This window comes from Mesorhizobium sp. M7D.F.Ca.US.005.01.1.1, assembly GCF_003952545.1.
Classification (GTDB): Bacteria; Pseudomonadota; Alphaproteobacteria; order Rhizobiales; family Rhizobiaceae; genus Mesorhizobium; species Mesorhizobium loti.
Window position 1 is genome coordinate 2535385 of sequence record NZ_CP034453.1, and the last position, 56285, is coordinate 2591669.

Below are 56285 nucleotides of genomic sequence, written 5' to 3' on the forward strand. Positions count from 1 at the left end.
AGCGACCTACTCGGACGCTTCTCGTCCGGACACCTGCTCGATGAGGATCCGGAAGAAAACATGCGGTGCACTGTCGGCCGTAGGAGGAACGACCGGCTTGAGTGCACCCGGCTCCCACCAGTCCGCGTGTTTGCTCAACACCGACCAAGCATGATCCCGCTCAAGCTTGTGACCGATACGATCAGGTAGCTCTTCGTATCGGCCATCGACGACGACGCTTCTCCATCCTCGCCCTTGGCTATGTTCATCGACTTGGACGGACACCAGCGGATTGGCTCGCATCCATTCGATCTTCTTGCCCGGCATGGAAAACGCGTAAAGATGAGCATCCGCATGGGCGTAGTGGAAGGGCACGACGTAGGGCTGCCCGTCCTTCGCGCATGCCAGGCGGCCAACACGATTGGCTGTCAGCATTTTGGTGCACTCCAAGGCAGAAAGCGTGCGGATCAGCATGATGTGACCTCCTATTTCTCGCGGTTGTCCCGTGTCTTTGATTTTGTGGTGGCTTTTGAGCCATGGCCAGCGGCGTGTTGCACACTTCGATGCTGTCCGGCTCTTTGCGACCGAATAGCCTCGTCCATCGCAGCGGCGACATCGCTGTCGGAGAGCTGAGGAAACCGAAGGTAATGGTAACTCAGGGTATGGAACTGTCCTGGCTGACTGAGGCAAACCACACGATCCGCTTCCCGTGCCAGGTCAGCTACTGTCTCCTGCGGTGAAACAGGAAGAGCCACGATGATTTCCCGCGGTGACCGGCGCTTGAGAGCGCGAACCGCGACCTTCATGGTTGTACCGGTCGCTGCACCGTCATCCACTATGATCGCTGTCTTGCCGGTGATCGACAGGGGCCGCCGGTTGCCTCGATAGGTAAGGCACCTGTGTTCAAGTTCAGGGCGTTCTTTGGCGATCAAGACACGAAGCTCGTCGTCGTCGAGCGCGTAAGCCTCGACGATCTCACGGTTCAACACGACGTCCCCAGGCTCGCCATCGACGATTGCGGCCACAGCCAGTTCGGAATTGCCTGGGGCGCCGACCTTGCGGACGATGAGTAGATCGAGAGGAGCATTGAGAGCCTTGGCCACTTCCGCCGCGACAGGAACCCCACCTCGCGGCAATGCCAGCACGACAGGCCGGTGCAGTTGAAGCTTGCTCAACTCCATGCCGAGCTTCTCTCCAGCCTCTTGCCGGTCCCGGAACATCGATCAATCCACCGGCCACAATTTTCGAAGCGACTTCTTCATCGAGTTTCTGACCTGCACAATTTCGCCGTGCGAAATATGACGGTCGAGAAGCTTGAACACCGCGTTGATCGCGACATCGAAATCGACGTCGTCATCATAGCCGAAACTGGTTCTGACGCTGAGGACAAAATCACTTTTCTTGCGCTCGCACGCAGGCACCGATGGATTCCAGCCTTCGAAGTAGATGCCACGAATCAAAACAGGCAGTTGTGCCGACAGATCGGCCGTTTCCGCCAGCGACAGCCAGTCTCGCACCGTATGCAAAACTGACCTCAGGAGGCGGCACGCGCTCGGTTCGCTCCAGCAAAGATCCCTGGCAAGCTCGTTGACCCATTGCTGCGCCTGCTGGGCAGCGTGGGTGAAGCCGGCAAAGGAGGTATGGGACATCTGGCTCATGACGTGCTCCTTGAAGTTTCCACCTCCATCGTCAAACGTCGCAGGCATCTGCGCATTGCGCCGGATCAATTGGCCTCAACTCAGCGGTGCGCTATCTCAATTTGAGATGAGCCGATGGAACGACCCGCTCTGGAGTACCGAGCGCGTCACACCACCAAAAGTCGTTTCACGCACACGGCTATGACCATAGCCGCCGAGCACAATGAGATCGGCCGCAATCTCCTGTCCGATCTGGAGCAGGATTTCCGCCGGTTCGGAGCGGCGCGAATCCAAGACTTCCGATCGCGCCTTCACCCCGTGGCGTGTCAGGAAGAGTTCGACATCCGCAACATTTTCCCGAGGTGCAGGGCCTCCATTGTCCACGGTGGCGATCACAACATCCCTGGCGGTGATCAGGAAGGGCATGGCGTCGACGACGGCACGTCGCGCTTCCCGGGTGTCAGTCCATGCAATCAGGATGCTTTCAGCCTTGACTGGGGCAGGGGTTTCCGACGCCACAAGTATCGGCCGGCCTGCCGCAAGGATCAGGCTTGCGGTGTCCAGGGTGCGGTGGTGGTCGACCACCAGATCGATCATTGGCGAGCCAGTTACAATCAGGTCGGCGGCACGTGCATTGAGCGCAAGCTGCCAGGTAGGATTTCCTATTTCGCCGCGCCACGAGGCGCGATTGCTGCCATTGACAGCGCTTAGGAATTCCTCGCTCAAGCAATTGAGGCGACCTTCTATCTCCTCCAGCTGGGACCACATCGCCTTGGTCGCGGCCCTGTCGTCGGCGCCGGTTGGCATGACAAAATGCGGCTCGGCCGCGCAGAAGCCGATCAGATCGGCCTCATGCCGTTGAGCGAAATCCCACGCCATCGAGATGAGCGGCGCGGCGATGTTGTCCACGTCCAGTTGAACCATGATCGTCTTGAAAGCCATCGCTGCAGCCCTTTTGCGGTTGAAGCGAGCTAGCCACGAAGAAGGGGCAAGGGCCTTGATGCGCGTCAAACACGGCAACGAGACCAGATGGCGCTCGACTGCCCGTGCATTCCGGCAAAGGTCATGCGCCTGTTGATCCTGATCAACGACCTGACGGCGAATGGCGGTAGCGTTGTCTGGCGGGCACTTTGTTTGCCGCCTCACAATGGAGTAACCGATGATGCAGACCCATCCAGAGCCGTCGCAATTCGGCATGCAACCCTTGCCGATAGCGGAAAATGGCCAGAAGCTCATTCTCGCTGCTGCGTCTCTTCAGGCCCACACCTTCAAGGCGATGATGCGCTATCAGATCGAAACGCTCGCGTTTCTGAAACATCGTTACGAGCAGGATGTTAAGCTTGCCGAGGATCTCATCGACGGTTCCGAGTTCAACGACGCCTTCGACATCTTCTCCACCTTCCTGCAGAATGCGGCATCGGAATACGCCACGGAAGCCGGCAAGGTTGCGGCACTGACTTCCAAGCTCGCTTCGGAAACGGCCAGGCGCGTGCGCAGGGAAGCCAAAACCGCTATCGAGGATGTGGCGGCGAAGACGGTCGCGTAGATCGGAAATGCGGAGGCCTGCAACCATGAACGCCTGTATGAGCATCGGTAGTCACGGGCGTCGTCTATGGGTTTCCGCACTGGCCGCGGTGTTGCTTGGTTCCGTACTGCCAGCCCTGGCCGATGGCGTAACGGAACATGGAAAGGCGTTGGTGGAAGTCAATTGCGCTCGCTGCCACGCCATTGGAGAAACCGACAAGAGCAGCCATCCCGACGCGCCCGCCTTTCGCACACTGTCGAAGCGCTATCCGATTACGGATCTCGAGGAAGCACTCGCCGAAGGCATTTCGACCGGCCATCCGGACATGCCTGAGTGGGTTGCCAGCCCCGACCAGATCGAGGCAATCATCGCCTATATCAGCAGCTTGCAGCAACCGTGATCGAGGCCACGGAGACGGCAGGCGCCCGAGTCTGACGGCTCCGCGGGCCGATCGCGGCCCCAGCAGAGCAGCCCCAGACCGAGCTAGGGCAACATTCGGTCGGCGGCACGGAAGAACGTTCGTGCATGCGCGATGATCTGCGCTTCGGTGGGATGGTCCACCGTTTCAACGCCGATAATGCGATCCTTCAAGTGATGATGGTGGTCGCGGATATGCTTGGCCAGTTCATCCTTTGCCGATCCCGGCCCCACGATCAACCATTCCCTCGCAGGCTGCAGGGCGTCGACGACGTCGTGGTAGAAGGACTGGTTTTCCGGTGCACGCTTGCCGTCGACGGTGCCTGCCTTGTTGTGGGTCTGATGATGCGCAAGCGTGGTGGCAAGCCTCAGGCTCTCCGCTGTGTCACGATTGAAGAAAAACACCTTGGCTTCGCGATGGTCCAGCCAGGCGACGGCATGTTGGGTCTGCATGTCTATGGATCCTTGAGTTTTGGTTGGAGGATGCGCGCAATCGACGCGGTGAGGCGCCGCTTGCCTCACACGGACTGAGACTCCAGCGTTGCCAGGATCGAGCCGGGTTCGATGACGGCATTCGCTGTGGCGACGATCGTCGCGCGGCCAGCTGCCGGCGCGACAATCTCGTGCAGCGCGTCCTCAATTCGGACTTCGGCTATTCGCTCACCGGCCTCGATATCGTCACCGCTGTCAATGAACCAACGCTCCAGAATGCCCTCGGGCAACATGCTGGACGCCCATAGCGCTTCGTCGACCTTGATATACTGCATCGCAATTCTCCTTATGCGGTCGAATGATATTCCCGTCGCCACCGCGGTCCTTGATCACGATCAATGAGCAAACAGGATGCGAGCCCTCTCGAAGGCGGCCCGCAATCGGCGCGTGTTTGACCGGCATCAAGGCGTCGAGTGCCAGCGGGTGCACTTCATCATGCATTCGACGGTTCCAGTGAAAGGCGCCTGCAATGTCCTACAAGTCGATTATCGTGAACCTCGCGGTAGATGCACCTCCGGCGGCCATGGTGAGATTGGGGATCGAGCTCGCGGAGCGATTTGGAGCCCGTCTTATCGGTCTGGCGGCAGCGGATGTCCCGCCACTGGTCGCGACAGGCGACGGCATGGTCTACGAAGGCGAGATCATGCAGATCCAGCGCACGGAAATCGAAAAGCGGCTTGCCGAACTGCGTGCCGAGTTCGAGAGGCTGGTTCCTGCTTCGATCTTCAGCGAATGGGGGCAAGCCGTTTGCAGCCCAACCCGCTTCCTGAGCGTTTCGGCCCGAGCGGCCGACCTCATCGTTACCGGTGAGGCAGGAGACAATGTGTTTCGCGCCGTCGATATCGGCAGCCTGGTACTCGGCACTGGACGGCCGGTCCTGGTCGCCTCGAGCAATGTCGAGCATGTGCTTGCAAAAACCGTTCTCGTTGCCTGGAAGGACACCAGGGAGGCGCGGCGGGCGATAGCAGATGCATTGCCTTTCTTGGCCACGGCTAACGAAGTGGTCGTTGCCACAATAGATACCGACCGTGACGAGAGCATCCGCGACAGCCTTGCCGATGTCGCGGTTTTTCTCGAACACCATGGCATCAAGTCTCGAACCGAACTGATTGCCGGCGAGGCTGACGGCGACCGGTTGCTGACATTTGCGCGGTCGATCCATGCGGACCTGATCGTCTCGGGTGCCTATGGGCACAGCCGTCTGCGGGAATGGGCGTTCGGCGGGGTCACCCGCTCGCTGATCGAGGAAAGCGGCATCAACCGCTTCATGTCGTATTGATGATCTCTCGTATCGTACCCGGCGAAGTTGACCAGCGACCCGTCCCCGACGGTGGTGCCTATTGGTCGATCGAGACCAATGACCTCCTGCGACGCCTCAAGACGTCTGCCTTGGGCCTTGCCACCTCCGAGGCTGCATCCAGGCTTGCAAAGTTCGGCCAAAACACTCCGGCCTCGCGGTCCGGCACGACGGCGTTGACCGTCTTTGTCCGGCAATTCCGCAGCCCACTGGTCCTGATCCTTATTTTCGCGGCCACCGTGTCGGCTTTCGTCGGCGAGGGGCAGGAGGCTGCAATCATCGGTGCGATCGTGCTGGCAAGCTGTATCCTCAGCTTTACCCAGGAGTACGGCGCGTCGCGTGCTACGGAAGCGTTGAAACAGCGCATTTCGCGCAAGGCTGTGGTGCTGCGTGATGGTGTCGAGTGCTCGGTTGCTGCCGAAGATATCGTGCCGGGCGATGTGATCCGGCTTTCCGCCGGAAACCTCATTCCTGCGGACGGTATCATCCTGGACGCACGCGATTTCAATGTCAGCGAGGCCGTGCTGACCGGTGAAACCTTTCCTGTCGTGAAGGCACCAGGACGGGCGTTGCCAGAGGCTTCCCTCGCACAGCGCACCAACGCGGTCTTCACCGGCACATCGGTCCGCAGTGGCACTGCAACCGTGCTTGCGGTAGCCACCGGCACCAGCACCGAATTTGCATCCATCGCCGCGGCCTTGGAGCGACAAATTCCCGAAACAGGGTTTGCCCAGGGTATTAGGCGGTTCGGCTATCTGATGACCGAGATCATGCTGGCGATTGTCATCCTGGTGTTCTTCGCCAACCTGATGCTCCATCGACCGCTGATTGAATCACTGCTGTTTTCGCTGGCACTCGCGGTTGGCCTCACTCCGGAACTTCTTCCGGCGATCATCAGCGTGACGCTTGCTCGAGGTGCCCGGGCGATGGCGGCCAATGGCGTCATCGTGCGCCGTCTCGATGCCATCGAGAATTTGGGCAGCATGGACCTGCTTTGCACCGACAAGACCGGGACATTGACCGAAGGCATCATCCACCTGGATGGATGGCTCGATGTCGATGGCAATCCGTCGACGGATATCCTGCTTTGGGCACGTCTCAACGCGACCATGCAGACCGGACTGAAGAACCCTCTGGACGAAGCGATCGCTGGTGTGCCGGGTCAGGGCGCGTCATTGGCCGGCTTCACGAAGGTCGACGAGATCCCCTACGATTTCATCCGCAAGCGGCTATCCGTTGTTGTCCGGACCAAGGATGCCGACGATCTCCTGATCACGAAGGGCGCCGTACAAAACGTCCTCGAAATCTGCAGCTTTGTCCGTACGGCGAAAGGGCTGGAGCCCCTCGATGAGACGCACCGTACGGCAATCGATGAGAAATTCCGGCGCTGGAGCGCGGACGGCTACCGCGTTCTAGGCGTGGCAATCCGTCGGTTTGAAAGCCGGAATGCATTTGGCAGAAAAGATGAGATCGATCTCGCCTTCGCGGGCTTCCTGCTTTTCCTCGACCCGCCAAAGGAAGGCGTCAGGGAGACGCTTGCAGCGCTCGCCCACCGTGGCATCGCGGTAAAGGTCATTTCGGGCGACAACCGTTACGTCGCTGCGCATCTCGCCGACGCAGTCGGCTTGCGAGCTGACAGGATCATGACCGGTGAGAACCTGTCGAAGCTGACGAAGAGCGCGCTTTTCGCAAGCGTGCAGCACACCGATCTCTTCGTCGAAATCGATCCCAACCAGAAGGAGCGCATCGTTCAGGCCTTCCGGAGCCGCGGCCATGTCGTCGGTTATCTGGGCGATGGCATCAACGATGCGCCTGCTTTGCACGAGGCTGACATCGGCATCTCCGTCGACACCGCAGTCGATGTCGCCCGCGAGGCTGCCGACATTATCCTTCTCAAACAGGATTTGGGCGTACTGGTGCGCGGTGTTGACGACGGCCGCAAGACGTTCGCCAATACGATGAAATATATCTCCATCACGACCAGCGCCAATTTCGGGAACATGATCAGCATGGCTGTCGCCTCGCTGTTCCTGCCCTTCCTACCGCTGCTGGCAGCGCAGATACTGCTCAACAACTTCCTGTCAGACATTCCCTCGCTGGCTATCGCCGGCGACAATGTCGACGCAGACCAGCTGCGCCGACCGCGCCGCTGGGACATCGGTTTTGTCAGGCGATTCATGATCGGCTTTGGCTTGGTCAGTTCGCTATTCGACTTCGCAACCTTCGCTTTCTTGCTGCTTGTTGCACATGCGACAGCGGCTGCCTTCCAGACCGGATGGTTCGTCGAGTCACTGCTGACGGAGCTAGCCATCGTGCTCATCGTGCGCACGCACAAGGCGTTCTGGGCGAGCCGTCCTAGCCTCCTGCTTGCATGGCTTACGCTCGCAGTGGCAGCTGTTGCGATCATCATACCTTACGTGCCCGCAGCGGCGCGCTTCGGCTTTGTGCCGCTGCCGCTGCACGTGCTTGTTGGACTCTTCGCGATCACCACGCTCTATCTGTTGGCCTCGGAGGTAACCAAGCGCTGGTTCTTTGATCATGAGAGCAGACACTCGCATCGATCGAGAGCAGGACGGGCCACCGCCAATAGAACCGTACCCCGTCCGACCCATGCCCAAAGAGTTGCTCATGAGTGAGACTCCGGGCATGGCAAGAAATGCAACCATACAGCCCACCGTGGGCCATCGAAAGGCCGCGAGACCAGCCCATCGACGGCCCGCAAGTCAATCCGACACGTTAGCCGCCCATTGCGGCCCTGGAGACATTCACACCGAGATCGTAGACCAGCAGGCCACCGTAGTATGCTGTAGTGGTTACAAGCACTGCCCCTGCGATTTCGATCACAGGAACGGCGATGGCCACTGGCCCCAGCTCGCGATTGCGGACCCACAAGGCGAGCCTGACGCCGCCCCAAATCAGAAAGGCGAAGGCCGTGATGCCGCCAAGACTCTCGTGAATCTCCGCTATGTCGCTGCTGAAGCCGGCCGCTTCTGCATGATCGAGAGCGAGTCCGCCATAGAACCAGGTTCCAATGGCGAAAGCCCCGGCTGCGAGTGCGACAAAAGTAGAAATCGTCCCCGCGCCAGAACGCCTTGTCACCGCGTTGCCGCGAGCAAGCGCCACAAGGTCGATTGCCGCCAGTGTGTAGATGAGGACAATGGGAAAATGCACGAGCATGGGATGAATATGCTGGACTGGTATCATGATAAGAAAATCTCCGTAGGTCAGGCCAAAAGCACGCGGCCTTGCAGGACGAGGTGTTCGGTGGGTGGGCGGCGTCTGCGGCGCGGCGACATCGATGAATGTCGCGAACCGCCGTTGGAAGGTTTAGTCGTCGTCTCCAAGAGCGTCGCCCTCGTCCTCGCCGCCGAAGGCGGCTCTGCCGAGGACGTGGTTGTCTCCGCACTCGTCATCGCCAACACCTTTGATGGCCTTACGGGTGGTCGTGTCCTGCATCGGTATGGCCTCGAGGTCGATCGGCCCGGCGGGCGCTACCGAGGATGGTGCTCCGCACGACCCCTCGTCGGATTCAGCGGCCGCGGGCAGGGCAAAGCTCGCCAGGCCCGCGAGCACTGCTAGCAGAAGCATGGAATTGCGCATGGTTTCGATATCCTTCTCGGCGCGGCCATGATTGGACGCGACGATCCTGATAGAGAACCTTTGCTTGCTGGCGGCTGAGGACGATTGACAGCAGATTGAAAGCTTCGACGTGCGACATGCACCGTTCATGAGAGCCATTCTAAAGCGCCTGGCAATGGCAGGCTTGGCCGGGCTTGTCCTGGCCCAGCCACTCTGCGCGCGCGCAGACGAGGACGACGATGGTGACCACGACCGGGCGCGGGACCTGTACGAGCATGGCGAAATAAGGGGCCTTTCCAATATCCTCGATATCGTTCGTGCGCAGGCTCCAGGCGACATCGTCGCAGTCGATCTCATCCGCAAGGCCAACAAATGGGTTTACCGGTTCCAGGTCGTCGACGCCGATGGCCGGCGAAAGACTGTCGACGTTGACGCTGGTGCCGGTGTCATCATGCGCGACGGGGAGGGCGACTGATGAAGGTACTGCTGGCCGAGGACGAGCCCCGCATAGCAGCCGATATCGCGACTGCCCTCAAGGCGTCCGGAATGGCGGTCGATATCGTGCGGGATGGTGAAGCTGCCTGGTTCGCTGGTGATGTGGAGAACTATGATGCCGCCATTCTGGATCTCGGCCTCCCCAAACTCGATGGTCTTACGGTCTTGAAGCGCTGGCGGGCCAATGCGCGCCGGTTTCCAGTTCTCATCCTGACCGCAAGGGGTATGTGGACGGAACGCGTGGATGGCATCAATTCTGGTGCTGACGACTATCTCCCCAAGCCCTTTGAGATGGAAGAACTGCTCGCCCGATTGCGGGCAATCCTGCGGCGCTCGGCCGGGCAGTCGGCACCCGTATTGAAGTCCGGGCCGTTGCTTCTGGATACGCGCCAGATGCGTATCTCGCTCCGTGGCGTTCCCATTTCTCTTTCACCTCTGGAATACCGGCTACTGGCGTTTCTGATGCATCACGCCGGTCGAGTGGTGGCGCCGACCGAACTTGCCGAGCATTTGTACGATTCAGGGAATGACCGCGATCCGAACACGATCGAGGTCATCGTTGCGCGGCTGCGACGGAAGCTCGGCAGCGATATCATCGAAACGCGGCGCGGCTTCGGGTATCTGATGCCCGATGATCCCGCCTGATGGGCAACTCGATCCGCTTCAGGCTGTGGCTGGCGGCAACGATCTCGATTCTTGTCGCGCTCGCCATAGCCGGCGCCGGCTTGCGCTATCTGTTCGAACTTCACGTCGAGCGGCGCGTTGTGGGCGAGCTGACGGTCGACCTCAATGAGTTGATCGGCGCAACAACCTTCACAAGCGACGGTCACCTGGTGGTAGCCCCGGTGCTCACCGACCCGCGCTTCGCCAATCCGCTGTCCGGTTACTACTGGCAGGTCGAAGACATCGCCACCGGCGGTCTCGAGCGCTCACGATCTTTGTGGGACGCCAAGCTGGTCCTGCCTGCCCGGAGCGCAAGTGGTGAGCTGCGAACGGTCGAGGAGTTCACGGGCCCTGGCGGAGAACTCAGCATTGCGGTCGAGCGTACAATCATCGACGCTGGAGGTCGGTCCTTTCGCGCGGTCGTGGCGGAGGATCATCGAACCGTTGAGGTGTCTGTAAGCGAATATGTTCGCGATCTTGCTCCGGCCCTCCTGATGCTTGCTGTGGCTCTCATGGCCGCGTTTTTCATCCAGATCACCATCGGTCTTGCGCCGTTGGAGACCTTGCGGGTCGCCGTCGGAAGCGTGATCGCACAGCGAGCGGCACGGCTCGATGTGGTAGCACCAAACGAGGTGCAGCCGCTCGCGGATGAAATCAACCGTCTTCTCGATGCCCAGGAGAAGGCTCTTGCTCGGGCCCGTTCGCGCGCCACCGATCTGGCGCACGGCCTCAAGACGCCGCTGCAAGTGCTGTCGGCTGACATCCGTGCCTTGCGCAAGAAAGGCGAGACGGATCTGGCCGACGAGATCGAGAAGAGCGCTGGAGCGATCCGGCGCCATGTCGAGCGGGAGCTGGCGCGCGCGCGCCTCGCGCCAGGCGTCTCCGGCAAGGCATCCTGCCTTGTATCGGAGGTCGCGGCTGGTGTCATTGCAGTCGTCAAGCGCATGCCACGCGGCAAGCAGCTTTCATTCAAGATGGACGTCGCGGAGGATCTGACGGCGCCAATCGACGAAGGCGACCTGTCTGAAATTCTGGGTAATCTGGTCGAGAACGCCGCGCGCTACGCAAAATCGTTAGTCAGTGTCGATGCATCCTTGGCCGCTGGCGAAGTGATCATCACTGTAACCGATGACGGACCCGGGATACCGGATGCGGATCGCGAATCCGCCTTGTCGCGAGGCGTCCAACTCGACAGCAAGGGCGGGAGTAGCGGCCTTGGCCTGGCCATCGTTTCCGACATCGTTGAAGCCTATGGCGGATGCCTTGCCATGGCCAACGCCGATCCGGGTCTAGTCGTGACCATTTCCTTGCCGCGACACAGTTGAGCGTGCTTCAGGCAAAACCTGGGAAGTAGTCGACCTTTATCTTCGAGCGGCGAACGCCCATGGCCAGCAGTTTCTGACGCAGCGCCTTGACCATCGCCTGCGGGCCGGAAATGTAGAAAGTGCGCTCAAGGTAGTCGGGTATGGTCAGACGTATAAGGCGCTCGTCGATGTATCCGGGATACTGCCCGCGCTCGCCACCGCTCGCCACAGCGTGGACCGTCTTGATACCAAGTTCCTGCCTGGCCGCGCCAAGCACGTCGCGATAAGCGATGTCCTGCTGTCTCTCTGTTCCGTAGAGGATAACGATCGGTCGCCGCTCCTTGCGGTCGAGTAGATATTGCAGCATCGAGCGGAACGGGGTGATGCCGATGCCTCCGGCCAGGAAAGCGATCTTGGTTTCGCACCTGGCGGGCAGCGTGAAGTTGCCGGCCAACTGCGCCGCGTGGATCGTGCTGCCTGGCTTCATGGTCATCAATTCACGCTTGAAGGCGCTTGATTGCGGATAGAACTTGACCCCGAGGCGGACCGTTTCCTCCGTAGGCGCTGATGCAACCGTGAAAAAACGGCGATTGCCGCGATTGTCGGCATGATTGAGGCCAAGCGTCCATTCGAGATACTGGCCGGCCTCAAAGGCGAGCTTGCGCGGCGACCGGAAGACGAAGTCAAAGCTGTCGACGGCCGATTGCTCGATGCGCTCCAGGGTCAGCACGAAGCGTCCCTTGGGGCCTGCCGCATAGGCGAACAGGTTGCCGGCAAGCAGCGCCAGTTCCGGTGTGAAATAGAACGAGCCGATATGGATGTTGGGAGCAAACAGAAAGCCGACGATGGCGGCAAAGGCGATGCGCGGCCATCGCATCGTCGGTGCGGTCAGTGGCTCGGTCAGCATCACAAAGGCGAAGAACAGCAGAGGGGACGAACCCAGTGTCTCCGTAAGCGCGGTCCAGTACTGCGACGGATCGCTGGTTGCCAGAATGGTCGCCAGCGCCACGACGACAAAGGTCGAGACAAGATCAAGCCGGCGCAGTTTGCGGACAATGAGCATGCCGCCGAAGAGCACGAGCGGAAGCAGCGGCAGATTGCCGCCAACCCACCAGGTGGCTGGTTGGTCGAGCAGCAGCGCAGACAGCGCCACGCCCAGCGCAGCCGGATTGAAAAGGTGCTTCCGGCCGATGGCGAGAATGAACTTGGATGATATCGCCCAGACGGACGCGAATGCCACCGCCGCGATTCCCTTGATGTCCGTGGTGGCTACCGGATCGAGGATGAGCGCCAGGATGAGCACGGTGATGTAGACGGACTCGTTGTTGGCCGGGACAGCGAAGACATGCGCAAAGACCTTGTTGGTGAGCCAGCAGGTGGCCAGCGCCAAAGCCGTGGTGAAGGCGAGCGCAATCGGATCATGTGGCACCAGCTTGGCGAAGCCGAGCACGAACGCTGCGCTGACCAGCGTGATCAGATAGTAGAGGACCAGCCTGTACATAGTCAGGCGATCGAGAAATCGGTCGATGGTTTTGATCATGGCAGGCAAAGGGCTCCGAATCCGGTTGTCGGTGTGGCGCGGCCATTGGCGTTGACGACATAGCCCTCCAGGCCAGGCGTCTGCTCGATGAAGAGAATGCCGTTCCGCCCCATGGCGAAGGCCGCGGTGGCGAAACGATCGGCTTCGAGCACATCGGCGCCGATGACGGTCAGGCTCACGATGTCCTGGATCGGACTGCCAATCCCATGCGGGTTGTAGATGTGTTGACCGCGGACATAGGTGCCGGAGGTTGCGACACCGCGCCCGCGGGGATAGACGATCTTTACGACCTCGTCCGCGTTGAAGGGATTGCGGATGCCGACGCTCCAGTCATGGCCCGAAGCGTTCTTGCCGCAGGACTGGACGTCGCCTCCCGCCTCGATGAAGAAATCGCTGATGCCGGCTCGCTGAACGATGGCTGCCGCGTTGCGGATGGCCCAGCCCTTGACGATGCCGGAAGGATCGAGCGACCCGTCGGGCTTGCGAATATCAAAGTAACCGTCCGTCTCGTCTTTCGTCTGCCGCGCGAGAGCAAGCACTTCGTTCATCTCGCCGCTCCAGTCGACGACGGGAACGTCGCCGCGGTTGATGGCCGAGATCTCGCTGTCGGCCCGGTATGTGCTGAAGCGCCGGTCGATATGCTCGAAATAGCCGAAAACGGTCTCGATCAGCTCACCGTTCGACGCGCCGCCAACGTCGACCGTAATGGGCATGCCCATCAAAATACGCGTTTCACGCATGGAACTACGACGACGCTTTCTTCAGCGCGCCGCGCAGCGACTGGATGAAAGCCCTGCTGGTCAGCGTCGCGCCCGAAATAATGTCGACATTGGCGCTTTGGGCGCTGATCGCTTCATCGCGCAGCATGGGCAGCGCCTGCCTGTTGATATTGATGGAGGTGCGGCGATCGGAGGGGTATTTCAGCACCTTCAGCGCCGTGAGTTGCCCACCCTGTACGAGGGCCTGAATCTGGATGATGCCGTAATAGGCATCGGCGGGCGGACCGGTGTAGACGCCGTCGGCATAGCCCTGTGTGGCGACCTTCATTCCCGCCGGGACAAAACGTGCGGGCGCGTCCGGATATGCCGGCCTCGGCTGCGGGACTGGTATGTAGACGGCTGGAGTCACTGCGAATGAAGGGGTTGATGACGCATGATCAGTGACAGCCGGCGCCACTGGCTGCTCCGGTGGCGCCGGCGATAGTTGTGGTGCCATCCGAACCGCTGTCTTCACTGAATCATTTGGCTGTTTGGCGGCAACTGCGATGCCTGACGTCGTTTCCCTGGCAATCGGGAACCTTGTTCTGAACTGGGGTGAGGGCGCCGGCAGGGTCCGAAACATCGACGCGGATGCGGCGGGCACCTCTGTCGCGTCTGCCGGCAGCGCCGAACCAAGCATGTCGCCGGCGGGCCGTATGCCGGCCTGATCCCAGACATAAGCGCCGGAGCCGGCGATCACCAAAAGTGACAGGGCAATCTGTTTCATCGGAATTGTGTTTCCACATTGAACCTTGCAGAGGCGATCCATCTGGTTCGCTTCAGATGCAATATCCCACGACCAAGCTGACAACTGGCTGTCAGCCGAGGTCGAGCTGCGCGGGGCCGGTGAAAGCTCAAGGGGACGGCAAATTGACTTGTCCTAGATCAAGATTGTCGCATAAGCAGCGAGGTAGGAAGGTTCTCTCGAACGAGGTAGCTGCCTATGACTGTTGCCAACGAGCCGGCGAGATACACCGGAAGCCAGATATTGCTGCATTGGACTATCGCGGTGTTGATCGTCCTGCAGCTTGTAATCGGTGAGGACATCAAGCCGGCTTACCGGGCGTTCTCGCGCGGCACAGAGCCGGCAGCCGGCGACATCTTCAACGCGAACATTCATGTCTATGTCGGTTTGGTCGTTCTGGTGCTGGCGATCTGGCGAATTGCAGTCCGTCTACGGGATGGTGTGCCGGCGCCGCCGCCCGAAGAAAGCGTCCTGCTGAAGCGGATTGCCGCTGCCACCCATTTCCTGCTCTATCTGTTCATTTTCGGGATGCCGATTACCGGGGCGCTGGCATGGTACTTCAGCCTCCGAGCGATGGGGGAGATTCATGAACTCGCCAAGCCGGTGATCATCGTTGTCGTCGGCCTCCATGCCGCCGCGGCGCTATGGCAACATTTCTATGTGAAATCGGAAGTGCTGGTCAGGATGCTGCGACCTGCCGGACGGCGCGCGCCGTGATGTCATGAGCCGCCTGCACAATGAAAACCATCTTGTATCCCGCGTCGGCTGGCTGCGCGCCGCAGTGCTTGGCGCCAATGACGGCATTGTGTCGACGGCTAGCCTCATCGTTGGCGTGGCGGCAGCCAACGCCGCGGCCTCCAACGTTTTGGTTGCCGGCGTAGCCGGACTGGTCGCCGGCGCGATGTCGATGGCGGCCGGCGAGTATGTCTCGGTCAGTTCGCAGTCCGATACCGAACAAGCCGACCTTGCGCGCGAGAAAGGGGAACTGGCGACGCAGCCAGATTTCGAGCGACAGGAACTTGCGGAGATCTATGTCAAGCGTGGCGTCGAGCCAACGCTGGCGTTGCAGGTCGCCGACCAATTGATGGCGAAGGACGCGCTTGGCGCCCACGCTCGTGACGAACTCGGTATTTCGGAGGTGACGACGGCCAGACCGATCCAAGCCGCGCTGACGTCTGCGGCTGCATTTTCGGTTGGCGCGGCCATGCCATTGGCGATGGTGCTTGTTTCGCCGGCCGCTTGGCTTGCCGCAACGGTGTCTGTTGCCTCGCTCCTGTTCCTGGCAGTGCTGGGTGCCATTGGCGCGAAAGCCGGCGGTGCCAATGTGTTAAGAGCAACTGTTCGCGTTACCTTCTGGGGGGCGCTAGCAATGGCGCTGACCGCCGGCATTGGCGCCGTCGTCGGTACTGCCATCTGATTCATTCGCCTGGCGAATCGTTTTTCCGAATTGCCGCAGGCAAAAGGCGCAAGAAACAACTTCGCGACCCACCTTGATCGGGACTAGTGCGGTTTGCTAGATCGTCCGTAGAGCGGTGACGGTACTTTTCGAAGTTCCCGTCGGTCAGCCGCTTCCCGCGACCCGGCGCGATTTCAGATGGCCGAGAAGCCACCGTCGACAGACAACTCCACCCCATTCACGAAACTCGAATCGTCTGAAGCAAGAAACAGCGCGACCGCCGCAATTTCCTCAGGACGCCCCATCTTTCCCCGCGGGATCAGGGATTCGAACATCTGCTTCGCCTCCTCGGTGAGAACTTGGTCCTGCATCGGTGTGGCGATCGGCCCTGGGTGCAGCACGTTCACCCGGATATTCCTGCCCTTGAGTTCGTTGAGCCACCCGCGTGCGAATGCGAGCAACGTCGCCTTGCTCGCCGCATACACGCTGTAACCAGGAAAACCTTTGATCGAAGCAACTGACCCGGTCATGAAGATCGATCCGCCGTCGTTGAACAGCGGCAACGCCTTCTGTACCGTAAACAGGGTGCCGCGCGCATTCAGGTTGAAGGCCGCATCGAAGTGCTGCTCGGTAATCTCGCCCAGTGGGACGGCTTCGCCCGTGCCAGCGCTCGCGTACAGGATGTCGATCTTGCCCTTTTCCCGCTTGACTGTATCGAACAGGCGGTCGAGGTCGTCGAGATTGGACGCGTCGCCGCGAACGCCGGTCACGTTCCGGCCGATCAGCTTGACGGCCTCGTCCAGCGCCTCCTGTTTCCGGCCCGTGATGAAAACATAGGCGCCTTCTTCAACGAACCGCTTGGCGCTCTCCAGCGCCATGCCGCTCGATCCACCCGTGATGACTGCAACCTTACCGTCTAGCTTTCCCATGACTTCTCCTTTCGTGTTGTCGGGACAGCATCTGCCTCCGAGAACCTCGAAATGGGTCTGCCGGCGTCGGCTGTTGAGTGCGGAAACGCGCACATCGGTGGTGCAAAATCGATCCGGCTGGACGACTGACGCCAGCCGCGAGGATCGGTGTCCGCCGTTCGGAATTGGACCGTGCTTGTCGGCATGGGCTATGATCACCGCCCCGCGCCACCCACATATGAGATACTGTTCGATGTGTTGGACACGGGCTTTGGAAGGCGCACCTTGCGGTGCAGGAATGCACCATGATCGACTGGGATGACGTTCGCTACTTTCTTGCCGTCGCACGCGGAGGCTCGGTGCGGGCTGCTGCCGCGCACCTCGGGGTGAATCATTCAACCGTGCTGCGACGCATCGCCCAGCTCGAGGAACGCCTTGGGGCGCACATGTTCGAAAAGCTGCCTTCGGGCTACCGCCTGACGGCTGCCGGCGAGGAGGTCCTCGAGCTCGCGAACCAGATGGAAGCGTCGTCGCACCAGTTGGAGACGCGCGTCTTCGGTCGCGACCAGAGCGTGCGCGGGCTTCTGCGGGTGACGCTGGCACCGACCCTTGCGACACACCTGCTCATGCCGGACTTCGCCGATTTCGCGCGTCTGCATCCCGACATCGAGATGGAAATCTTGTCGTCCGGCGAGCTGGCAAATCTGACCAACCGAGAGGCCGACGTCGCGATCCGCGTCGTCTACGACCGCAAAACCCTGCCGCTCAATCTTCACGGCCTGAAGGGGCCGGAGCTGTTCGGCGGCGTCTACATGTCCCGCGATCGACTGGCCGCGTGGCGTGCGGGCGCGCCTGATCCCATCCGGTGGATCGTCATAAGCATTCATGGCATTCCGGATTGGGCCAGCGAGGGTGAGGTTCGCACCACGAGGGGTCCATTCAGGACCACGGACGGCGAGGCGCAGATCGTTGCTGTACGGCAAGGGCTCGGGATGACGACACTGCCGTGCTTCATTGGCGATGCCGACCCCCTGCTGGTGAGGGTGCCGGGCACCGAGCTGCACATGTACGGAACGCTCTGGCTTCTCACGCAGGGGGAGACACGCAAGACGAAGCGCGTGCGGCTCTTCACGGAGTTCGTATCCCGCAGGCTCGCCGCGCACGCGCCGCTTCTCGCGGGGCTGTCCATATCGCACGACTGACGCCCGGCAGGTCGCAGGCGACGCTTGCCGTAATCCGGTCGGAAGCCGAGCTGCGATCGCTTGAAACGGCGTCGTTCAATCCGCGGATGTTGCGCCGTGCGCCAATGAGGAGAAATAGGCATCGCCTGAAAACTCCTCTGCAGGATACTCATGATCCGCAGGCGGCAACCACCGAATCCTCTTCATGGTGCTCCTGAAACGAAAAAGGCCACCTCGCTTTGGAATTCTTACGTCATCTGGTAGTGGTGCTCCCAAATCGCCGGGAGATGGGCAATGCCAGACAATGAAATCGTGCGCGACAGCAACGGCGCTCAATTGAATGACGGCGATTCCGTCACGTTGATCAAAGACCTGAAGGTCAAGGGCACCTCGGAGACGATCAAGCGCGGCACGATGGTCAAGGGTATCCGCCTCAATGGAAATCCCGGGGAGATCGAGGCCAACACCAAGCAGGTGAAGGGCCTCGTGCTTAAAACCGAGTTCGTGAAGAAGGCGTGACCCCCCAAGGGGCGGGCCATCTCCAAAGGTGGGCCGTTTTGTGTGGATAGTTATCCATGGCCTATTGGTCCCGCACGGCCTGCCGGGCACTCTCACGGCATGCAGGCGGAGTATGTTGAGCTGGTCTTACTGGAGCAGTCGCTCGCCAACACAGACGGCATGTATCGGCCGTTTTCGGATCGATTGGGTGACGTTGCGGAGAAAACTGGCGGATTTGTCTTGTTCGATGTTCGCGTAGAGAGCGACATTCGAATTCAGAGAATGGCGGCCATCGGGTTTGGTGTAGACGGCACCGTCGCAATCATGATGGATAAGAACGGACAGCTTATTTCCGCGCCGATAAACGGAGACAACGCCCCCCTGGTTGCCGAACTAACCGCCTGGACTTCGCTGCCGATGGCCGAGCAGGTTTGTGTTGGTTACGGCGGGGCGGCAGCGAAGCTGCTTGCGGCGCTTCGTAAATCGGGCCGACCCGACCTAGTGAACCATGCATGTTAATAAAAAGGCCGCCTCGATGGGCGGCCAGCGTTGGATTCGAGGTCCAAAGCGGCGACATAGCCTTTCACCAACCGGATGCAAACCGCTGTCGCCTTTCGCAAGCACCTCCTCGGCCCGTCGCGTGGCATCGTCTGACAAGCCGTGCTCGGCGGCCCGTCTCGCAGCCAGCGACGTCGCATTGAACATGAATTCACTGCCGTATGCTGCCGGTGCGAGGCCATTGACGGGCCGCACAAGATGTAAGTGCCTTCACGGATCAAGTTTCCACGCTAGCCAAACAGGCGCTTTTCTCAAGCAAGGTGGCAAGAAATTGCGCAAGCTGTGTTGGCAGTTTGAGAATCGGCCGATATGCCGCACAACAATGCCGGCAAGACGAGCCGAAAATCGAGCCGAGAATGATGATCTGACGCAATGTCCAGGTCGCAGAAGGACAGTTACCCGTGACGCAGAAAGGAATCACACTAAAAGACGTTGCTGCAGCGGCTAAGGTGTCGCGCGCCACGGCCGCGCGGGCGCTCAACAACTATGGTTACGTTGGCGACGAGACAGCGCTCCGCGTGCTTGAGGCAGCCGAAAGGCTGGGCTATCGGGCCAACCTCGTCGCGCAGGCGCTGCGCAGCGGACAGCTGCCGATCGTAGGCTTCGTGCCTGGCGACATCCAGAATCCGTTCTTCGCCCGAATCGCGCACGACATAGAGGTCGAGCTGCGCAAGCACCGCCACAATCTTCTGATCGCCAGCAGCGAGGAGAACGTCGAGCAGGAAAAGGAGTTGCTGGAGAGCCTGCGCTCGCTGAGCATCCGCGGCTTCATTCTGGCGCCGACATCGGCGACCGATAACCAGCACATCGTGCAGCTGGCGCACGAAGGCGCACCGGTCGTGCTGATCGATCGCGTCGTCAAGGAACTGCAATGCGATAGCGTCGTCGTCGACAATGAAGGCGGCGCGCGCGAAGCGGTGGATTACCTCGTTTCCAATGGACACGGCCGTATCGGCCTGTTGCGCGATGACTCACGCATCTTCACCGCGCAGGAACGCCTCGCAGGCTATCAGAATTCATTGCAGTCGCATGGCATAGCGCTCGACGAATCGCTGATCAGCGTCGCGCGTTCGACCGTCGAGCATGCTGTCGACGCTACCATCCGCCTGTTCAGCCGCCGCAACCGTCCGACCGCCCTGTTCACGGTGGACAGCCTGATGACCCAGGGCGCGCTTCTCGGCCTGCGCTCAATGGGGCTTTCGATCCCGCACGACGTGTCGCTGGTCGGCTTCGACGACTTCAATCTCGCCACCTTCACCGATCCGCAGATCACGGTCGTGGCCCAGCCTATCTCCGAGATCGGTCCGCTTGCCGCCAGGTTTCTGCTTGAACGGTTAGCCGGCAAGAAGATCGCGCCGCGTCATATCCGGTTCCCGACGCGCCTGATTGTCCGGGGCTCGGTTGCACATCTCCGCGGGCGCTGACCGGGACCAGAATCTTTCAGCTTCGACAAATTTCATCGCGAAGGGACTTGCCAATCGCGAAAGTTCGTGCCCATTATTGCGATGTGAGATCGATCTCACATCGCGATTGATCGAAGACTGGTTAGACGGCGCGTCGACGCTTGCGCCCAGGCAGAGGCTCTGCCGTATCCGAAATGCAAGGAAGAATTACATGCTGAACTTTGACAAGGACCGCTTCATAAGGATCCAGAGCGGTGCCGTTTCCATCGCCGGCGAGGCACGTTCGCTCATGCGCGCGCTGCTTTCGGAAGGCGTCGAGCGGCTGTTTTTCATGGGCACTGGCGGTGTGCAGCTTCTGACCCTACCCGCGATCGATCTGGCGCAGCGCTACTCCACCTTTCCGGTGAGCGCTGCATATCCGGCCCAGGTCGTTCTCGATCCGCCGGCCGGTCTCGATAACAAGGCCGTGGTCGTGATTCCCTCGCTGTCGGGCACGACAAAGGAAGGCGTCGAGCTCATGGCTTTCCTGAAGAAGCGGGGCGTTCGCACGATCTCGCTCACCGGCCATTCGGACACGCCCATCGCGCAGGAAGCCGACCATAACTTCACGAACTTCGCCGAGGACGATACCTCCTCGGAGTCGTTCTACCTGCAGACGCTGCTGATCGTGCTGGCACTGCTGGCCGAGCGCGGCGAGTATGACGGGTTCGACGCGGCTGTCGCGGAACTCCAGCTTCTTCCCGGCTTGCTTGCCGATGCGAAAGCCGCCTTCGAGGACAAGGCCGCCGAGCTGGCCGCTACCATCAAGGACGAGACCTATCACATCTTCACCGGCGCCGGCTCGGTGTGGCCCGAGGCCAACTACTACGGCATGTGCATCTTGGAAGAGATGCAGTGGATCCGCACCCGCCCGGTGCATGCGGCAGACTTCTTCCACGGCACGCTCGAACTGGTCGAGCCGGGCGTCAGTGTCTTCGTGTTCAAGGGCGAAGATGCGCTTCGCCCGCTGGCCGACCGGGTCGAGAACTTCGCCAGGCGCTACACCGACTGCGTCCGCACACTGGATGCCGCCTCGGTCAAATTGCCGGGCATCTCGGCTCAGGTGCGTAGCATGATCTCGCCGGTGCTGCTCGCCACCTTGCTTGAGCGGCTGAGCGCGCATCTCGAGGTGCTGCGCAACCACCCGCTGACGACCCGTCGCTACTACAAACGCGTTGAATACTGATCCCCTCTCAACCTCTGAAGGAGCTGCTTATGAAACGTTCGCTGCAAGTCGTGGCGGTCACAGTGGCCGCAGTATCATCATTGGGGCTGTCGATGTACGGCAGTTCTGCTGCTTCGCCGGCTGTCGCGGCCGATCCCAACGCCAAGGTCGAATACAGCGGCACGCTGTCGATCCTGACCAAGTTCGGGCTGCAGCAGCTGTCGCCCTATTTCGTCAATCTGGCGCAGGAATACGAGAAGCTCCATCCGGGCGTTAAGGTCGAACTCATCCAGGAAAGTGACGATAGCGTAAAAGGTAAGACGAAGACGCTGGTCGCTTCGAACTCGCTGCCCGATGTCTACTTCTCCTGGACGGGCAGCTGGGGTGGCAACTTCGTCCGCGGCAATCGCGCCGTCGACCTGAGCAAGGTCATCGGCCCCGATACCGACTGGGGCAAGACGCTTTCTCCGGCGGCCGTCAAAGCGTTCGAGTACAATGGCAAGCTCTACGGCATCCCGCTTTATCAGGATGCCAAGTTCATGGGCTACAACAAGCAGATATTCGCCAAGCTCGGCTTGAAGGCGCCAGCCAATTTCGAGGAACTGCTGACGAGCTGCGATGCCATTCGCAAATCCGGCGCGACGCCGATCTCGCTGGGCAACAAGGAAGCGTGGCCGGCAATCCACTTTGCGGGCCAGTTGCTCGCCTACAATGTGCCGCAGCCAACGCTGGAACGCGACTTCGATCCGGCCACGGCCGAATACACCGATCCGGGCTATGTCGCGGCGCTCAAGCAGTTCAGCCAGCTTGTCGAACGCTGCACCGACGGCGCCGGCGTCAATGGCACGTCCTATGCCTCGGCTCTCCAGGCCTTCACCAACGCTCAGTCGGCCATGTACTATCAGGAGATCATTGAGTTCGATCAGGCTGCCACATCGGACTCGGCGCTGAAGCCTGCCGATTTCGGCTTTTTCAAACTGCCCGTGCCCGATGGCGCCAAGGGTGATCCCAAGTCGATCGAGGGCGCACCAGAGGGCTACATGATCAATGCGGCGTCGAAAAACATCCCGCTGGCGATCGATTTCATGAAGTTCGTGACCTCGAAGGAAAACGCGCAGATCCTGTCCGCGCCGCCCTATGGTCAACCGAGCGCCACCATCGGCGGCGCCTCGGAATCGAACATGAGTGTATCGGTGGTCGACGGCCTCAAGGAGATCAATGCGGCTTCGTTCCTGATGCCTTGGCTCGATACGGCCAATCCACCGCGCGTCGCTGCTGTCTGGCTGTCCAGCCTGCAGGCGCTGGCGGGTGGCTCGATGACGCCTGAGCAAGTGATGGACGAGGTGCGCAAGGCCGCCTCCGCAGCCAAATAAAGCAGACAATGGCCAGGACATCGGACACAATCGGAAGCGGCGCCGCGGTACGCGGCGCCGCCAGGCCGCAAAGGCCAAAAAGCTTACAGACCCGCTTCGGCAATCTGTTGTCGTTCCGATGGGCCGCGATCGCGCTGATCCTCATCGGCTGGTTCGTCTACTATCCGATCGTCGACAACTTCATCGTCAGCACCACCGACCAGGATATCTATACCGGCGAGGTCACCAATGTCGGCCTCGCCAATTACGACCGGCTTCTGCATGACCCGGTCGTGCTACTCGCGCTCTGGAACAACTGCCTCTACGCCATCATCTCCGTCGTCTTTCAGGTCTTCGGCGCGTTTCTGCTGGCGGCGATCATCGAAGACCTGAAGAGCGAACGCTGGCGCCGCTTATGGCGCGCCGTGTACTTCGTGCCCTCCGCCATCTCGATTACAGTGACCGGCCTGCTGTTCTATTTCATCTACCAGCCGCAGATCGGCTTGCTGGATGCGGCGCTCAGTCGCGTTGGTCTCAGCCAGCTCGTCCTGCCCTGGCTCGGCAACGAGCACACGGCCATCTACGCCATCATTGCCATGAGCCAATGGCAGGGTTTTGGCTACTCGACGCTGCTGTTTGCCATCGCCATTCAGAAAATCCCGCGCGACCTCTACGACGCCGCCACGATGGACGGCGCCGGTCCGCTCCGCCGCCTGTGGAGCATCACCTTTCCGCTGACGCGGGAAATGACTGGGCTGATGATCATCGTCACCATCACCGGCGCGTTCCAGGTGTTCAACGAGGTCATGGTCATGACCGCGGGCGGGCCTAACAACAGCAGCCAGGTCCTGGGCACGTGGCTCTACCAGAAGGCCTTCATCGAGGACAATTTCGGCTATGGCGCCGCGATTGCCGCCGTCATCTTCGTATTGACCATGCTCACCGGTGCAGCCCAGCTCTGGTACACGAAACGTCGCCGGGTGCAGCTATGAGCGCGGCGGCTGCAGTTGGGCGGGCTCGGCGCGTGAATGTTTGGTCGGTCATCGCCAGGACGTTCCTATATTCCTTCCTCGTCTGCCTCGGCGTCGTCGTCATCTATCCACTGATCTGGATGGCGCTCAGCGGCTTCAAGGACAATGCGCAGATCTTCGGCGACCCCTTCGCCCTGCCTGCCCATTGGTCGTGGAACAACTATGTCCAGGCTTGGAACCAGGGGGTTCGCGGCTATGTCACAGTCTCTGTCCTTGTGACCGTCGCCTCGGCCCTATGCACGGTGCTGATCAGCGCCTGGACCGCCTTCGGCTTGACCCGGACCAGGATGCCGGCAAAGCCGTTGGTTATCGCCATCGTGCTGGGCGGATTGATGCTCAGTCCCACCGTGGCGATCATTCCGCTGGTGAAGATGCTGCAGGCGCTCGGCCTCTACAACACCTACTGGGCGCTGATCATTCTCTACACGGCTTTCCGTGTGCCGTTCACCACCTTTCTGATCCGCGCCTACATGCTGGATCTGCCCGGCGATATCGATGAGGCGGCGACGATGGACGGCGCCAGCGAAGGCCAGATCTTCTGGCGCATCACCCTGCCGCTGTGCCGGCCGATCATCATCTCGTGCGTCATCCTGCACGTTCTGTTTGCCTGGAACGAATATCTGTTCGCCATGATCTTCACCAGCGGCAGCGACGTGCAGACGTTGCCCGTTGGCCTGACGTCCATCATGGCAACGCACGGGACCAACTATGCTGTGGTCTTCGCCGCCATGACGATCTCTGCCCTGCCCATCGTCATCGTGTTCTTTGCCGCGCAGCGCTACTTCATTCGTGGCCTGTCCGAAGGCATCGGCAAGTAGCAATTCCCTGAAAGGACCCCTTCATGCCGCAGCTTGCTTTCCATCAGCTGATCGGAGCCGACATTTGCCTTCTGACCTTCCGGGTGCCGGCATGACGCAGCCAAAGCTCGTCGCCGTTGGGGACAATTGCCTCGACACCTATCTCACCAGCGGCCTGCTCACCGTCGGTGGCAATGCGCTGAATGTTGCAGCGCAGTGGCGGCGCAACGGCTGGACGGCACGCTATTTCGGCGCCGTCGGCGAGGACCCCGAGGGTGACGTGGTGCTTGCCGAACTGGCAGGTGTCGGCCTGTCGCCGGACGATGTCGAACGGCGCCCCGGCGACACCGCCGTCACCTTGCTCCGTGATGAATCCGGTGAGCGAAAGTTCCTGCACGAATCTTTCGGGGTCGGTGAAAACTACATGCCGGCGCCGGAGCATTATGCAGTTATCGCCGGAGCTGACTGGGTGCATCTCGGCACCAACGCCAACAAGGACCTTCTCAGACGATTGGTGGCAGACCATGTGCCGTTCAGCATCGACGTATCGACGACGCATCTGGCGCTGCCGCTCGACGGTGTGCCACTGCTGTTTGCCTCAGGGCCTGACGAGGTCGATAAGCCGGTCGAGCCGTTGCTCACCGCACTCAGGGCCGCCGGCGCCCGGCAGGTTGTCGTCACTTGCGGACGCCGCGGCTCCTATTTCGATGACGGCAAGGGTGTCGTGCATGCGCCGGCCACACTGGTCGACGTGGTCGACACATGCGGTGCCGGCGACAGTTTCATCGCGACATTCCTGACCGCGCTCCGCTTCGAAGGCCGGGGGCCAGCCGAAGCGCTGCACACAGCTTCAGTAGCGGCGGCGCAGACCTGTACGCATCTCGGCGGATTTCCCCAGAAGCCCCGTCCCATACCAGAATGGCTGCCGGCCAAATACGCCAGCTTCATCACCGACGCGCAGGGAGCCTGACCGTGACGACACTTCGTCTGCGACAGCCGGCAGCAGCGCTTCCGTCCGACCGGTCGTTCTGGCTGCAGGATATCGGCGCCGGCGCGGTGACTGATCCATTGCAGGGCAATGAGCGCGCCGATGTGGTGATCGTCGGCGGCGGCTACACCGGCCTGTGGACGGCGCTGCGTATCCGTGAGCTTGCTCCCGAAACGCGGGTCGTTGTCCTTGAAGCGGACCTTTGTGGTTCAGGCGCCTCGGGGCGCAATGGTGGTCAGGTCCACTCGTGGTTCGCCGAGCTCGACCAGATCAGCACGGTCGTCGGCCTCGAAGAGGCGCGACAACTCTGTGCCGACACGGTGGCGTCGATTGCGGAGTTGAAGGCGCTGCAGCAAAACGGCACGATCGACATGGATCTGCGGCTGGACGGATGGCTGTGGACAGCGAGCTCGATTGCCCAGGAAGGCGCGTGGGAGCACGCCGTTGCCATGACGGCGGCGGTGGGAGAGAACCGTTTCAAGCCGCTGACGGCCGAGGACATCGAACGCCGCACCGGTTCATCCGCATCCTATGCCGGTGTCGTCGAGACCAATGCCGGTACGGTCCATCCGGCCAAACTGGCGATCGGATTGCGCAACCTGGCATTGGCGTGCGGCGTGATCATCCATGAGCGCAGCCCGGTTCTCGACATCGAGCCAGGCAGGACATGCAAGGTGCGCACGGCGCGGGGCATGGTGCAGGCCGAGAAGGTCGTGCTCGCAGCCAATGCATGGCTCTCGGCGCTGCCGGAGCTGCGCCGCCATCTCTACGTCGTCGACAGCCAGGTGATCGCTACTGCCGCGGTGCCGGAATTGCTCGACATGATCGGTTGGCGCGACGGTACCTCGATCTGCGATTCCCAGAGCCAGGTTCTGTACTATCAGCGTACCCGCAAGGGCAGGGTCGTGTTCGGCCGGGGAAGCGGCAACGTGGCCTTCAGCGGGAACTTCGGCGCCAGCTTCAACCGCAGCCCGGAGCATGGCCGCGACAATGTGCGGGAGCTGCGTCGGGTCTATCCGGCGCTGCGTGATGTGCCGGTCGAGTATGACTGGGCAGGCCCCATCGACTGCGTGCCCGAGCAAGTCCCGGTCTTCGATCACCTGCGTGGCCATCCCAACATCTTCTATGGCATGGGCTTCAACGGAACCGGCATCGCGCAGACGCCGATTGGCGGGCGAATCCTGGCCAGTCTGGTGCTGGAGCGCAAGGATCGCTGGAGCGCCAGCGGCCTGGTTGGCATCCAACGCCGGATGTCATTGCCGCCCGAGCCGTTCCGTTACCTCGGCGCCAAGCTCGTCCGCAGCGCAGTCCGCCGCAAGAACGACGTCGAAATCCGCAACCGGAGGGCGGACAAGATCACCAATCTGCTGGCTGGGCTGAAGCCAAGCCACCGCAAGAAGTAGGCATTATGCCGAGCACCTTGCCCACCGTCATGCAATCGAGGAGAGCACAATGGCCGATCTGACACTCAGGCAGATCAGGAAGTCCTACGGCAGTGTCGACATTCTCCATGGCGTCAACCTCGACATAAAATCTGGTGAGTTCATAGTTTTCGTCGGGCCTTCGGGTTGCGGCAAGTCGACCTTGCTGCGGTCGATCGCCGGGCTGGAGGAAATCACCTCCGGTGACCTGTGCATCGATGGCGAGATAGTCAACGACGTGCCGCCGTCGAAGAGGGGCATCGCCATGGTGTTCCAGTCCTACGCACTCTATCCGCACATGACGGTCTACGAGAACATGGCCTTCGGCATGCGGATCGCCAAGGTCGGCAAGGCCGAGATCGACCAGCGGGTGAAGCAAGCGGCTGAAATCCTGCAACTGACCAAATATCTCGATCGTCTGCCCAAGGCGATGTCGGGCGGCCAGCGCCAGCGCGTCGCCATCGGCCGCGCCATCGTGCGCAATCCCAAGGTCTTCCTCTTCGACGAGCCGCTGTCGAATCTCGACGCGGCGTTGCGCGTCGCCACCCGCATCGAGATCGCCAAGCTCAAGGAATCGATGCCCAACACGACGATGATCTACGTCACCCACGACCAGGTCGAGGCGATGACCTTGGCCGACCGTATCGTGGTGCTGAAGGACGGTCACGTCGAACAGGTCGGCACGCCGATGGATCTCTACAAAAGGCCCGGCAATCTGTTCGTTGCCCAATTCATCGGCTCACCGGCCATGAACATCGTGCCGGCCAGGATAGAGACCGCCGGTGCGACAACGGCGATCAGCCATATAGGCGCAAACAAGGTGACCGTGCCCCTGGCGACGCCAGCGTCCTCCAAGGGAACTGAGGTCAGCTTCGGCGTGCGACCGGAAGACCTGTTCGTCGTCACCGGGCCTGATTTTCTGTTCGAGGGGACAGTGGACTATGTCGAGCAACTCGGCGAGGTCCAGCTTGTCTATATCGACATCGGCCGCGCCGATCTGCCGCTGGTGACCAAGCTGCCTGGCAATGCCGCAGTCACCCGCGGAAGCGCGGTGAGGCTGTCAGCGCACCCGCAGGATCTGCACCTTTTCGATGGCGACGGCCGCTCACTCCGGCATCAGGAAGTAGCTCTCCTATTGGATTGATGACGGTCTCCGCACCATGCATCGCCTGAATGCCTGTGCACATGGCGCCCACATTCTCAACACGTCAGGAAGCCACCGAATTTTGGAGACCGTCTGGCAAGGGTCGCGAGATCCAGTTTGGTCAACGGGATACGATCGGTCACATCAAGACCCACCAGTATAGTATGTTTGCTTCGGCAAACGGCGTCGACCGTCTTGCGCAGGTCGATCAACCGACGTGTCACATAACGCCGAAGGTCCTGTAGGCTTCCACCGCGCTCATGCCCTCGCGGATCGCGTTGGCGACGAGCCTTTCGCCACGTACCTTTTCGAGGGCCAGCCGGACAACGTCTTCTTCCACTTGCCGTGGAATAACGAGGACCCCTTCCTTGTCACCGAACAGGAGCGTGCCCGGCTCGATCCGCACACCACCGATCTCGAGTGCGCAGCGATAGTCTATGACCTTGCCGCGCACGCCCTGGTCTTGTGCATAGTAACCGGTGCAGAAGCACGGGAATTCCAGCGCCTTGATGCCGTCCGTGTCGCGAGCAAAGCCGTCGACCAGCGCGCCACGCGCGCCGAGGATCTTAGCGCGGGTCGACATAAGCTCGCCCCACAGCGCGTAGCGCGGCGAAGCGCCACTGGCGACGTAGATTTCGCCGGGCTTCAGATCATCCAGCGCTTCGAACATCAGCCCGAACGGTTTGGTCATCAGCGGATTGCGGGTCGGTTCGTTGGACAGAAAAATGTCGGATTCGAGCACCGGCATGGCCCGACCGAGCAAGCGCGTCTTCTCGTCGACCGGCTTGAACACGGGCGGAAGGAACTGATGCTGCAGCCCCAGCGTATCCATTACGTCTCCGACCACCGCGACGAAGAGCTCTTTTTCGAATAAACGATACATTTCAGCGTCGTCGGCATAGAGGCGCGTCGATCTTGTCATGAGCCTTGCCTTTGGGTGCTCGTGGAATTGGCGGTGCGGGAAGGTCCCAGCGCTGCGGCGTTCTGAACCAGCGCACGCATATAGCCCAGGGCAAAAGCCTTTCCGGCGTGCCACGGTGCATCGCAGGACATTTCCGGCGTATGATCGGGGATGATCACGCCGTCGTAGTTTTCATCGCGAAGGATGCGGACGATCTCGGCCATGTCGATATCGCCGTCATCGACGAAGGTCTCGTGGTAGTTCGGCACCTTGCCGCGCACGTTGCGGAAGTGGATGTAGCCGATGCGCTGGCGTCGGGCGAAGCGCCGGACGTGCTCGTAAATGTCATCGGTATCAGGCATTTCCTGCAGCGAACCGAGACAGAGTTCCAGTCCATTGGACGGCGAGTCGACCATATCCATCAGCCGGTCGTATTTTTCCGGCCGGTTGACGAGCCGCGCAGCACCGCGCAGCGCCTCGGCCGGCGGATCGTCGGGGTGCGCCGCCATCACGACGCCGGCCTCTTCGGCCACCGGTACGATCTCGCGCAGGAAGACACCGAGCCGCTGCCAAAGCTCATCGGTGCTGACCTTCACCGGCTCGGCATTCGGCCGGCCGGCGCGGTAGCGCATGTTCCAGACAACGCCGTCGGGAACGGGCAGATCTGGATCAATGGCGGCAAGGTCCAGTCCTACCGACATGGCCTCACCGCGCGCGAACGGGCCACGCGACCAGCCCCAGACACCGGCAATCGAGAAGTTGTAGCCGATACATGGAATGCCGGCGCGCCCGGCATCGCGAACAAGGCGCTTCAACCCTTCTATTTGCGCCGGGCGATCGGGCCCGCCGAGCAGCACGTCGGACCAGAAGCGGGGTGAAAAATTCTCGATCGCCGCGATCTCCAGTCCATTGTCGCGCACGGTCTTCACCAGGCCAGCGAAGTCCTCGTAGCTCCAGAGTTCATCGGTGGAGCAGTCGCCCCAGCCTTCCGTTTCGCTGCCGGCCGACAGCGATGGGTCGCGACCGCGAAAATAGTTGGTGAGGTGGGCAACGATGTGGGTGGCGCCAGCCTGACGGGCGAAACGGAAATTGCCTGGTGTCAGCGACTCCCGGTAAAGGCCAAGACCGATCTTCATGATCTATTTCACGCCAATGCCGGCGGTCAGGCCGCCATCGATCTTGTAGTCGGCGCCGGTGCAGAAGCCGGCTTTCGACGAGCACAGGAAAGCAATGAGCTCCGCCACTTCCTCGGGTTCGCCGATGCGGCCAAGCGGATGGGCCGCGCCGAAACGCCTGTAGGCCTCATCGACATCGGCGTCGCTGCCATTGTCGCCGCGCGCTGCCTTCTCGAGGATCGGCGTGCGGATCGAGCCCGGACTGACCGAATTGACCCGGATGCCGGCCGCCGCGTAGTCGAGCGCCAGCGAGCGCGTCAGCGTGTGGATGGCGCCTTTGGTCGTGGCATAGGCGGCGACGTTTTGCTGGCAGGCGAAACCCTGCACCGAGGCGACATTGACGATGGCGCCGCCGCCTCGCTTGATCATTTCCGGGATGCCGAAATGCGCGGTCAGATAGATCGAGCCGATATTGACCGTCATCGCCCGGTTCCAGGTTTCCCAGTCGGTCGTCGTCGCGGTCCCGTATGGATGGATAGCCGCGGAATTGACGATGATATCGATGCCGCCGAACGTCGCAACGCCGGCCTCAACTGCGGTGCGCACCTGATCGGAGCCGGAGACATCCACTGTCTGCACCAGCGCTTTTGCTCCGGCTTTGACCAGGCTTTCCTGCATGGCGGCATTGGCCGCCCGGTCGATGCCGCAGGCGACAATCGCGGCGCCGCCTTGCGCCAGGCGCCTTGCGGTGGCGAGCGCGATGCCGGTCGTGCCGGTGATCAGCGCAACCTTGTTCTCAAAGTCAGACATGATGCAAATCCTTGGAAGATGTCGGGTCCGGTAGCGCCGGCGAAGTGCGGGCGTTTTCGAGGTCGTCGGGGACGAAGCGCAGGCCGAAATCGAGATGCCGGCTCATCAGGTAGCTGTAGGCGATGCGGTCGCGCGCCCGCAAAGCCGCGATGATCTCGCCATGGGCGTGGCGCGTTTCGCTCAGCACCGGCCGGATGGATTTCCCGACGGTCATGATGTGCTGGATAACGGGCGACAGGAATTGATAAGTCTGCACCAGCATGCGGTTGCCGGCGAGCTTCATCAGCGCCATGTGGAAATCGAAATCGCGCTGCGCTGCCTCCTGGACATCCTTGCTGGTTTCGATAAGGCCGTTGACCTCGTCCAGGGCGTCGAGTTCGGCGGCGCTGGCATTGAGAATGATGTGGTCGCCGATGCTCACTTCGATGATGCGGCGAAACCCCTGGATATCGTTGAAGGACGTCCTCGAGATGTCCATCTGCGCGGCAAAGAAGTTCTGGATCGCGACATTCTGGCGATCGGCCAGCACCGCGCCGACACGCGGCTTGGGGTCGATCAGGCCATAGGTGCGGATGGTGCGCAGCGCTTCGCGTATCGTATTGCGGCTGGTGCCAAACAGTTCGCAGAGCTCCCTTTCTGTAGGCAGGACGTCGCCGACGGACATGGCGCGATTGCGAATAAGGTCGAGAATCTGTCGCACGGTCTGGTCGACGGCCGAACTGTTGGGTCCAGCATCTTCTGCCGCTCCCGCCGGGTCGTGATCAGCCTGCTCCAAGTGATTGCCTCCTGGATATTTGTTGGACCAAGACTAGGGCCGAGCAGATAAGAAATCAACCGAAAGCGCTCAAAAAAGTTGGACTGGCCCGACGGAAACCCAATTTTTGCTTGTTGACAGGTCTGTGGTCCAACAAATAAGGTTGCCTCCTGACGTTTAGGAGGCTTCATGGAACAGTGTTGGCGCTGGTATGGGCCGGGTGATCCGGTGACGCTTGAGCATGTCAGGCAGGCAGGTGCGACAGGCGTGGTGACGGCCTTGCACGATATCTATGACGGGCGCGCCTGGCCGCTCGAGAGCATCCTGGAGCGCAAGCGGATCATCGAGGCCGCTGGCCTGACATGGTCGGTTGTCGAGAGCATCCCGGTCCATAACTCCTTCAAGATCGGCGCACCGGAACGCGAGCGCTATGCCGGCTTCTACCGTGACAGCATCCGCGCGCTCGCCAAGGCCGGCATTGCGACGATCTGTTACAATTTCATGCCCGTGGTCGACTGGACGCGCACCGATCTGGCCTATCGGCTGCCGACGACGGGTTATGCGCTGCGTTTCGATGCGATCGATTTCGCGGCCTACGACCTGTTCGTGCTGAAGCGCAGCAATGCCGGGGCCAGCTACACCGCCGCCCGCATCGCTGAGGCGGAAGCGCGGCTGAAGGAGTTGAGCAGCGAGGCGATCGACAGGATCGAGCGCAACCTGATCGCCGGCCTGCCGGCGACCGAGCGCAGCTACAACAGGGAAAGTTTTCGCGCGGCCCTGGCGGAATACGATGCGATCGGACCAAGGGAGTTGCGCGACAACCTTGCCTGGTTCCTGCGCGAGATCATTCCGGTGGCCGAAGAGGAAGGGGTGCGCATGTGCATCCATCCCGACGACCCGCCCTTCTCGCTCTATGGCCTGCCACGCATCGTTTCGACCGCCGAGGATGCGCGGTTCATCCTCAACGCCGTCGATAGCCCCGCCAATGGCCTGACATTCTGCACTGGCTCCTACGGGACACGCGCCGACAACGACATCGTCGCCATGGTCAAGGAATTTGCCGACCGCATCCATTTCGCTCATCTGCGCAACATCACCATCGAGGATGACGGCTCGTTCTATGAGGCCGAGCATCTCGAGGGCGGCACCGACATGGCGCATGTCATCCTGGCTCTGATGCAGGAAGAGACGCGCCGTCGCAGGGAAGGCCGCGCCGATTGGCGCATTCCGATGCGACCAGACCATGGCCATCTGCTCGCCGACGACATCGGCAAGACCAGGATCAATCCTGGCTATTCGCTGATCGGCCGGCTGAAAGGCCTCGCCGAGCTTCGTGGCATCATGCGCGCCGTGGAACGTTTCGATCTGGCTTGAAGCGCTGCTTTGGATCGCTGGGAGGTCATTTGCGCAGTTTGTGTAAGTGAAAATAGTTTGCACCAATGAAAATTAGTGCTATGTCGACGGCAAGGCTGGCTGTTGTCCGGCCGCCGGGAGGATTTGAAGAGCATGACGAAGCTGCGCGGATTGGCGTGGGATCATAGGCGTTGTTGGGGTCCGCTTGACGCCAGCGTCGGACCCTATTGCGCAAACCATCCCGGTCTCGAGATCGAATGGGATCGCCGCAGCCTCTACGAATTTGGCGAAGGGGCGATCGACCGGGTTCTCGGCCAGTATGATCTCGTCGTCTTCGATCACCCGTTCATTGGCGAGATCGCCAGTGGCCGGCTCATGGTTCCTTTCGATGAGCATCTGACCGGCGAGCAGCGCCAGGTCTTCGAACGGGATACGGTTGGCAAGTCGTGGCAATCCTACGCCAGGGAGGGGCGCCAATGGGCACTCCCGATCGATGCCGCCTGTCAGGTGGCGTCTTTTCGGCCGGATTTGATGGCCGCCTATGGCGATGCCCCGCGCTCTCATGGCGATGTTGTCGATCTCGGCCGCCGTACCCGCAAGGATGGAAAATGGCTCGGCCTGCCTCTGGTCCCGACGGATGCCATGTGCCTGCTGCTGACGCTTGGCGATCCGCAGGAAGAGGCCGACGATTTCATCAGCCGCGACAAGGTCGAACGAGCCATCGGCCAGCTGCGCGAGCTGTCGGACCTGTCGCATCCGGGCTCACGGCAGTGGAACCCCATCCGCTGCTACGACCACATGATTGCCAATGACGACGTCGTCTATGTCCCGTTCGCTTTCGGCTATGTGAACTATGCGTCACACAGCGAAACACCGAAGCTGCGCTTCGCCGACGCGCCGACACCGGGTTCGGCCGGCGCGCTGCTTGGTGGCGCGGGCATCGGTGTCAGCGCCCAGTCGGGCAACGTGCAGGCGGCGATCGACTATGCCTTGTTTCTCTGCTCGCCAGACAACCAGCGTGGCCAGTATGTCAGCGCCGGCGGGCAGCCCGGCTCGCTATCGGCCTGGCAGGACAAGGCGGTCAATGCCACCTCGGGTGACTTCTTTGCCGATACGCTGAAGACGATACAGTCGTCTTATCTGCGCCCCACCCATGCCGGCTTCATAACATTTTTCCGCGAGACCGCGCCGCGTGTCGGGGCTGCCATCGCCGGCGAACTGTCGATCACCGAACTGGCTGCCTGGATAAACCGGCGTTACCGCGAGACGCGGCCCTCGACCAAATCGGTACGGAGCGTCGCGTGATGGCCGCTGTCACCAAGGCATTTGATGACGGCGAAAACGGGCGCGGCGAATATCGCGCGCCGGCAGCCGAGAAGGCACTCGATATCCTGGAATTCATGGCCGCGCAGGGCGAGGCGCTGACCCAGACCGAAATTGCCAACGGCCTTGACCGCTCCATCCACGAAATTTACCGCATCCTTCTTTTGCTGGAAAAGCGCGGCTTCATCTTGCGCACGCGCGGCGACCGTTTCCGTCTGTCGCTCAAGCTCTTCGAACTGGCCCATATGCATCCTCCCGTTAACCGGCTGGTGGAGTGCGCATTGCCGGTCATGCGGGAGCTTGCGGCCAATGCGGATCAAAGCTGCCATCTGGTGGTGCGGGAGGGCCAGAATGTCCTGGTCGTCCTGCAGATCGATTCGCCCTTGCCGATGCGCTATTCGGTGGCGCTGGGCTCGCATTTCCCCATCATGGAGACGAGTTCGGGCGCCGTGCTCCTGGCACACCAGAGCCCGGCTGATCGCGATGCCATCGTCGAGCGCATCGTCGCTGCCGGTGAAGGGCAGGGGTCGCGTGCCGAAATCGAGGTGCGGCTCGCAGAGGCGTTGGATCGTGGCTTCGAGATGCGCTCCTCTCTGGCCGTCGATGGCTGCATCAACATTTCTATGCCGGTTCGAGACCACACCGGCGCCGTGATCGCGGCACTGACGGTTCCCTTCTTGCCGCAGAAGGCCGCCCGCTTCGACCGCGAGACAGTGTTTGAACGCACCATGGCTGCCGCCAACAAGGTTTCCGCAGCTCTCGGTGCGGGTGACGCCGCGACCTGACTTTGACTGCAACCCGGGACGGCGGGCCTACCGTTCTAAGACTGAACCGTACTGATGAAAATTGGGAGAAGAGTATGAACTGGTCTAAAACAATGCTGTTTGCCTCGGCGGCAGCCGTCGCCTTCGCCGCCGCCTCCGCCTCCGCCCAAGCGCAAAACATGCCGAAGAAGATCGGCTACGTCACCAACTACGCCACCCATGAGTGGTACCAGAATGTCATCAAGGGCATGAAGGCTCACGGCAAGGAACTCGGCATCGAGGTCGAGGTGCAGGACGCCAATCTCGACATATCCAAGCAGGTCGCCGCGGCCGAAGACTTCATCGCCAAGGGCGTTGATGTGCTGATTATCACCCCCGTGAATGAAGAAGGTGTGGTGCCGCTGCTGCGTCAAGCCAAAGCTGCCAACATCCCGGTGGTGCTTGAAGGCAACCCGGTCAAGGGCATGACGACCATGGTTGCCATCTGCGACTATGACACCGGCTATTTCTCCGGCGTCGAGGCCGGCAAATATGCCAAGGAAAAGCTGGGCGGCGTTGCCAAGGTGATGAATGTCGGGCTGCCGCTGCTTTCCGCCACGGTATTGCGCTCGCACGGCTTCATGGACGGACTGAAGACGATCATCCCTGACGCGGTCATGGTCCACGACCTTGACGGCGGCGGCAATCCGGACCGCGCGCTCGAAGTGTCGTCGGCGGCACTGGCAAAGAACGCCGACATCAACATCATCTACGGCATCAACGATTCATCGTCGCTCGGCGGCCTGCAGGCCTGGAAAGCGGCCGGCAAATCGCAGGATGGCCTGTTGACGGTCGGCACCGGTGGTGAGGGGCTTGCCTTCATCAACGCGATGCAGAACGAGCCGTCCTACAGGATCGAAGCCGCGATGTTCCCCGAGAAGGAAGGTTTCACCGCCATCGATGCCGCGGTGAAACTCTTCAACAACGAGGAAGTGCCTGAGCACATCGTCAGCCCGACCGCACCGATGAACGGCGAGGACTGGAAGAAGTTCTACGATTACGACGGCACTACCCGCACCATCAAATGGGATGCCGTCAACGCACTGCAGCCACCGGCAAAGTGCATGAAGACTTCGGCCGACCTGAAGAAGTAAGGCTGGTCGACATTGCCCTTCCCGCGTCGCGGGAAGGGCGGGCAGTCAGGTGCCGCTGGCGGCATGGACAAGGCGACGGGTTCCGGCGCCTGATGCAAAACGGCTCGGGAATGGACTGATATGAGCGAGCTTACACACGCTTCCGCGCCCAGGCGTTTTATCGGCGGCCAGCTTCTGGGCAGCAGCCAGCTCGTGCTGGGCGTCATCCTGGCGGTGCTGTGCATCGCCATCTCGATCGCGGCGCCACAGTTTTATTCGGAGGCCAACATCATCGCCATCCTGCGCCAATGCGCGCTGGTGTTGATCGTTGCCTCGGGCATGACGATGCTCATCATCACCGCCGAGGTCGATCTGTCGGTCGGCGCGTCGCTCGCCTTTGTCGGTTGCATCGGCATGGCCGTGCTCAATTCGACGCACAGCCTCGCGCTCGGCATGCTGGCGGCACTTGCCTTTGCCGGAGGGGTTGGCCTGTTCAACGGGCTGGTCGTCACCAGGCTGAGGGTGAACTCGCTGATCGCCACCATCGGCACGATGATGATGCTGCAGGGCGGCGTCTATCTGTTCACACGCGAAGCGGTGCAGAACCACAACCAACTGACCAGCTTCACCGATCTCGGCGCCGGCTATGTCGGCGCGGTGCCGGTGCCCGTCATCCTGGCAGCACTGATTTTCGCGGTCGCCTATGTGACGCTGCGCTTCACCACGCTTGGCCGCTACCTCTATGCGGTCGGCGCCAACGAAAAGGCGGTGAGGCTGTCCGGCGTGCGTTCGGAACGCCTCAAGCTGTTTGCCTTCATCGTCACTGGCCTGTGTGTAGGCGTCGCCGGCATGATCCTGTCGTCGCTGATGAATGCCGGCCAACCGACCGCCGGGCGCGGCTTCGAACTGACGGTGATCGCCGCCGTCATTCTCGGCGGCACCAGCCTGCTCGGCGGTCGGGGCTCGCTGTTCGGCACATTGCTCGGCGTGCTGGTGCTTAAGGTGATCGACAACGGTATCATCATTCTCGGTTGGAACCAGGACCTGCAGATGGTGGTCCCTGGCGTCGTCATCATCCTGGCAACCTATCTCGACATCATCCGGAACAGAGCCAATGTCCGTTGATTTCCTCCACCCTGGCGAAGGCGCGGCCATCGACACGAACGTGCCGGCGCTGGAACTGCGCGGCATCGACAAGCGCTTTCCGGGCGTCGTGGCGCTGGACAATGTCGACTTCACCCTGGAGCCAGGCAAGATCCACGCCTTGATGGGCGAGAACGGCGCCGGCAAGTCGACGCTGATCAAGATCATGGCCGGCGTCTACGGCAAGGATGCCGGCACCATCCGCATGCGTGGCCGCGAGGTCGACATCAAGTCGCCGCGCGACAGCCTGAAGGAGGGTATCAAGGTCGTGTTCCAGGAGATCGCGCTGATCTCCGAATTCACCGTCGCCGAGAACATCTTCCTTGAAGGCTATCCGACCGGCAAAGGCGGCTCGATCGACTGGAAGAAGATCCGCGCCGATTCAGCAGCACTTTTCGACCGCATCGGCTTCAACGTCGATCCGGCGGCGCGGACGGGGTCGCTGCCGGTCAGCCAGCAGCAGATGGTCGAGATCGCCCGTGCGCTCGCCCACGAAGCCCACGTAGTGGTGATGGACGAGCCGACGTCCTCGCTAACGCCTAACGAGGTTTCGCTGCTGTTCACCGTCATCCGCCGACTGGCCGCGCTCGGCATCGCGGTGGTCTATGTCAGCCACAAGCTGGACGAGGTCTTCGAGATCGCCGATATGGTGACGGTGCTGCGCGACGGGCGCCACATCTCGACCAAGCCGATCGGCGAGCACACCAACGACACGCTGATCCACGACATGATCGGTCGGCGCATCGACAATCTGTTTCCCCGCAAGCGCGGTGAGCCGGGCAGCAAGGTCGCCCTGTTCGTGGAAAAGCTCAGCACGGCGAGGAAGCTCAACGACGTGTCCTTCGAGGCACGCGCCGGCGAGGTTCTCGGCTTCTTCGGATTGATGGGTGCGGGCCGAACCGAGCTTGCCAAGGCAATCGTCGGTTACGACCCGATCACCTCCGGCATGATTGTCGTCGACGGTAGCCGCCTCGTGCCGCACGACACGCGTACCGGCGTCAAGCTTGGCATCGGCCTGCTTACCGAGGACCGCAAGAGTGAAGGGCTGATGGGCGAGCTGCCTGTCTACCAGAATGCCAGCCTTGCCTCGCTCGGCGCCTTCGCCCGCATGGGTTTCATCGACAAGGCGAAAGAACACCGAGCGGTGCAGGATTATGTCGACCGCTTCCGCATCAAGACCCCCAGCCTGTTCCAGCAGGTGAAGAACCTGTCCGGCGGCAATCAGCAGAAGGTGCTGATCTCGCGCTGGCTGATGCGCGGCCTGAAGGTGATCGTCGTCGACGAACCGACCCGCGGCATCGATGTTGGCGCCAAGTCGGAAATATTCGCGCTGATCGACCGGCTCGCCGGCGAGGGCCTGGCGGTCGTTATGATGACGTCCGAGATGCCAGAGTTGCTCGGTCTTTCCGACCGGGTCGCGGTGATGTGCGAAGGCCGTTTGACCGCGATCATGTCGCGCGAAGAGGCCACCCAGGAGAAAATCCTCAATGCGGCGATCGGCTAAGACCATGACGCTTCGTGACATCGTTTCCTGCGATCCGGCCCACCTCTTCGAAGGGAGCAAGCGATGAGCCTTGCAAGCACCGCTTCCGTGAAAGCCCCGCCATCCCTGCTGGCGCGGCTCTTCGCCCGCCAGGAACTGGCGCTGCTCGTCTGCCTCATCCTGGTGATCGTGTTCTTTTCCGTCACGGCGGAGAATTTCTTCTCCATGCGCAACATGACCAATGTGCTCGGGCAGGCCTCACTGGCGCTCACCGCCGGCATTGGCTGCGCCATCGTCTTCATTTCCGGCGAGGTCGACATCTCGATCGGATCGCTGCTCGCGACCATTGCCCTGCCGCTGATCATCATCATGAACGACACCAACTCGCTGCTGCTCGGTGTCAGCGGCGCGCTGCTGTTCGGTCTGATCATCGGTGCGGTGAACGGCTATCTCACCGCCTATGCCGGCATCAATTCGCTGATCGTGACGCTGGGCACCATGTTCATCATGCGGGGCGGCGTCTATCTCTACACCGGCCAGCGCGCGATCCCGGACGATGCGTCCCTCGACAGCTTCATCGCGCTGTCGGATGGCCGCTTGTTCAACATCATCCCGTATTCGGCGGTCATCGCGATCGTGCTGCTCGCGGCCTTCGCCTACATGATGCGGCATCGCCCGTTCGGACGGCAGATCTATGCCGTCGGCGGCAATCCGGAAGTGGCGCGGCTGGCGGGCTACGATGTGCGGCGCGTCAAGTTCATCTGCTTCATCATCAGCTCCCTGCTGGCGACGGTTGCCGGCATCATCCTGGCCGCCCGCGTCGGCTCGGCGCAGCATACGGCGGGTCTGAATTTCGAGTTCCAGGTCGTTGCCGCCACGGTGCTTGGCGGTGTCAGCCTCGCCGGCGGCATTGGCAGCCTGAGCGGCATGGCGCTCGGCGTGCTGATCTTGCAGTTCCTGTCCAACGGACTGCGCGGGCTCGGGCTGCCGACCGAATGGCAACTGGTCATCACCGGCATGATCATCATTGCCGCGGTCGCTTTCGACGAAGCAAAGCGCCGGCGTGCGATTGGAGGCTGACATGGCTCGTCTTGAAGGAAAAATCGCCGTCATTACCGGCGCCGCCGACGGCATCGGCCACGCGATCGCCGAGGCGATGGCAAGAGAGGGCGCGCACGTCTTCCTCGGCGACATCGCCGACAGGGCGGGGGAAGCGTTCGCTGCGGCGCTGCGCGCGGCCGGTTACCGTGCCGACTATGTGCATTGCGACGTGTCGCAGGAGGCCGACATATCCGGCCTTATCGACAGCGCCGTCAAAAAGACCGGACGCCTCGACGTGCTGGTCAACAACGCCGCCATCGCCATTGGCGGCATGCCGGTGCACGAGATGACCGACGAGCAGTGGCACCGGCTGATCGCCGTCAACCTGACCAGCGTGTTTCGCGGCTGCAAATACGCGCTGCCGCACATGATTGCGCAAAAAACCGGCTCGATCATCAACATGGCCTCGGCGCAGGGCCATATCGGCCTCGACGGCTGGACCGCCTATGCTGGCGCCAAGGGCGCGGTGATGGCAATGACGCGTCAGATGGCGGTCGAGTTCGGTCCGATGAACATCCGGGTCAATTCGATCTCGCCAGGCACCATCAACACGCCGATGAACGACAGGCTGATCAAGGAGATCGGCGGCAACCTCGCCAAGGCCTGGGTCAAGATGCATCCGCTCGGCCGCATCGGCGAGCCTTCCGAAGTGGCCGAAGCCGCAATCTATCTCGCCTCCGACGCCGCTGGCTTCACCACCGGCACCGACCTGCGCGTCGACGGCGGGCTGACCGCAGCACCCCGCTACGTGCCCGAACTGCTTTGACAACACGAAACGAGACATGAAATGAACAAGGCCCTCGAAGGCGTCCGCATCCTCGATTTCAGCCATCTGCTGCAAGGGCCGTTCGCCACCCAGCTGCTCGGCGACATGGGCGCCGACGTCATCAAGGTCGAGCGCGCCGGCGCCGGCGACATGTTCCGCGGCATGACCTTCTTTGCCAAATGGGTGGGCGGCTCCGAGAGCCCGAATTTCCTCGCCTGGAACCGCAACAAACGTTCGATCGCGCTTAACCTGAAGAGCCGCAAGGTTCACGCCATCCTCATGGAGATGGCCAAGAGCGCTGACGTGGTGGTGCAGAATTTCCGCCCCGGCGTGCTGGCCAAGCTCGGCTACGGCTACGAGGACTTCAAGGCTGTCAATCCGCGCATCATCTACTGCTCGGGCTCCGGCTATGGCGAGGAAGGTCCTTATGTCGAGCGCCCCGGCCAGGACATGCTGATCCAGGGACTTGCAGGGCTGATTGCCAACACCGGTCGCGGCGACCAGGCCCCGGTTCCGGCCGGCGCCGGCCTCGCCGACCAGATCGGCGCCATGAACATGGTCTATGGCATCCTGTCGGCGCTCTACTATCGCGAGAAGACCGGCAAGGGCCAGAAGATCGAGGTCAACCTGCTGGCCGGTCTGCTGGCGCATCTCAACCAGGAATATGTCGCCGTGCTCAACCTCGGCGAGGATTTCGTGCGACCGAATTCCGGCATCGGCCATCCCGGCATGCAGGCGCCGTTCGGCATCTACGAGACGAGGGACGGCGGCTACATATCGATTGCCATGAGCCCGTTCAAGACGCTCTACGAGGTGCTCGAGGCGCCGCAGCTTGCCGTCTATGACGACCTGAAAACCCTGTTCGACAAGCGCGACGAGGTGTTCGACAAGGTCAATGCCGAGACCAAGAAGTTCGCCACGCAGGATCTGTTGGCGCGGCTGCTGGCAGTCGACATCTGGTGCGCCGAAGTGAAGGATATCCGCCGCGCGGCGGAGGACCCGCAGGTCAAGCATATGGGGATGATCACCAGCTATGATCATCCGCGCGGCGGCAAGGTGCGGGTGGTGGCACCCGCGGTCAAGATGAGCGAGACGCCCGCAACCATCGAGCGGCCGGCGCCGCTGGTCGGCCAGCATGGCCGCGAAATCCTGGCCGAGTTCGGCCTGTCCAAGGACGAGATTGCAGCATTGGAAGCATCCGGCGACATGACAGTGGACGCGGCCTGACGATGCGAGCCTATCAGACACTTACGGTCGAAACTTCGAGCCGCGTCGCGATCGTCACCTTCCGGCGCGCCGACCAGCTCAACGCCATGAACCGGGTGATGCAAAGTGAGATCACCGAGGTCTTCGAGGCGTTGTCGGACGACTCGGGCGTCGGCGCGATCGTGGTGACCGGCGAAGGGCGCGGCTTCATGGCCGGTGCCGACATCAAGGAATATGCCGCCCAGACAGCATCCGAGTTCGATACTTTCCAGGCTGCCGGCACGCGCATGTACGCGGCGATCGAGAACAACCCCAAGCCGGTGATCGCGGCGGTCAACGGCTTCGCGCTGGGTGGTGGCATGGAACTGGTCTTGTGCTGCGACATCGTCATCGCCAACCAGTTCGCGAAACTAGGCCTGCCCGAGATCAAGCTCGGGCTGATCCCCGGCGGTGGCGGCACCCAACGCAGCGTTGCCAAGCTCGGCCGCAACCGCGCCAACCTTTTGCTGATGACCGGCGCCATTGTGCCGGCCTCCGAATTCGTCGCTACCGGCCTGGTCAACGAGATCGTCGATGTCGATCGGCTGCTGCCGCGCGCGCTGGAACTTGCCGAAATGATCGCTGCCGAGCCCGCCGCCGCGATCGAGGGCCTGAAGATGCTGACCGCGCATGCTGTGTCCGGCAATCTGGCTGATGGTCTCGCCATGGAGCGCGATAGACTGGGTGACCTCTACCGCGGCGAGATCGGCCAGCAACGTGTCAAGGAATTCGCCGACAGGAGCACTGCGCGGCTGAAGAAGGCCGGGTCGTGAACACCGGCGACGACTATCGCGGGCTGGGCTGGGCGCATGGTGCGCTGACTGTCCAGCGGCTCGGCGCGATGCTGGCGCCTGTCACGTTCTTGCTGGCGGATGGCCGGCAGATCTCGCCGATGCATATCGCACCCTGGGCGAACGAGCCGGAGGCGGAAGCGCTGCCGGGCATTCTGCGCCGGTTGCGTGGCGAATGGCCCTGCGTGCCCTTCGGCTATTCAGTACCTGCGGCGGGATGGCCCGAGAGTTGGGCGCACGCGATGGGTCCGCCTGAGCCTGGCGAAGAAGTCCATGGCCATAGCTCCAATCATGACTGGACCTGGCGCGACAGTAAGAGCGGGTCATTGTCGCTGGTGCTCGCCTATCCCCAGGCAAGCTCGGTCGAGCGCGTCGAACGGACGGTGACACCCGATCCGTTGGCGCCGGCCATCGATATTGAATTCAAGATCGTCGTTCGTCGTGCCTGCCGCTTGCCGATCGGCCTGCACCCGGTGTTCCGGCTGCCGTTCGAGACAGGCGCCGCCACGCTGGAACTCGGCGGCTTCGACGAAGGCCGCACCTACCCGCACGATGTCGAACCCGGCGCGGCACTTTTTGCCAGGAACAAGACGTTTGCCGAACTGACCAGCGTGCCGTCGCGCGCCGGCGGCGTGGTCGATGCCTCGCGGCTGCCTCTGGCTGCCGACACGGAGGAACTGCTGCAGATCGAAGGCCTTGACGGTACGGCCGCGCTCACCAACCACGAGGACGGCTACAGGGTAAAACTCCTGTGGCAAAAGGAGCATTTTCCAAGCCTTCTGCTCTGGTACTCCAATCGCGGCCGCAAGGCGGCACCGTGGAATGGGCGTCATGTCACCATCGGCATCGAGCCGATCTGCTCGCCCTTCGGGCTTGGCCCGGCGACCGCGCTGGCCGACAATCCGATCGCGCAATCCGGCATTGCGACGGCGCTGGAATTCTCGCCCGAAAAGCCTTTCGTGACCCGCTATCACATCGAGGCGTCCACGCTGTGACAGATCGTACGGCAATGTCTCTGGTCAAGCCAAACCGGCCACACTTCACCGATGTCGAGGGACTGCGCGCGATGGTCGGCCAAGGCGACTCGTTCGGCGTCGGCGGTCACCATTTTGCCCGCCTACCGATCGCATTGCTGCGCGCGATCGCCCGATCCGGTATCAAGGGCTTGCGCTATGTTTGCTGGGCCGGCGGCTTGCCGCTCGAACTGCTGCTCGAAGCGAATGCGGTAGCGGAAATAGACCTCTGCTTCTCCAGCCTCGACATTTTTGGCCTTCCGCCACGGTTCCGCGCCGCTGCCGAGAGCGGTGCATTACCGGTTCGCGATTGGACTGCACTGGCCATGATCCAGGCCCTGCGAGCGGCGCAGCAGAACCTGCCGTCAATGCCGTTCCAACTGCCGGATGGATCCGACATGCTGGCGCGCGTGCCGGGTGCGAGCGGCGGGCCCGATCCGATTTCAGGGACCGCTACCGGATCTATCCCGCCGCTTCGGCTCGATACATTCGTTGTCCATGCTCAGCGCGCGGATGAGAGCGGCAACGTCCAGATCATCGGGCCGCGTGCACTGGACTTCGCCATGGCGGGTGCTGCGCGGCAGGTGCTGGTCACGGTCGAGGAAATTGTCCCGGTTGGGGCGCTGCGGCAGTACGGGCGCCAGAGTATCCTCACTCGCAATCAGGTTTCGGCTATTGCAATGGCGCCGGGCGGCGCCTATCCGGCGTCCTGCCTGCCATTCTATGTCACGGACTATCAGAGATTATCGGAGGCATTCGCGGTCAGGGAAACGCCTCTGGCGCACAATCTCGGCCTGCCGTTCGAAGGCGTACCGGCTCCCGTTCAAGAAGCTGCGAAAGTCCGCGCTGAAACGGTCATCGCCATGCCCGCGCTCGCGCCTGAGAAAGAGAACGCATCCGTCGACGAGATCATTGCCGCCCGCATCGCCGCCGAACTCGATAATGAGAGCTTTGCCAGTGCCGGCGCGGTGTCGCCGCTAGCCAATGTCGCCTACCGGCTGGCCAAGGCGACGCACGCGCCGGACATGATCATCGCGACGATGAGTTGCGGTCATCTCGACATTCAGCCGAGTCCGATGATCCTATCGCTGATCGAAAGTCTCGATTGCGAGACGGCGGTGGCGCATGCCGGCGGCGACGACACCTACTCGACCTACTACCAGGCGGGCGCGGTGACGCATGAGATCGTCGGTGCCGCGCAAGTCGACCGGCGCGGCCGCGTCAACACCATCGCGCTACGCAAACCAAGCGGTGGCCTGATCCGGTTGCCCGGGCAGGGTGGCATGGCCGATGTCGCCAACATGCATCGCGACTACCTGCTCTACATTCCCCGCCATTCGGTCCAGTCATTGGTAGACGAGGTCGAGATTGTCAGTTCGGCTCGCGGGCTGTTGACGCCGGCCGAGCGCGAGCCGATGGGCTATCGCACCGGCAAGGCGCTGGTTTTCACCGATCTCTGCGTCTTTCGGCTCGATCACACATCCAGGGAATTGACCGTCATCGAAACCATGCCTGATGTCACGCGCGAGCAGATCCGCGATGCCACAGGATTTGCGGTGACGTTCGATGCCGATTGCCGGGAGATATCGCTGCCTTCCGACGACACGCTCGCTGTCTTGCGAACCCGGATTGACCCGCTCGGTCTGCGTCGTCTGGAGTTCGTCAGCGCCAAGGAGCGCGGCGCGCTCATCGCCGAGATCCTCACCGCCGACCGCGCCATGGTCGAGCGCTGCATCACAGCACAGAGATTGGTCATCGCAAGGAACTGATCCATGGCAAAGCCATTGCTCGACATGTCCGCCGCGCGTGTTTTCTTCGACGGCATCTTCACCAGCCCGCGCGTCGCGCACCCGGAGGGCGTGGCGGTCCACCGTGATGGATCGATCTGGTGCGGCACTGAAACCGGCGATCTCTTGCGGCTGGCCGCCGATGGCGGCTCCGTCGAGCGCATGGGCGGTACGGACGGCTTTCTGCTTGGCATTGCCTTCGACAGCGCGGGCAACTGTTTTGCTTGCGACCTGAAGCATGCTGCGATCTTTCGCTGGGATGCCGCGACAACGTGCATGGAGCGCTTCGCTTCGTCCGGCATCCGCGTGCCGAATTATCCGATCGTCGATGAAGCAAGGGGCTGGCTCTACGTGTCGGACAGCGTGGGCGAAGACAATCGCTCGGGCATCTTCCGCTACGATCTCAAGACCGGCGAGGGCGGTCTATGGTGCCAGGAGGCCATGTCGTTCGCCAATGGCATGGCCATGGCGCCAGAGGGAAGCGGGCTTTATGTGGTGGAAAGCAACGCGTCCTGCATAAGCCATGTGCCGATCCTCGCCGGCGGCGTGGCGGGGGCTAGGCAGATCGTCGTCGAAGGCGTGCACAATGTTCCAGATGGCGTCGCCTTCGCGTCTGACGGCTCGCTGTTCATCTCATGCTACGAGCCAAGCCGGATCTATCGCTGGCGAAAAGACCGAGGTCTCGAAGTGCTGATCGAGGACCCAACGGCGACCACCCTGGCTCACCCCACCAACATCGCCTTCAAGGGCGACAAACTCTACACGGCAAATCTAGGCCGCTGGCACCTTACGGAGATTGATTTGGCCGCACTTGCATAGCCGGCATCGACCGCCGCGCGGCCCGGCTCCCGCCAACGGTGGCGGCTAGAGGAGTTCACCGATTCACGTAGCAACGCTACCCTCGCCATCCAATGCCTCCAGCGTGGAAAAACTAATGCTTCCAAGAATAGGCGCTGTTGCGCATCTCCACTGTCTTGGCGTTACGAGCTTGGCGCTCTGCCTCGATAGTAATTTTGAACGGCCGGCTCCAACCTCTCTCTGTCGACGCGGCAGTGGGTCATGAAAGCCTCCCTTGGCTAACTGACCTTGAATGCCGATCGTATGAAAACGTTCCTGCACAGTATCAGGATGTTAGGTTCGACTGGGACGAATACTAGGTCGTTTCAGTGCAAACGACTCGCATGTGAGTGTACGAAAGCGTACAATGCGTACGTCACCCGCCATTCTAGGCATACGGGTGCTTGGAAGCCAACTCAGGTGCTCCCGCCGCTAAGCGGAGGCTGAAATGGCAGCAGATCAATACAGGTTGACGGCCTTCGATTGCGAGGCTGTACGGAACGCCTTCAGAAAATCCGTCGTGGAAAGACGCATCTCGGGAAGAAATAGGCGCCAATACGCCAGACTTCTCGCGCTCGAACTCACCGAATTGGGTGAAATCGACCCCCACATTCTGAAGTGGATTGTAACGCGCGCGGCATGGAGTGACGGTCATGGGCACTTTTGTTGACCCTTCAGGGACGGTAGACCCGCCTCTTCAATCCTATATTCTTGGTAGCCTCGTACGGCGACGGCGGGGCGCCGTGGTGTCGACCAATGCGATTGTCGCGGAGATCAGATTCGCGCTTCCCGGGTGCCAGGTCGAGGATTCGCAGATGGCAAAGTTCATATCAGAGGCCGCCATGCTGCTCGGTCTGGTCCCGGTCTTCGACCCTGCATGGAAGGGGGACGTCAGCCCTGGTGCGGACCAACGGCTCCCTTGGGTCCGCCGGCACAAAAAAGCCCGCGCCCGTGCGGCACCGGGCCTTGGTTCGCGTGACCAAAGCTAAAAGACTGTCGACGACGGGGAATGGCGATGATTTTTGAAGGCTTCTCATAGCTCTTCTTCATTGTGGCTCCTCGCTATCCCGTAAAAAGAGCCCGCCTGGGAAAAGGCGGGCCAGAGTTTGGAGCTGGGATCAACCAGCATAGGGCTAACGAGCGGGGGACGGGTTGGTTACGCTGGGAGGCGCGACCGTCTGCGAGGTGGCGCACCTTGTGGCAATGGCGTCTCAGTGCACCAGGTAAAACCGTTGACCCGTGTATTGAGCGCCCTCCACCCACAATGCGAGCGCAATGGCTGGCGAACGTCCCTTGACTTCAAAATTGCGGCCCCGATAGCTCCCTGCCGCAATCCATACTGTCTTTGAACGCTGGTAAATCGCGATGCCCCGTGCATTCGCCCAGGCGTAGAGTTCTGCACCATTTCGACCCTTTTCCCAGCCTGGGGCCGATGCTGTCTCTGTATAAGAAAGCTGCGTATCCATATTAGATTAGCCTCCCTAATCTTGATAACGTAAGCGCCGTCTCCAACATCACGGGATGAATGATCGGACTACTCCGTTTCGGTTATGTGTCGACCACTCCACGATCAGGTATCCGCCATAGACAAGAAGGTCCTTCGCCTTGGGTCAGGTGACGGGAGTGATCGCGTCTTGGTCCGATGTGGCTCTTGGCGCCAGCCGTATCGAGATGACCGGCAAGGCTGCCTGAGAGGGACGCTTAGCCGCCTGTCCCGGCCTCTGCGGCGGGAGCTTGGGGTTCCTCTCCGCACCACGCAGATTACGCTTATATTAGCACTCGCGCAACAAGGTTGGCTCTATGCAGGGAGGGTCAACAGACTGGATCTTGACCGTTTGGGCACGGACTCTATGTAGATTGAATTCTAGGATAATACGGGCATTTTTGTGTGATGAGCGGTTTCGAAAGCGGCAAAGTCGAGGTGGAGGTGGCGCCGTTCCGGCCGACTGACAATCGTCGCAAGCATTCCAGGAAAAGTGTGAAGCGGTTTTCCAGGGAAAAGGGCAAAGCACTTTCCCTTGGGAATTGCGTCAAGACAAACGGTTACATCGGCTCGCCGTTTCCGTGAAACGGTGGACTGCTCTAGGTCTTGCCGCGGCTTTATCTGGAACGAATGGCCGGTGGGGCTCGCTGCGTTGGACAGCTTTGCTTTGCGCCACACCGGCCATGCGGGTTGGATTGGGTGTCCCCGCGTTGATCAATTTATAGGCATATTAGCAATAGCGCAAATAAGACTGAAGTCCCATGGAAGTCCAATCGTGGGAATTGGTGGCGGCCAGCTATCTACAGGCAATAGTGGCTCAGCGACGCGGTCGCACGGGCTGTTTGAACGCGTCGTCTGATGCGTAAAAGCAGGCATCTATGTCAAATGCAAAAGACAGCGGCCCAATATGAACATAGACCGGTATATCGCCTAGCGATGGCGAGCACCGTCGTCGGCAATTGTGGAAGCCAGCAGGCCAGAGCCAATGCATCGCGATCACGAAGAGATCTTCTATCGGGCGAATGCTCTTGGCGTCACGATCTTTCAACGTTCAAAAACGGTGTGGGTAGCCACCGGAAGCCACCGGGGTCGCCATTTCGAGGTCAAAGCGCGTTCTCCTGCGATCGTACTCGCATTGTGGATGGAAGCCGCTCAGTACACAGGTCAACGGATTTAGCGCCTCGCAATGACAGGCGCGCCTGGACAGCGATCGCATCTTAGGGATGTTGGAACTTGATCGACCTGCTGTCCTCAAAGTCCGTCCCGGCTCGTGCAGGAAAAATCGGGACGGGAAGTCGGAACCGGAATGTGCCTTGCCCGAAGCGTCGAGCAACCGCGGAATCTACGCACGACAACATTGTCAGATGGTTAACAAATGGTTGCATCTGAACTTTGGGATTTGTCAGGCTGGTGTCAAGAACGCAATGAACAGTCAGATCACACTGGCGATCGAACGCCCGACAATTTTAAATAGATATGTCAGTTTCTACTTGGCCACAGAGCACGCTAAATGGCTCGCCGTTGCCGCCAATGCAGGCGACTGTTGTCGCCTACCGCATCGATTAGCAAGTTCTATGCAGATATCCAAGAAACAGCTAATGCTCCTGTTTTTGAAGGAGGGGTGAGTAAATTTTGATCGGAAATCGATTCACAAATTATAAAACATGCCGCCATCCGTATCATCAGACAAGACTCGATCTTCCGGAAAAAATAAACGACAAGATTCTCAGGGGCTGATTATCACCCTGTTATGGAGGTCTATCATGATCATACGCGTTCTTACCGCAATTTCTCTTGCTGCATCTGTTGCCTCGGTCTCGACGACCAGCTTTGCTGAGTCTTCGACCAAAATTGTATCTGTGGAAGCAGGTAAGGCAGGTCGCGCTGCCGAACCCGGCAAGGCAGGTCGCGCTGCAGAACCCGGCAAGGCCGGCGGTGCTGGTGAAACCGGTGGCAAGGCTGGCGGTGCTGGCGAAACCGGCGGCAAGGCTGGCGGAGGCGGTGAGTCCGGAGGCAAGTCCGGCGGCACTGGAGAAGGTGGCAGCAAGGGTAGCAAGGGCAACTGATCGTCCTATCGATCCTGCCAGATCATTAAAGAGCGCACCTCGCCCGCGTATGCTGGCGGGTGCGTTCAACCTTTTCAAGCTTCCCACCCCGCATGCGGTCGGAAACGCAGGCTGATGCCTTCAAGGGGTGAGGTCGGGATCCTGTCAGGAAAAGTGGCGCAATCGAACGGCGATTGTCGTGCCGCGATTGCTGGAGGCTGGACGACCGCCGCAAGTCGAGCGTCTGCGGTCTTGCCAAAATGCAGCCGCTGGCTGGCGGCCCGGCGGCGAGAACTTCCCTTATGAGCCACTTCCATTCACCGGCGTGCATCACTCCGGATCGGGATCCGGCGATTGGCCTGCCGCGCCTGGAAGCGTCCAACTCGTGCTTTCGACCCACGCGCAGTGATTCAAGTTGGATATCCACATGCGTTCGTTCGCTCGTCGAAATGCCAACAGCGCCTGCAGTTCCACCCTGCCTCTCTCGGAGCTGGATTCTGGATTTCCGAGCGTAAGCTTGGCGGCGGCTAGAGAGCATAACTTCGCGTGCTGCAATCCCAATCGAAGGAATTGCACCCGCATGGACGCCTCCTGATCGCCGTTTGCAGAGGACGCTGCCCTGTCGAGCAATTCTTCGGCTGGTGCAAAACTCTCCTCTGGATAGATCGCATGCGCCGCTTTCGCCCAGCTTCGCCAACGCGACGCCCCAAGAGCCTCAAAGGTGTCATGCAGCCGGGCGCGCCCATCCGACGTATAGGCCTCCCAGAAATCAAAATATTTCCTCACGTCAGCCGCGGCCGGGCCGAAGGCTGAGTAGTATTCGGACAGGAGGGTGCTAGCGGGCACTTCGGGACGGATCTGCAAGCGCAGCAACAGGTAAAGATTTGGGCCCTGTGTCGCCCAATGGCCTGTCAGCGAATCGAAATCGGTCCCGACCATTCCGTTGTTCGCGGCGCTCTGGAATTCGTCGGCGAACTGGGTCGAAAATATGTGCGGCATACAATATCCGTCCAGAAAATAGTTCGCCCGCATGAAAAGCTTAGCTTGTGTGTCCGCCCAACCGCGCCACTGGGTCTTCATCCAGTCTTGCTCGTCGCCGCTTCGGGGATAGAACCAGGATGACGGGCAAAATCCGATCATGATGTTCGGGCCCAATTTTACGCTCGATGTCGGAGCGGCGAAGTAGTTCATATAGGCGTAGCCCACGACAACCGCGTTTGAATTGTATTTCGCAGCGTTCTGCTGGATGGCTTGCCAGGAACGTGCATAACGGTCGGATACGAAAGGCTTGCTGGCAAGCTTCGACTTCGACGGGATGAATTTTCGATAGTTCGGCGGCTCGGGACCATCCAGCGCCTTGCACACATCGCATTCGCATTGGCCAGGGACGTCATTCTCAACAGCGTTGACGAAGGTTGGAAGATGCCCTGGGCGATCGCCTCCATGCTGACGCCACTGCGAGACAATCTCTTCGTGCAGCCCCGGATTGGAAATGCACATTGAGAAGCGCCCCCCCAGCCGTGAGGGGCCTCGTTTGCCGTTGACCAGCTGGAACCATTCTGGATGCTCAGCGCCATACTGCCGCCACCAGTCGACGAAGGCATGGCCGTACTTCGCCGGGATTCGGCGACCCATGCGGTTGCGACGCAGAAATGCAGCCTGGGCGTTCATGTAGTCTTCAGCTGCTGCGGCGGTGAAGCCCATCTCGGGATGATCTTTGGCCCTCAAACCAGCACCCGTGCGCACTTGACGCTGCATGAATCGAGGCGTTACCACGCAATCTTGAAGAGGAACGACTACTGACTCTGCTTTTGGAACAAACGTTCCCAGTTCGCCCGGCCACAGCCACCGAACCGCAAAGTAGCGATCGAGAAGTTCGTAGACGCCGAAGAGCGTTCCCGCCGACGTGTTGACGTCAACAGGACTGCCGCTCGTGTCGTGCCCTGCGATACACAGGTGGCGGCCGACGGTGCGAAGCGCACACGACTCTGGCCCCAAGGCGTCGAAATCGACTCCGGCCTTTCGGGCAAACCGGGTATCGCCCAGAAAGATGTGGGTTTTGCCGAGCCTGGCCGACGTCACCTTGCTCTCGGTCACTGTGGCAGGTTGGAAGCCGGTGGCCTTTTCAATATGCCAGCAGAGTTCCACCGCAGCGTAGTGGACAGAGTCGTTTGGCGTATCGGGGGTGACCAGAGTGACGACGGGTCTGCCTTCCGCCACCAACGTTACACCATCGCCTGGCTGATGGGACGCGTCAGCCGGCTTGCAAACGCCGAGCCAGTGCGACAGGCCTAACAGAGCTCCCTGCGCAAACGTCCTTCGCGACAGTGCAGGCATAACTAGACCCTACCTACGATCATCCAACACGGTGGACCATCTTCTGGTGACTGCGCGAAGTGGCTTGTGGAGCGGTGCAGGCATGGGCGCCATCCGGAGAAAATTACCCGCCGCATGTTGGTACGGCGGGCGATCAAGCGTTGCATACCAAGCGAAGTGGCTGCCGTTGCACGCAGATCATCAGTGAATGGTATCGCCGTAGCCGTATTGATCCCAGATAGCTTTTGGACGTTTCCGCTAAACCTTTGGGCGAGTCTGAAGGACGTTTTTGTCCCTTGGTGGCTTACTGTTTTTCGCGCTTTCCACGTTTGGTAGGTTCGACGCGTACCCCTCGTTCCAGGAGTTCGCTTGCGCCAAGCGGGGGACGAGATCGACAGTAGGGTGTCGGCAAAACCGGCACGGCAGCCGATGGGCAAGTGTTAAAGCCGTCACATTCCATGCAACTCTGGTCTGGCATTGTCGTTGTCATGTGCAGTTGCATGGCGACAGGGCTACAATTCATGGGGGGTAACGACCAGTGGCGAACTGTCGCCAGCTCTCTGGGCGTCACTGTTTATCAGCGCTCAAAGACAGTGTGGATCGTGGCCGGAAAATACAGAGGTCATGATTTTGAGGTGAAAGCTCGTTCGCCAAACATTGCGCTCGCTTTGTGGAAGGAGGCCGCGCGTTATACTGGTTCGGACTGGTGACAACCGACAGGACGGTATTTGCGCATAGAACAGCGGCATGCTTCGTGAGAGATGTGCCGTGCCGGTCGGTGGCGGCGGCGAAGGTGATATTTCCAACGACACAACCTCGACGATGGAGTTGGTTGTTGGACAAGCGGATGCCGGCAAGTGAACAACTCACTTAACGGCATCCGACAGTCTCAGGCGTTTGTCAGTCTAGCCGGCGCCGCCGCTCTTGCCGCTTTCGCCTCCAGCCTTGCCGCCGCTTTCGCCAGCACCGCTGCCCTTGCCGCTTTCGCCGCCAGCTTTGCCGCCGGTCTCGCCAGCGCCGCCAGCTTTGCCGCCGGTCTCGCCAGCGCCGCCAGCTTTGCCGCCGGTCTCGCCAGCGCCGCCAGCTTTGCCGCCGGCTTCGCCAGTGCCTCCAGCCTCGCCAGTGCCTCCAGCCTCGCTTGACGCAGTGCTAAGGGTAGCGCCACCGGTCTCGCCGGCGCCTCCAGCCTTGCCACCGGTCTCGCCGGCGCCTCCAGCCTTGCCACCGGTCTCGCCGGCGCCTCCAGCCTTGCCACCGGTCTCGCCGGCGCCTCCAGCCTTGCCACCGGTCTCGCCGGCGCCTCCAGCCTTGCCACCGGTCTCGCCGGCGCCTCCAGCCTTGCCGCCGGTCTCGCCGGCACCACCAGCCTTGGCGCCGGTCTCACCGGACGAACTTACTAGGACGCCGGACTCTCCAGCGGCGCCGGCATAGGAAATCCCGACCGTGCCCAGAGCAAAGAATGCCCCCACCAGCAACTTCGCCGTCGTTGTAACTTTAGTGGTCATATCGTCTCCTGATATTCGAGCTCCCCCGCATAATTAATAATCGGATTCTCTGGGAAAGGTTATTCAAAATCACGTTTGCCTTGGACACATTTGATGACAGTGTGACACGAGATTACCGATGTATAAATAGGGGATATCTTGAGTAATAAAAAATACAATGGTATCATGCGCCTAGAGTAATTTTGAAACAGTCGCCAAAAATTAGAAGTTAGGACTCCCCAATGGGGTGAAGCATATGCAGGATATTTAAGTGATATCGGGCAGGAGGTGCATCGAGTTCAGCGAATTTCAAGAAAACACCGAGCAAACGCAGCACGCGGACGCGAGGCCGACGAATGGGCGCACCTTGGCCATCACTATCGGTTACCACTTTTGGATGGATTCAGCGCCACCAAGGGCAATTGACAGAAGTGGCGCCTAGAGATGCCATTGAAGGGTTCCAAGCGCGGGGGAGATCAGGGGCGCGTGCTCCCGATTTGATGTTGGACAGTTCGGCAGACGAGCGATCCAAACATGCTCCGCATTTGGCTACGGACGACAACCATCGTCAGCCGAGAGCGGATCCATGGCCCCTGACCCCGTCGATCACCTGGAATCAACTGTCAAGATTGTCTCGGCCTTTGTCAGCAGGAACCGAGCCTCACGTTCTGATCTGGTGGATCTGGTCCAGAATGTCGGCCGCACATTGCAGGCCCTCGCGGGAGGCACGGAAAAAACCAAACCGAAGCTTGTTCCCGCCGTACCAATCAGCAAATCGGTGACCCCGGATTTCATCATTAGCCTGGAGGATGGACGCAGGATGAAATCATTGAAGCGGTATCTGACCTCGATTGGAATGACACCGGCCGATTATCGCAAGAAATGGGGTTTGCCGCCCGACTACCCGTTGGTGGCGCCGAATTTCACCGCACTGCGTTCGCAAGCGGCAAAGAGGATCAGGCTTGGACAGCGGATCGCCAGTGATCAGACCTCACGAACCTGACCGCATTGCTCTGCGGCCATTCAACCTCAGTTCTCCCTTGCGCTGTTCGGGTGATGATTTTGCCGCGCCGGCCGCCTGCTCGCGATTCATGCCGCCATGATAGAGGATTGCGACAGCATTCCCCACGGTACGTGCCTGGAAGCAGATCTGTGCATCGTGGGGGCGGGCGCAGCCGGCTTGGCACTGGCTTCACAGTTTGAAGGAACGCGACATCGTGTATGCATCATCGAGAGCGGCGGGCTGACATACGAACACTGGCGCCAAAGACTTTCGCGCGGCCGCTCTGTAGGCAGACCCTACGAGGCGCTCGACCTTTGCCGTATCCGACAGTTTGGCGGCAGTACCGGCAGAGCTGGTTGGGGCGGGTGGTGCAAGATGCTGGACCACGTCGATTTCGAGGCTCGGTCTTGGATCCCGATGAGCGGATGGCCCGTCGACCGTAACTCGCTTCTCCCCCACTATGAAACGGCGGCCGGTTTGTTGGGCATCGAGGACTTGCAAGCCGAATGGCCGGCCTCTGCAGTTCTGCCTATGAATGGGCCGCTCTTTTCAGAACGATGCTTTCTCAGTCCCATCCCGGATTTGGGGGCGACACTGCGCGCCAGGCTGCAAGCGGCGAAAAATGTGCAGGTTGTCCTGCACGCCACGGCCTTGCGGTTAGACACCGACACATCCGGAAGATGGGTTCGCTCCATCGAGGTGGCCAGTACGCCAGACAGGCGTTTCCGGATCGAAGCACGATCATTTGTGCTGGCCTGCGGCGGGATCGAAAACGCGCGCCTGCTCTTGGTTTCGAACCAGCAGATGCCGAATGGGATAGGCAACCAGCATGACCTCGTTGGCCGCTATTTCATGGAGCATCCCCGCGTAAAATGGGGAAGCCTGCAGATCTGCCGTCCTGACGCCGCCATAGCCTTTCACGTGCCATCCGCTGAGGCTCGCAGGCCCTATCTGTCGCAGGCAAAACACTGTGACGTGACCGCTGCGTTCGGACTGGCGCTGCGCCCAGAGATTCGGGAAAGTGAACGCCTTCTCGGCTCCCGGACGTGGATCAAGCCGGGACCTTGCGCCAACGATTGGGATGGTTCCGAAGCGTTGCATTATCTTGCTTTCTGGCTGCGGAAGGGACGCCTGCATCGTGACCTTATCAAGAGTGGCCGCACCATCCTTCGCCATCCCGCAGGATCCATCGCGTCGGCTATCGACCGCATCGGGCGCTCACGCCGGTGGGCAGGGCACTTCCACTTTGATACCATCCTCGAACAGGAACCGGACCCGGAAAGCCGGGTCACGCTGGATACAAGGCTTGACGAATTCGGTCTCCCGCGCGTGAAGCTGGAATGG

At 61.0% G+C, this 56285-nt stretch carries 56 protein-coding genes (1 of these 56 running past the window's edge); 36 read left to right on the plus strand and 20 right to left on the minus strand.

Annotated elements, in window-relative coordinates:
- Positions 1-6: 6 nt before the first annotated feature.
- The 4 genes from EJ076_RS12290 to EJ076_RS12305 all read right to left on the minus strand — a co-directional run bounded on the left by EJ076_RS12290 (position 7) and on the right by EJ076_RS12305 (position 2558).
- The gene (locus tag EJ076_RS12290) at positions 7-453 is read right to left on the minus strand and encodes a pyridoxamine 5'-phosphate oxidase family protein (protein WP_126068014.1); all 447 of its coding nucleotides are present in this window, start codon (positions 451-453) and stop codon (positions 7-9) included.
- 11 nt (positions 454-464) lie between these two features.
- Complete coding sequence (locus tag EJ076_RS12295; RefSeq protein WP_126068015.1) at positions 465-1199, minus strand: phosphoribosyltransferase; 735 nt, start codon at positions 1197-1199, stop codon at positions 465-467.
- A 3-nt stretch (positions 1200-1202) separates the two neighbouring features.
- Positions 1203-1637, minus strand: coding sequence for a DUF2267 domain-containing protein (locus tag EJ076_RS12300; RefSeq protein ID WP_126068016.1), 435 nt, complete (start codon positions 1635-1637; stop codon positions 1203-1205).
- Between the two features lie 96 nt (positions 1638-1733).
- The gene (locus tag EJ076_RS12305) at positions 1734-2558 is read right to left on the minus strand and encodes a universal stress protein (RefSeq protein WP_126068017.1); all 825 of its coding nucleotides are present in this window, start codon (positions 2556-2558) and stop codon (positions 1734-1736) included.
- Positions 2559-2775: 217 nt separating this feature from the next.
- Between EJ076_RS12305 and EJ076_RS12310 the strand changes: the two genes are divergently transcribed.
- Positions 2776-3162, plus strand: coding sequence for a phasin family protein (locus tag EJ076_RS12310; RefSeq protein WP_109672479.1), 387 nt, complete (start codon positions 2776-2778; stop codon positions 3160-3162).
- Positions 3163-3199: 37 nt separating this feature from the next.
- A complete protein-coding gene (locus tag EJ076_RS12315; RefSeq protein WP_164548613.1) occupies positions 3200-3541 on the plus strand; it encodes a cytochrome c in 342 nt (113 codons plus the stop codon).
- Positions 3542-3624: 83 nt separating this feature from the next.
- Here the strand turns inward: EJ076_RS12315 and EJ076_RS12320 are convergent, their stop codons facing one another.
- Positions 3625-4011: a translational machinery protein gene (locus EJ076_RS12320; protein WP_126068019.1), complete on the minus strand. Its 387-nt coding sequence runs from the start codon at positions 4009-4011 to the stop codon at positions 3625-3627.
- Positions 4012-4076: 65 nt separating this feature from the next.
- Positions 4077-4325: a lipoyl domain-containing protein gene (locus EJ076_RS12325; RefSeq protein ID WP_109672471.1), complete on the minus strand. Its 249-nt coding sequence runs from the start codon at positions 4323-4325 to the stop codon at positions 4077-4079.
- Positions 4326-4519: 194 nt separating this feature from the next.
- Between EJ076_RS12325 and EJ076_RS12330 the strand changes: the two genes are divergently transcribed.
- Positions 4520-5329 (plus strand): universal stress protein, encoded by an 810-nt coding sequence (locus EJ076_RS12330; RefSeq protein ID WP_126068020.1) that lies wholly within the window; start codon positions 4520-4522, stop codon positions 5327-5329.
- Complete coding sequence (gene mgtA / locus EJ076_RS12335; protein ID WP_126071034.1) at positions 5329-7983, plus strand: magnesium-translocating P-type ATPase; 2655 nt, start codon at positions 5329-5331, stop codon at positions 7981-7983. The genes EJ076_RS12330 and mgtA overlap by 1 nt, the downstream gene beginning before the upstream one ends.
- 100 nt (positions 7984-8083) lie before the next feature.
- On the opposite strand, the gene EJ076_RS12340 is transcribed toward mgtA, so the two are convergent.
- Together EJ076_RS12340 and EJ076_RS12345 are read right to left on the minus strand one after the other, a co-directional pair.
- The gene (locus tag EJ076_RS12340; RefSeq protein WP_109672837.1) at positions 8084-8551 is read right to left on the minus strand and encodes a DUF2231 domain-containing protein; all 468 of its coding nucleotides are present in this window, start codon (positions 8549-8551) and stop codon (positions 8084-8086) included.
- A gap of 123 nt (positions 8552-8674) precedes the next feature.
- Entirely contained in the window at positions 8675-9085 is a 411-nt protein-coding gene (locus tag EJ076_RS12345; RefSeq protein ID WP_109672839.1) for a hypothetical protein, read from the minus strand.
- Between the two features lie 16 nt (positions 9086-9101).
- Here EJ076_RS12345 and EJ076_RS12350 point away from each other — a divergent pair, with 16 nt between their 5' ends.
- From EJ076_RS12350 to EJ076_RS12360, 3 genes are read left to right on the plus strand one after another with little or no spacing between them, the layout of a single operon-like run.
- On the plus strand, positions 9102-9401 hold the full coding sequence (locus EJ076_RS12350; protein ID WP_245463027.1) for a PepSY domain-containing protein: 300 nt from the start codon (positions 9102-9104) through the stop codon (positions 9399-9401).
- A complete protein-coding gene (locus EJ076_RS12355) occupies positions 9401-10066 on the plus strand; it encodes a response regulator transcription factor (protein WP_109672844.1) in 666 nt (221 codons plus the stop codon). The genes EJ076_RS12350 and EJ076_RS12355 overlap by 1 nt, the downstream gene beginning before the upstream one ends.
- On the plus strand, positions 10066-11409 hold the full coding sequence (locus EJ076_RS12360) for a HAMP domain-containing sensor histidine kinase (RefSeq protein ID WP_126068022.1): 1344 nt from the start codon (positions 10066-10068) through the stop codon (positions 11407-11409). The genes EJ076_RS12355 and EJ076_RS12360 overlap by 1 nt, the downstream gene beginning before the upstream one ends.
- A 7-nt stretch (positions 11410-11416) precedes the next feature.
- Here EJ076_RS12360 and EJ076_RS12365 read toward each other — a convergent pair whose 3' ends face one another.
- From EJ076_RS12365 to EJ076_RS35775, 3 genes are read right to left on the minus strand one after another with little or no spacing between them, the layout of a single operon-like run.
- Positions 11417-12928 (minus strand): RnfABCDGE type electron transport complex subunit D, encoded by a 1512-nt coding sequence (locus EJ076_RS12365; RefSeq protein ID WP_126068023.1) that lies wholly within the window; start codon positions 12926-12928, stop codon positions 11417-11419.
- Positions 12925-13647 carry an FAD:protein FMN transferase gene (locus tag EJ076_RS12370; protein ID WP_245463028.1) on the minus strand — a complete coding sequence of 241 codons (723 nt, stop codon included), beginning with the start codon at positions 13645-13647 and terminating at the stop codon, positions 12925-12927. The genes EJ076_RS12365 and EJ076_RS12370 overlap by 4 nt, the downstream gene beginning before the upstream one ends.
- 25 nt (positions 13648-13672) lie before the next feature.
- Positions 13673-13975, minus strand: coding sequence for an FMN-binding protein (locus EJ076_RS35775; RefSeq protein ID WP_245463029.1), 303 nt, complete (start codon positions 13973-13975; stop codon positions 13673-13675).
- A 654-nt stretch (positions 13976-14629) separates the two neighbouring features.
- Between EJ076_RS35775 and EJ076_RS12380 the strand changes: the two genes are divergently transcribed.
- Entirely contained in the window at positions 14630-15148 is a 519-nt protein-coding gene (locus tag EJ076_RS12380) for a cytochrome b/b6 domain-containing protein (protein ID WP_126068024.1), read from the plus strand.
- 4 nt (positions 15149-15152) lie between these two features.
- Complete coding sequence (locus tag EJ076_RS12385; protein WP_109672857.1) at positions 15153-15848, plus strand: VIT family protein; 696 nt, start codon at positions 15153-15155, stop codon at positions 15846-15848.
- Between the two features lie 173 nt (positions 15849-16021).
- Here the strand turns inward: EJ076_RS12385 and EJ076_RS12390 are convergent, their stop codons facing one another.
- Positions 16022-16756: an SDR family oxidoreductase gene (locus EJ076_RS12390; RefSeq protein ID WP_126068025.1), complete on the minus strand. Its 735-nt coding sequence runs from the start codon at positions 16754-16756 to the stop codon at positions 16022-16024.
- Between the two features lie 284 nt (positions 16757-17040).
- Between EJ076_RS12390 and EJ076_RS12395 the strand changes: the two genes are divergently transcribed.
- From EJ076_RS12395 to ugpC, 11 genes are all read left to right on the plus strand, one after another.
- Complete coding sequence (locus EJ076_RS12395) at positions 17041-17937, plus strand: LysR family transcriptional regulator (RefSeq protein WP_126068026.1); 897 nt, start codon at positions 17041-17043, stop codon at positions 17935-17937.
- Between the two features lie 273 nt (positions 17938-18210).
- The gene (locus tag EJ076_RS12400; RefSeq protein WP_109672078.1) at positions 18211-18435 is read left to right on the plus strand and encodes an alkylphosphonate utilization protein; all 225 of its coding nucleotides are present in this window, start codon (positions 18211-18213) and stop codon (positions 18433-18435) included.
- A 99-nt stretch (positions 18436-18534) separates the two neighbouring features.
- Positions 18535-18933, plus strand: coding sequence for a hypothetical protein (locus tag EJ076_RS12405; protein WP_126068027.1), 399 nt, complete (start codon positions 18535-18537; stop codon positions 18931-18933).
- Positions 18934-19373: 440 nt separating this feature from the next.
- Positions 19374-20396 carry a LacI family DNA-binding transcriptional regulator gene (locus EJ076_RS12410; protein ID WP_126068028.1) on the plus strand — a complete coding sequence of 341 codons (1023 nt, stop codon included), beginning with the start codon at positions 19374-19376 and terminating at the stop codon, positions 20394-20396.
- A 190-nt stretch (positions 20397-20586) separates the two neighbouring features.
- On the plus strand, positions 20587-21600 hold the full coding sequence (locus EJ076_RS12415) for an SIS domain-containing protein (protein ID WP_109672086.1): 1014 nt from the start codon (positions 20587-20589) through the stop codon (positions 21598-21600).
- A gap of 29 nt (positions 21601-21629) precedes the next feature.
- Entirely contained in the window at positions 21630-22952 is a 1323-nt protein-coding gene (locus EJ076_RS12420) for an extracellular solute-binding protein (RefSeq protein WP_126068029.1), read from the plus strand.
- A gap of 107 nt (positions 22953-23059) precedes the next feature.
- The gene (locus tag EJ076_RS12425) at positions 23060-23923 is read left to right on the plus strand and encodes a sugar ABC transporter permease (protein ID WP_245463030.1); all 864 of its coding nucleotides are present in this window, start codon (positions 23060-23062) and stop codon (positions 23921-23923) included.
- 32 nt (positions 23924-23955) lie between these two features.
- The gene (locus EJ076_RS12430) at positions 23956-24780 is read left to right on the plus strand and encodes a carbohydrate ABC transporter permease (RefSeq protein WP_245463031.1); all 825 of its coding nucleotides are present in this window, start codon (positions 23956-23958) and stop codon (positions 24778-24780) included.
- 91 nt (positions 24781-24871) lie between these two features.
- Positions 24872-25729 (plus strand): PfkB family carbohydrate kinase, encoded by an 858-nt coding sequence (locus EJ076_RS12435; protein WP_126068030.1) that lies wholly within the window; start codon positions 24872-24874, stop codon positions 25727-25729.
- Positions 25730-25731: 2 nt separating this feature from the next.
- Positions 25732-27150: an FAD-binding oxidoreductase gene (locus EJ076_RS12440; RefSeq protein ID WP_126068031.1), complete on the plus strand. Its 1419-nt coding sequence runs from the start codon at positions 25732-25734 to the stop codon at positions 27148-27150.
- A 49-nt stretch (positions 27151-27199) separates the two neighbouring features.
- Complete coding sequence (ugpC, locus tag EJ076_RS12445) at positions 27200-28312, plus strand: sn-glycerol-3-phosphate ABC transporter ATP-binding protein UgpC (protein WP_109672102.1); 1113 nt, start codon at positions 27200-27202, stop codon at positions 28310-28312.
- Between the two features lie 220 nt (positions 28313-28532).
- Here the strand turns inward: ugpC and EJ076_RS12450 are convergent, their stop codons facing one another.
- The 4 genes from EJ076_RS12450 to EJ076_RS12465 are packed head-to-tail and all read right to left on the minus strand — an operon-like array spanning position 28533 to position 31913.
- Positions 28533-29234, minus strand: coding sequence for an RraA family protein (locus tag EJ076_RS12450; protein ID WP_126068032.1), 702 nt, complete (start codon positions 29232-29234; stop codon positions 28533-28535).
- Positions 29231-30349 carry a mannonate dehydratase gene (locus EJ076_RS12455; RefSeq protein ID WP_126068033.1) on the minus strand — a complete coding sequence of 373 codons (1119 nt, stop codon included), beginning with the start codon at positions 30347-30349 and terminating at the stop codon, positions 29231-29233. The genes EJ076_RS12450 and EJ076_RS12455 overlap by 4 nt, the downstream gene beginning before the upstream one ends.
- Positions 30350-30352: 3 nt before the next feature.
- Positions 30353-31138, minus strand: a complete 786-nt coding sequence (locus EJ076_RS12460; protein ID WP_109672110.1) for an SDR family oxidoreductase — start codon at positions 31136-31138, stop codon at positions 30353-30355.
- Complete coding sequence (locus EJ076_RS12465; RefSeq protein ID WP_126068034.1) at positions 31131-31913, minus strand: FadR/GntR family transcriptional regulator; 783 nt, start codon at positions 31911-31913, stop codon at positions 31131-31133. The genes EJ076_RS12460 and EJ076_RS12465 overlap by 8 nt, the downstream gene beginning before the upstream one ends.
- A 168-nt stretch (positions 31914-32081) precedes the next feature.
- Between EJ076_RS12465 and uxuA the strand changes: the two genes are divergently transcribed.
- The 13 genes from uxuA to EJ076_RS12530 all read left to right on the plus strand — a co-directional run bounded on the left by uxuA (position 32082) and on the right by EJ076_RS12530 (position 46592).
- Positions 32082-33266 carry a mannonate dehydratase gene (gene uxuA, locus EJ076_RS12470; protein WP_126068035.1) on the plus strand — a complete coding sequence of 395 codons (1185 nt, stop codon included), beginning with the start codon at positions 32082-32084 and terminating at the stop codon, positions 33264-33266.
- A gap of 132 nt (positions 33267-33398) precedes the next feature.
- On the plus strand, positions 33399-34550 hold the full coding sequence (locus tag EJ076_RS12475; RefSeq protein WP_126068036.1) for an extracellular solute-binding protein: 1152 nt from the start codon (positions 33399-33401) through the stop codon (positions 34548-34550).
- Complete coding sequence (locus EJ076_RS12480) at positions 34550-35353, plus strand: IclR family transcriptional regulator (RefSeq protein ID WP_126068037.1); 804 nt, start codon at positions 34550-34552, stop codon at positions 35351-35353. Before EJ076_RS12475 ends, EJ076_RS12480 begins: the two co-directional genes overlap by 1 nt.
- Before the next feature lie 74 nt (positions 35354-35427).
- The gene (locus EJ076_RS12485) at positions 35428-36465 is read left to right on the plus strand and encodes a sugar ABC transporter substrate-binding protein (RefSeq protein WP_126068038.1); all 1038 of its coding nucleotides are present in this window, start codon (positions 35428-35430) and stop codon (positions 36463-36465) included.
- A gap of 120 nt (positions 36466-36585) precedes the next feature.
- Complete coding sequence (locus EJ076_RS12490; protein WP_109672121.1) at positions 36586-37569, plus strand: ABC transporter permease; 984 nt, start codon at positions 36586-36588, stop codon at positions 37567-37569.
- On the plus strand, positions 37559-39091 hold the full coding sequence (locus tag EJ076_RS12495) for a sugar ABC transporter ATP-binding protein (protein WP_126068039.1): 1533 nt from the start codon (positions 37559-37561) through the stop codon (positions 39089-39091). The genes EJ076_RS12490 and EJ076_RS12495 overlap by 11 nt, the downstream gene beginning before the upstream one ends.
- A gap of 63 nt (positions 39092-39154) precedes the next feature.
- Positions 39155-40150 (plus strand): ABC transporter permease, encoded by a 996-nt coding sequence (locus EJ076_RS12500; protein ID WP_109672125.1) that lies wholly within the window; start codon positions 39155-39157, stop codon positions 40148-40150.
- Between the two features lies 1 nt (position 40151).
- A complete protein-coding gene (locus tag EJ076_RS12505) occupies positions 40152-40937 on the plus strand; it encodes an SDR family oxidoreductase (protein WP_109672127.1) in 786 nt (261 codons plus the stop codon).
- Positions 40938-40958: 21 nt separating this feature from the next.
- A complete protein-coding gene (locus tag EJ076_RS12510) occupies positions 40959-42164 on the plus strand; it encodes a CaiB/BaiF CoA-transferase family protein (RefSeq protein ID WP_126068040.1) in 1206 nt (401 codons plus the stop codon).
- A 2-nt stretch (positions 42165-42166) separates the two neighbouring features.
- Positions 42167-42955: an enoyl-CoA hydratase/isomerase family protein gene (locus tag EJ076_RS12515; RefSeq protein WP_126068041.1), complete on the plus strand. Its 789-nt coding sequence runs from the start codon at positions 42167-42169 to the stop codon at positions 42953-42955.
- Positions 42952-43968, plus strand: a complete 1017-nt coding sequence (locus EJ076_RS12520; protein WP_126068042.1) for a hypothetical protein — start codon at positions 42952-42954, stop codon at positions 43966-43968. The genes EJ076_RS12515 and EJ076_RS12520 overlap by 4 nt, the downstream gene beginning before the upstream one ends.
- A gap of 14 nt (positions 43969-43982) precedes the next feature.
- On the plus strand, positions 43983-45755 hold the full coding sequence (locus tag EJ076_RS12525; RefSeq protein ID WP_126068043.1) for a CoA-transferase: 1773 nt from the start codon (positions 43983-43985) through the stop codon (positions 45753-45755).
- Between the two features lie 3 nt (positions 45756-45758).
- Positions 45759-46592 (plus strand): SMP-30/gluconolactonase/LRE family protein, encoded by an 834-nt coding sequence (locus EJ076_RS12530; RefSeq protein ID WP_126068044.1) that lies wholly within the window; start codon positions 45759-45761, stop codon positions 46590-46592.
- A 909-nt stretch (positions 46593-47501) separates the two neighbouring features.
- On the opposite strand, the gene EJ076_RS35185 is transcribed toward EJ076_RS12530, so the two are convergent.
- Both EJ076_RS35185 and EJ076_RS12535 read right to left on the minus strand, forming a co-directional pair.
- Positions 47502-47660 (minus strand): hypothetical protein, encoded by a 159-nt coding sequence (locus EJ076_RS35185; RefSeq protein WP_164548615.1) that lies wholly within the window; start codon positions 47658-47660, stop codon positions 47502-47504.
- Positions 47661-47821: 161 nt separating this feature from the next.
- A complete protein-coding gene (locus EJ076_RS12535; RefSeq protein ID WP_126068045.1) occupies positions 47822-48076 on the minus strand; it encodes a hypothetical protein in 255 nt (84 codons plus the stop codon).
- 1681 nt (positions 48077-49757) lie between these two features.
- On the opposite strand from EJ076_RS12535, the gene EJ076_RS12545 reads away from it, so the two are divergent.
- Positions 49758-50159, plus strand: a complete 402-nt coding sequence (locus EJ076_RS12545) for a hypothetical protein (protein WP_164548616.1) — start codon at positions 49758-49760, stop codon at positions 50157-50159.
- A gap of 309 nt (positions 50160-50468) precedes the next feature.
- Here the strand turns inward: EJ076_RS12545 and EJ076_RS12550 are convergent, their stop codons facing one another.
- Positions 50469-52475 (minus strand): DUF4838 domain-containing protein, encoded by a 2007-nt coding sequence (locus EJ076_RS12550; protein WP_126068048.1) that lies wholly within the window; start codon positions 52473-52475, stop codon positions 50469-50471.
- Between the two features lie 884 nt (positions 52476-53359).
- Positions 53360-53959 (minus strand): hypothetical protein, encoded by a 600-nt coding sequence (locus EJ076_RS35190; RefSeq protein ID WP_164548617.1) that lies wholly within the window; start codon positions 53957-53959, stop codon positions 53360-53362.
- Between the two features lie 565 nt (positions 53960-54524).
- Here EJ076_RS35190 and EJ076_RS12560 point away from each other — a divergent pair.
- Entirely contained in the window at positions 54525-54941 is a 417-nt protein-coding gene (locus tag EJ076_RS12560; RefSeq protein WP_109672152.1) for a MucR family transcriptional regulator, read from the plus strand.
- Positions 54942-55316: 375 nt separating this feature from the next.
- Positions 55317-56285, plus strand: the 5' portion of a protein-coding gene (locus EJ076_RS12565; protein ID WP_164548618.1) for a GMC oxidoreductase. It continues 348 nt past the right edge of the window; the window shows 969 of its 1317 coding nt (coding positions 1-969); the start codon lies at positions 55317-55319; its stop codon lies beyond the right edge, outside the window.

What these genes read in the sequence shown, in the direction of transcription:
- EJ076_RS12330 (WP_126068020.1), top strand. Translation starts at nt 4,520, where the DNA reads ATGTCCTACAAGTCGATTATCGTGAACCTCGCGGTAGATGCACCTCCG.
- EJ076_RS12415 (WP_109672086.1), top strand. Translation starts at nt 20,587, where the DNA reads ATGCTGAACTTTGACAAGGACCGCTTCATAAGGATCCAGAGCGGTGCC.
- EJ076_RS12455 (WP_126068033.1), bottom strand. Translation starts at nt 30,349, where the DNA reads ATGAAGATCGGTCTTGGCCTTTACCGGGAGTCGCTGACACCAGGCAAT.
- EJ076_RS12345 (WP_109672839.1), bottom strand. Translation starts at nt 9,085, where the DNA reads ATGGCTCTCATGAACGGTGCATGTCGCACGTCGAAGCTTTCAATCTGC.
- EJ076_RS12515 (WP_126068041.1), top strand. Translation starts at nt 42,167, where the DNA reads ATGCGAGCCTATCAGACACTTACGGTCGAAACTTCGAGCCGCGTCGCG.
- EJ076_RS12320 (WP_126068019.1), bottom strand. Translation starts at nt 4,011, where the DNA reads ATGCAGACCCAACATGCCGTCGCCTGGCTGGACCATCGCGAAGCCAAG.
- EJ076_RS12295 (WP_126068015.1), bottom strand. Translation starts at nt 1,199, where the DNA reads ATGTTCCGGGACCGGCAAGAGGCTGGAGAGAAGCTCGGCATGGAGTTG.
- EJ076_RS12310 (WP_109672479.1), top strand. Translation starts at nt 2,776, where the DNA reads ATGATGCAGACCCATCCAGAGCCGTCGCAATTCGGCATGCAACCCTTG.
- EJ076_RS12510 (WP_126068040.1), top strand. Translation starts at nt 40,959, where the DNA reads ATGAACAAGGCCCTCGAAGGCGTCCGCATCCTCGATTTCAGCCATCTG.
- EJ076_RS12500 (WP_109672125.1), top strand. Translation starts at nt 39,155, where the DNA reads ATGAGCCTTGCAAGCACCGCTTCCGTGAAAGCCCCGCCATCCCTGCTG.
- EJ076_RS12490 (WP_109672121.1), top strand. Translation starts at nt 36,586, where the DNA reads ATGAGCGAGCTTACACACGCTTCCGCGCCCAGGCGTTTTATCGGCGGC.
- EJ076_RS12435 (WP_126068030.1), top strand. Translation starts at nt 24,872, where the DNA reads ATGACGCAGCCAAAGCTCGTCGCCGTTGGGGACAATTGCCTCGACACC.
- EJ076_RS12305 (WP_126068017.1), bottom strand. Translation starts at nt 2,558, where the DNA reads ATGGCTTTCAAGACGATCATGGTTCAACTGGACGTGGACAACATCGCC.
- EJ076_RS12290 (WP_126068014.1), bottom strand. Translation starts at nt 453, where the DNA reads ATGCTGATCCGCACGCTTTCTGCCTTGGAGTGCACCAAAATGCTGACA.
- EJ076_RS12385 (WP_109672857.1), top strand. Translation starts at nt 15,153, where the DNA reads ATGAGCCGCCTGCACAATGAAAACCATCTTGTATCCCGCGTCGGCTGG.
- EJ076_RS12390 (WP_126068025.1), bottom strand. Translation starts at nt 16,756, where the DNA reads ATGGGAAAGCTAGACGGTAAGGTTGCAGTCATCACGGGTGGATCGAGC.
- EJ076_RS12525 (WP_126068043.1), top strand. Translation starts at nt 43,983, where the DNA reads ATGTCTCTGGTCAAGCCAAACCGGCCACACTTCACCGATGTCGAGGGA.
- EJ076_RS12495 (WP_126068039.1), top strand. Translation starts at nt 37,559, where the DNA reads ATGTCCGTTGATTTCCTCCACCCTGGCGAAGGCGCGGCCATCGACACG.
- EJ076_RS12560 (WP_109672152.1), top strand. Translation starts at nt 54,525, where the DNA reads ATGGCCCCTGACCCCGTCGATCACCTGGAATCAACTGTCAAGATTGTC.
- EJ076_RS12340 (WP_109672837.1), bottom strand. Translation starts at nt 8,551, where the DNA reads ATGATACCAGTCCAGCATATTCATCCCATGCTCGTGCATTTTCCCATT.
- EJ076_RS12545 (WP_164548616.1), top strand. Translation starts at nt 49,758, where the DNA reads ATGCCGCCATCCGTATCATCAGACAAGACTCGATCTTCCGGAAAAAAT.
- EJ076_RS12380 (WP_126068024.1), top strand. Translation starts at nt 14,630, where the DNA reads ATGACTGTTGCCAACGAGCCGGCGAGATACACCGGAAGCCAGATATTG.
- EJ076_RS12485 (WP_126068038.1), top strand. Translation starts at nt 35,428, where the DNA reads ATGAACTGGTCTAAAACAATGCTGTTTGCCTCGGCGGCAGCCGTCGCC.
- EJ076_RS12530 (WP_126068044.1), top strand. Translation starts at nt 45,759, where the DNA reads ATGGCAAAGCCATTGCTCGACATGTCCGCCGCGCGTGTTTTCTTCGAC.
- EJ076_RS35190 (WP_164548617.1), bottom strand. Translation starts at nt 53,959, where the DNA reads ATGACCACTAAAGTTACAACGACGGCGAAGTTGCTGGTGGGGGCATTC.
- EJ076_RS12505 (WP_109672127.1), top strand. Translation starts at nt 40,152, where the DNA reads ATGGCTCGTCTTGAAGGAAAAATCGCCGTCATTACCGGCGCCGCCGAC.
- EJ076_RS12405 (WP_126068027.1), top strand. Translation starts at nt 18,535, where the DNA reads ATGCAGGCGGAGTATGTTGAGCTGGTCTTACTGGAGCAGTCGCTCGCC.
- EJ076_RS12460 (WP_109672110.1), bottom strand. Translation starts at nt 31,138, where the DNA reads ATGTCTGACTTTGAGAACAAGGTTGCGCTGATCACCGGCACGACCGGC.
- EJ076_RS12350 (WP_245463027.1), top strand. Translation starts at nt 9,102, where the DNA reads ATGGCAGGCTTGGCCGGGCTTGTCCTGGCCCAGCCACTCTGCGCGCGC.
- EJ076_RS12395 (WP_126068026.1), top strand. Translation starts at nt 17,041, where the DNA reads ATGATCGACTGGGATGACGTTCGCTACTTTCTTGCCGTCGCACGCGGA.
- EJ076_RS12300 (WP_126068016.1), bottom strand. Translation starts at nt 1,637, where the DNA reads ATGAGCCAGATGTCCCATACCTCCTTTGCCGGCTTCACCCACGCTGCC.
- mgtA (WP_126071034.1), top strand. Translation starts at nt 5,329, where the DNA reads ATGATCTCTCGTATCGTACCCGGCGAAGTTGACCAGCGACCCGTCCCC.
- EJ076_RS35775 (WP_245463029.1), bottom strand. Translation starts at nt 13,975, where the DNA reads ATGAAGGTCGCCACACAGGGCTATGCCGACGGCGTCTACACCGGTCCG.
- EJ076_RS12480 (WP_126068037.1), top strand. Translation starts at nt 34,550, where the DNA reads ATGGCCGCTGTCACCAAGGCATTTGATGACGGCGAAAACGGGCGCGGC.
- EJ076_RS12355 (WP_109672844.1), top strand. Translation starts at nt 9,401, where the DNA reads ATGAAGGTACTGCTGGCCGAGGACGAGCCCCGCATAGCAGCCGATATC.
- EJ076_RS35185 (WP_164548615.1), bottom strand. Translation starts at nt 47,660, where the DNA reads ATGAAGAAGAGCTATGAGAAGCCTTCAAAAATCATCGCCATTCCCCGT.
- EJ076_RS12535 (WP_126068045.1), bottom strand. Translation starts at nt 48,076, where the DNA reads ATGGATACGCAGCTTTCTTATACAGAGACAGCATCGGCCCCAGGCTGG.
- EJ076_RS12315 (WP_164548613.1), top strand. Translation starts at nt 3,200, where the DNA reads ATGAGCATCGGTAGTCACGGGCGTCGTCTATGGGTTTCCGCACTGGCC.
- EJ076_RS12550 (WP_126068048.1), bottom strand. Translation starts at nt 52,475, where the DNA reads ATGCCTGCACTGTCGCGAAGGACGTTTGCGCAGGGAGCTCTGTTAGGC.
- EJ076_RS12400 (WP_109672078.1), top strand. Translation starts at nt 18,211, where the DNA reads ATGCCAGACAATGAAATCGTGCGCGACAGCAACGGCGCTCAATTGAAT.
- EJ076_RS12420 (WP_126068029.1), top strand. Translation starts at nt 21,630, where the DNA reads ATGAAACGTTCGCTGCAAGTCGTGGCGGTCACAGTGGCCGCAGTATCA.
- EJ076_RS12370 (WP_245463028.1), bottom strand. Translation starts at nt 13,647, where the DNA reads ATGGGCATGCCCATTACGGTCGACGTTGGCGGCGCGTCGAACGGTGAG.
- EJ076_RS12325 (WP_109672471.1), bottom strand. Translation starts at nt 4,325, where the DNA reads ATGCAGTATATCAAGGTCGACGAAGCGCTATGGGCGTCCAGCATGTTG.
- EJ076_RS12450 (WP_126068032.1), bottom strand. Translation starts at nt 29,234, where the DNA reads ATGACAAGATCGACGCGCCTCTATGCCGACGACGCTGAAATGTATCGT.
- EJ076_RS12360 (WP_126068022.1), top strand. Translation starts at nt 10,066, where the DNA reads ATGGGCAACTCGATCCGCTTCAGGCTGTGGCTGGCGGCAACGATCTCG.
- ugpC (WP_109672102.1), top strand. Translation starts at nt 27,200, where the DNA reads ATGGCCGATCTGACACTCAGGCAGATCAGGAAGTCCTACGGCAGTGTC.
- EJ076_RS12475 (WP_126068036.1), top strand. Translation starts at nt 33,399, where the DNA reads ATGACGAAGCTGCGCGGATTGGCGTGGGATCATAGGCGTTGTTGGGGT.
- EJ076_RS12365 (WP_126068023.1), bottom strand. Translation starts at nt 12,928, where the DNA reads ATGATCAAAACCATCGACCGATTTCTCGATCGCCTGACTATGTACAGG.
- uxuA (WP_126068035.1), top strand. Translation starts at nt 32,082, where the DNA reads ATGGAACAGTGTTGGCGCTGGTATGGGCCGGGTGATCCGGTGACGCTT.